This is a genomic window from Roseivirga seohaensis subsp. aquiponti (assembly GCF_001267955.1).
In the GTDB taxonomy this organism is placed as follows: Bacteria; Bacteroidota; Bacteroidia; order Cytophagales; family Cyclobacteriaceae; genus Roseivirga; species Roseivirga seohaensis.
This window is the reverse complement of the sequence record NZ_JSVA01000004.1, coordinates 115344-173014: the sequence shown is the minus strand read 5'-3', so window position 1 is coordinate 173014 and position 57671 is coordinate 115344. Positions and strand designations below refer to the sequence as shown.

The following is a 57671-nucleotide window of genomic DNA, read 5'->3' as shown; positions in this document are numbered from 1 at the left end:
AAAAATTCTAATTACAGGAACAGCAGGTTTCATTGGCTTTCATTTAGCAAAAAAGCTTCTCGAAAGAGGAGATGAAGTTGTAGGCCTAGATTCAATTAACGACTATTACGACATTCGAGTTAAGCATGGTCGACTGCTAGAAACCGGTATTGACCCCGAAGAAATTGAGTATAATAAACTAATCCAAAGTTCTACATACAAATCGTATCGTTTTATTCAGTGTCAATTAGAAGACGCTGAAAGCCTAAATCAATTGTTTGAGGCAGAGAAGTTTGATAAAGTGATCAATCTCGCTGCTCAAGCCGGAGTGAGGTATAGTCTTGAAAACCCTAAGGCCTACATTGATAGTAATATTGTTGGCTTTGTTAACATTCTGGAAGCCTGTAGGCACAACAAAGTAAAGCACTTATCTTACGCAAGTAGTTCATCTGTTTATGGTTTGAACGAGACTCGCCCTTTTTCTACGAGCCATAATGTTGATCACCCTATTAGTCTGTATGCCGCTAGCAAAAAGAGTAATGAGTTAATGGCTCATACATACAGTCATTTGTTTGGCTTGCCAACAACTGGCTTAAGGTTCTTTACAGTCTACGGCCCTTGGGGAAGACCAGATATGGCCTTATTTTTATTCACCAAAGCAATCCTAGATGGAAAACCGATTCAGGTTTTCAATAATGGGGAAATGTCAAGAGACTTTACCTACGTTGATGATATTGTTGAAGGCGTAACCAGGGTCAATGATAACCCTCCCAAAGGCAATGAAAGCTGGTCTGGCTCTCAGCCTGACCCTGGGTCTTCTAGAGCGCCTTATAAGATTTACAATATAGGTAACAATTCACCAGTAAAACTGATGGATTTTGTGACTACAATTGAGAAAGTTTTGGGCAAGGAGGCAGAAAAGCAGTTTATGCCAATGCAACCAGGTGATGTTTCTGCGACTTATGCGGATGTTCAAGATTTGATTGATGATTTAGATTACAAGCCAGCTACATCGCTAGAGTTTGGTGTAGGGAAGTTTATTGAGTGGTACAGGAAATTTTATAATAAGTGATGGATCCGATAAGAATGGTTGACCTTGTAGGTCAGTATGCTAAAATAAAGGAAGAAGTAAAGGATGAAATCAATAAGGTTTTAGATAGTGCTACTTTTATTAATGGCCCTGCGGTCTCTGATTTTCAGTCGGATTTAGAAAAGTACCTTTCTGTTAAACATGTAATCCCATGTGCGAATGGTACAGACGCCCTTCAGGTAATTATGATGGCATATGATTTTCCGAAAGGTGCCGAAGTAATAGTTCCTTCATTCACTTATGTAGCAACAGTAGAAGTTATAGCGCTACTGGGGTTAAAGCCAGTATTTGTAGAGGTTTATCCCGATACCTTCAATATTGATATAGAAGATTTAGAATCAAAAATCACGGATCGGACAGTGGCAATCGTGCCTGTACATTTGTATGGACAATGTGCAGATATGGAACGTCTAATGACTGTTGCTAAAAAGCATAATTTAAAGGTGTTTGAAGATACAGCTCAAGCCATTGGAGCTGATTATAAATACAGTGATGGAAATACTGTAAAAGCTGGAACGATTGGAGATGCCGGAGCTACGTCATTTTTTCCTTCCAAAAACTTAGGGGCTTATGGTGATGGCGGTGCGATAATGACCAATGACGATGAGCTTGCAGCAAAACTCAGAATGATTGTCAATCATGGCCAAAGTGAAAGATACTATCATGATTCTATTGGAGTGAATTCGCGACTAGATAGTATTCAAGCAGCAATTTTGAAGGTGAAGCTGAAATACTTGGATGATTACAATCAAGCTCGTCAACAGGTTGCAGAAAGATATAATGAGGCCTTTGCAGCAACAGACGAGATTGTTACACCAGCTACTGCTGGCTTCACTAACCATGTTTATCATCAGTATACAGTTAAGTTAAAAGATGCTTCAAGGCGTAATGAGTTGAATAAGTACCTCGCAGCTCAAGGAATTCCTTCTATGATTTACTATCCAGTTCCAAATCATCTTCAAAAGGCTTATAGTTATTATGGGTATAAGGAAGGGGACTTCAAAATCACGGAAGATCTTTGTTCTAGAGTGATTTCTTTTCCTATTCATACTGAGATGGAGAAGGAACAACAAGATTATATCATTGAAAATGTATTAAAGTTTTTCTCTTTATAGAGATGCTTTATCATTGGCTTGTCATTGTGTTTTTGACAGGTTAAAAAATTAACATACAAATATTAAGAGGTTTATTGCTATTTGAAAATATTGAGTAAATTTGTTACTCAATATTGAGTTCTGGCTTGGGACTTACGAGGCGAAGCTGTATCATTTGATCAATTAAATTGGCAAATAGCGAACCCTTAAAAGCTTTTGATAATGCTTGAAGCACTTATTTCTTCAAAAACACGAATAAAATTACTTTTAAGACTTTTCTTGAACCCAGACTCAAGCGCTTACCTGAGGGGTTTGGCAGAAGAATTTAATGAAAGCACAAATTCAATTCGCGTTGAGTTGAATAGGTTTGAAGAAGCAGGAATGCTTGATTCTGATTTGGTCGGAAATAAAAAAGTTTTTAAAGCCAATAAAAAATACCCTCTTTTTCAGGAAGTTCGGAGTATCCTTTTGAAGTATACAGGCCTTCAAGACGTAATTGACGAAGTAGTTGAAAAATTAGGGGATTTAAGCAAGGTGTACCTTTCAGGAGATTTGGCACTCGGTAAAGATTCAGATGTTGTGAGTTTGATCTTTGTTGGAAATCCAGACCTTCATTATCTTGTTCAATTAATTCAAAAAGCAGAATCATTAGTGCCTAAGAAAATTCAATACTTAGTATACTCTAATGAAGAGGCCGCCATAATGACTTTCGACCCAAATCAAAACCTTTTAATTTGGAATGAATAATCCGCAAAGAACATATTGGACAGCTTTTTATACCAAACCTCGCAATGAGAAAAAGGCGGCTGATAGATTGGTATCTAAGGGGTTTGATGTGTATTGTCCGACAAGGACGGTTCTTAAACAATGGTCCGATAGAAAGAAGAAAGTGATAGAACCAGTATTTACCTCCTACATATTTGCAAAGGTTGATGAGACTTGTCGCTTAGAAATTTTGAAGGACTCTTCAATTGTTTCAAATGTGAGATGGTTAGGTAAGCCTGCAATTATTCAAGAAAGAGAAATATCAGAAATTAAGTCCTTTTTAGAAGAGTTTCCTTTGTCTCAATTGTCAAATGAAAATTTCCAAACTGGAAGTAGAGTCAGTATCAATTCTGGCGCGCTATCAGGTCAATCAGGTGTGATTAGAAAGACGCAAGGTAATAGAGCGTTTTTACTGATTTCGAGTTTAGGAGTAGAACTTCAAGCAGAAATAAGTATGAACCATTTACGAAAAGTCAGCTGATTTTTAGCCTAAATAAAATAGTATATATTTGAAGACTTTATACGAGTCTTGTTATTGTAATATGATGAATAGGGGTTACCAAAACTTTCAAAAGGCACTCAAAAAGAATTTAGGTAAAAGCTTGTTTAGCTTTGTTCGAATATTGGGCTTAATAATTTTTATTGCTTGCTCAAGTAATGCCTTAGAGGCTCAATCATTAGGAGGCTTGGATTTGAAATCTGTGAAAGTGGATGAGCTTTCAGATGAACAAATACTAAGTTACATGAAACAGGCTGAAGAGAGAGGTTTGACTCAATCTGAATTAGAGCTGCTGGCTAGACAAAGGGGTGTTTCGGAAAGTGAAATCTCAAAGTTGCGTAGAAGGGTTGAAGCCCTAAGAAGTGGTGTTAACACTACGAATAATACTTCAAATGATAAAAGGAGTGCTCGAACTCAGTCTGAGGTTTTGTCTGATGGTGATGTCTTTGGTGTGCTGTCTGGTCAAGAGGCTCCTGAATTAACAGAAGAGCAAAAGAAAATATTTGGCTTTGACCTTTTCCAAAAGCGTAGTCTAACTTTTGCCCCAAATCTGAATTTACCCACGCCAATGGACTATCGCTTGGGTCCTCAAGATGTAATTGTAGTTGATTTATGGGGCGCAACTCAAGGGTATTTTCAATTTGAAGTTTCACCGGAAGGTACAATAAGACCAGAGAATTTGTCTCCTGTGTATGTAAATGGGTTGACAATAGAAGACGCTTCAGTAAAGATTATTGATAGGTTGAGTCAAATTTATAGTGGCCTGAAGCCCCAAGGGAATAATTCCCCTACTATTTTTCATCAAATTAGTCTTGGTAATATTCGAACGATTAATATGGAAGTGGTCGGGGATGTTGCTCAACCAGGGATGTACTCGCTCCCTTCTTTGTCAACGGTATATACCTCATTACATGCTGCAGGAGGACCAACCGAGAATGGTACTTTTCGAAACATCCGATTAATTCGAGATAATAAACTAATTGCTACAGTTGATATTTATCCTTTTTTGACGAATGGAATTCGGTCTGGTGATCTCCGTTTGAAAAATGGCGATGTGATCATTGTCGGCCCCTTAGAGAATAGAGTTGAGCTAGATGGTGAAGTGAAGCGCAAAGGACTTTTCGAACTAAAGGATAATGAGAGTTTTACAGACTTACTTCTGTATGCTGGTGGTTTTACGAGTAAGGCTTTTAAGAATACAGTAACTGTCAAAAGAAACGGAGAGAAAGAGCGAGAAATCGTTGACCTTGAAAAAGAAAGTTTCTCTTCATTTAGACCTACGGATGGTGACCTAATAGAGGTAAGTGCTATTTTGGATCGTTTCTCGAACCGGGTAATGATTAATGGAGCTATATATAGAGAAGGTGAATATCAACTTACACCTGGACTTACATTGAAGCAACTCATCGAGAAGGCGGGTGGAGTAAGAGGGGATGCTAATATGTCACGCATTTCAATTTATAGAACTAGTGATGACTTCTCTCAGACGGTGATCCCCGTGAACTTAGGAGGTTTGATGAATGGAACTGTGCAAGATGTAACTCTGGTTAAAGAAGACGTGGTTCAAATCACCTCCATTTATGATATTAAAGAGGAGTATTCGGTTCAAATTACTGGAGAGGTGTTGGAAGGTGGAGTGTATCCTTATTTTAAGCAAATGACTGTTCAGGACTTAATTATCCTTGCTGGTGGTTTGAAAGAATCGGCTTCTGGTGCTTTAATTGAAATTTCTAGAAGAAACATGAATGGGGGGGTTAACTCAGCCGCAGAAATTATTAGTCTTTCCATCGATCAAACATTATCGCTTGATTCAGAAGACAGAAAACAAACATTAAAGCCTTTTGACCAAGTCTATATTCGAAAATCTCCAGGTTACACCGTTCAACAACAAGTGACAGTTGAGGGAGAAGCTTTAGCAACAGGTGTTTATACAATTAGTAGAAAAGATGAGCGCATTTCTGATGTAATTAAAAGAGCAGGAGGGTTAACTCCCTACGCGGATGCATCAGGGGCTATATTAGTTCGAAAAACTGAATTCTCTAATTCAAAGTCTAATGACCAGATCAGTCAGGAAGCTTTGCAGCAATTAAGACAAAAGGTATTAAATGATGAGTCAGAACTTAAAAATATAAGCCAAACTCAACTAATTGAACGCCTCAAAAAATTAGAAGATAAGGTTGAAACGGATACGCAGAATGATTTGGTTGGAAGTAAACTAAAAAAAGAACTCATTCAAGATATTTCGGAGCAAGACTCACTAGTAAGAAATATCGAAATTAAAGAAGAAGAACCAGTTGCAATTAACTTACAGAGAATACTTAATGACCCAGGCTCCAAATATGACCTCATTGTTAAAGAAGGAGATGTAATATCCATACCGGGTAAACTGGAAACAGTTAGAGTGGCAGGTGAAGTTATTTCTCCTTTGAATGTTAGGTTTGATGAGGAATTTAGCTTTAAGGATTATATTGACCGTTCTGGTGGTTTTTTGCAAACGGCTAAAAAAGACAGAAGCTATATTCAGTATCCTAATGGAGAAAAAAAACAAGTCAAGCGATTTCTTTTTTTTAAAAAATACCCAAAAGTAGAGGCTGGATCTACTATTTTCGTAAGTAGAAAACCAGAAAGGCAACCACTGAATTTTCAGGCAATTATTGCTGCTATTGGTTCTGTGGCCACTTTGGCTTTGGTTGTTGATAGATTGGCTAATTGATATATCAAAAAACTAAGAAGTGATAAAGGCTAAAATCGATAAATCTTATGTTCAATATCTGAATGGCAAAAGAAAAGGTGTAGAGCGATTTCTGTTCTTTAAATTTTATCCAATGATTGAACCTAGAACAACCATATTTGTTGCAAGAAAGCCTGAAAGAGAGGGCCTAAATACACCCGAATGGTTAGCTGTTGCAAGCAGTTTAGCGACTATTGGCTTAACAGTTACTCTTTAGCAAACTAATAGAAAGTGATCAAGAATAATACAGACCAGAATAATCAGTATGTTGATTTTCTCTTTTTTAGAGAAGTAATAATTAAGAACAAAAGGTGGTTAATTTATTCCGTCCTTTTGGGTGTTTTTTTAGGGGTGTTTTATTCTTTGATTCTGCCGAATGAATATACCGTAAGTGTTAAAGTATTGCCTCAAGTTTCTAATTCATCTGGGTCTTCGAGTAGCCTTAATAGCCTTGCCTCTATCGCAGGAGTGGATTTAGGACAGATGAATGTCTCAAATCAAGGAATTCCGCCAAATCTTTATCCCCTTGTCAAAGAATCTTACAACTTTAAATTTAATCTAGCAAACGCAAGGCTCAATATACCAGGTCTGTCAGATAGTTTGTTCGTAAGGGACTACTTTGATACATATGTTAAACCCAATCCAGTTTTGAAGTTTGGGAAACAGGTTAAGGCAATACCAACAGCTATTATTAATGCTATTTCTAGCAACCAAGAAATGGAAAATTCTAGAACAGACCTTGATTTAATTCAATTATCAAATAAGGACCAAAGAATTTTTGAGCTGATAAGTCAAAGAGTGATGGTTGACTATGATAAGTCAAATGGCGTGGTAAGTTTAGCTGCGGAAACTCAAAATGCTATAGTATCAACTCAAGTGGTGGTTATTGCTCTCGAGACTCTACAAACTCTAATAACAGATTATAAAGTAAAAAAGACAAAAGATGAATTAAAGTTTCTTGAGGTTGCTTATTTAGCAAGGAAAGCAGAATATGAGGAGGTCAAATCAAGACTTAATAACTTTAAAGATACCAACCTAATTATATCAACAGCTTCGGCACAAGCAAAATTAGAACAATTAGAACAGGAGTCTGATTTATCATATTCTATATACAGTGAAATTGCTAGACAGCGAGAATCATTAAAAGTGCAGCTGATAAGAGAAACACCTTCTTTTAGTATTATCCAACCTGCAGTAACTCCAATAGATAAAACTTCTCCGCGTAGAAGTCTAATTGTTGTTATTTTCACCCTTTTTTCTCTAATTCTAACTTTTTCAATTTTATTAATAAAGAGTTTTATCAAAACGTATGTCTGAATACTTAACAAATAAAACAATCCTCATAACCGGAGGTACTGGTTCACTAGGAAAAGCCCTTACAAAGCATATCTTGTCGGTACATTCAGAAGTTAAAAAGCTCATCATATTTAGTCGAGATGAGCAAAAGCAGTTTCAAATGGCGCAGGAGTTTCCTGAGTCAGAGTATCCTCAAATTCGTTATTTTATTGGTGATGTTAGGGATTTTGAACGTCTGAAACGCGCATTTCAACAGGTCGATTTTGTGATCCATGCAGCGGCCATGAAACATGTGCATATTGCCGAATATAACCCTGAAGAATGTATCAAAACTAATGTGGATGGTGCACAAAATGTGATTAATGCATGTTTGGCCACTAATGTTCAAAGAGTGGTAGCGCTTTCCACAGATAAAGCCTGTGCCCCAATTAACCTCTATGGTGCAACAAAGCTGACCTCAGATAAGCTTTTTATTGCAGCTAATAATATTAAGGGATCGAATCCGATTAGGTTTTCAGTAGTACGTTACGGAAATGTAATGGGATCAAATGGCTCGGTAATTCCATTTTTTATAAAGAAAAAGCCATCGGGAGTCCTTCCTATTACCGATTCAAACATGACTCGTTTTAATATCAGTTTACAAGGTGGCGTAGATATGGTGATGCATGCTTTGGAACATGCTTTGGGAGGGGAATTATTTGTGCCTAAAATACCATCATACCGAATTACGGATGTTGCTGAAGCTATAGGCCCAGAATGTGAAAAACCGATAATTGGTATTCGTCCAGGTGAAAAGGTGCATGAAGAAATGATTACTTCATCTGATTCATATAATACCTATGACTTGGGTAAATATTACGTCATTGTTCCGACACAGCCAGCGCGTCCACTAAGAGAATTCTTAGATCAAAACAATTATAAGAAAGTCGAGGAAGGCTTTAGCTATACTTCTGGAGAGAATACTGAATGGGAAACTGTAGACAGTTTACGCACACTAATTCATGAACATGTAGATCCTGACTTTAAAGTATAATGAACACAAGCATTCCTTACGGTCGTCAAAACATCACCGATGAAGATATTCAGGCGGTAGTTGAGGTATTAAAGTCTGATTACCTTACTCAAGGCCCCCAGATTGCAGCTTTTGAGTCGGAATTTGCTAGCTATGTGGGGAGTAAATATGCGGTTGCTGTAGCCAATGGTACCGCAGCGTTGCATCTTTGTACTTTAGCATTAGGCGTAAAGGACGGAGATAAGGTCATTACGACTCCCATTACTTTCGCTGCTTCTGCCAACTGTGTTCGTTACTGTGGAGGTGAAGTTGTATTCTCTGATATTAATCCAGAGACCTATCTTTTAGATATCGAAAAGGTAAGAGCGTTATTGAAAACTTCTCCGAAAGGTACCTATCAAGGAATTATTCCAGTTGACTTTGCAGGAAGGGCGAATGACTTAGAAGCATTTCGTGAATTAGCGGATGAATATGGGCTTTGGATTATTGAAGATGCCTGTCATGCCCCTGGTGGATACTTTGTTGACTCAATGGGCAATCAGCAGAACTGTGGAAATGGAGAATATGCCGATTTGGCCATTTTCTCTTTTCACCCTGTAAAACACATTGCTGCTGGAGAAGGTGGAATGATTACCACCAATGACAAGACGCTTTATGAAAAACTTTTGATGTTGCGTACACATGGTATTACCAAAGATAATTTCCAGTTTCAAAACAGCCTTGAACTTGCAGTAGGTGCTACCCAATACCCAATACCAGATACCCAATACCCACTTTGGTATATGGAAATGCAAGTTTTAGGCTATAATTATCGGCTAACAGATTTTCAAGCAGCTTTGGGCTTGAGTCAATTGAAAAGGGCTGAAAGTGGATTGGAGAGAAGAAAGGAAATAGCAAGAATATACTTTGAAGCATTTAAAGGTCATACTTTTGTTAAAGGACAGTCAGGGGTAGTAGAAGGGCATGCTTATCATCTCTATGTTATTGAAGTAGAAGATCGCTTGGGGCTTTATAATCACTTTCGAGCGAAAAACATATTCGCTCAGATTCACTATATTCCATGTCATTTAATGCCTTATTATAAAGAATATGGATGGAAGGAGGGCGATATGCCATCTTCGGAAGCTTATTATTCTAAATGTATCAGTTTGCCTATGTATCCAACTCTGTCGAATATTGAACAAGAGTTTGTTATCAATAATATATTGGAATTTTTTGAGACATAATTAAGTTTGAGAGATTCCTTTTTAAATTCATAGTGTTTTGAAGATATCATGTAAACTTATTTTAGGGACAGTTCAATTTGGACTGAACTATGGAGTGAACAATAAATTGGGGCAAATGAGTATCCTTGAAGCTCATGAAATTCTTGATTTGGCATTAAAATCTGGCGTAAAAACTTTGGATACTGCGGCTGCATACGGCTCATCTGAACGAGTAATAGGAGACTTTATTAAATCAAAAGGTCATAACCCATTCAATATCATCACCAAGCTTGCCTTAAAGGAAGGGAGAACTTGGGGGAATTCACTTCAAAGTAGTTACACTGACCTAGGCGTAGAGAAGATTGATGCTTTGATGTTCCACTCTTATAAAGACTATGTAAATACGAAAGGCCAACTTCAAGAACTTTTAGATTCACAGAAAGGAAAAGGTTTTAATAAGCTGGGGGTTTCCGTTTATACCAATGAGGAGTTAGCAGCAGTTGCTACTGATGAACATATTGATTTAGTACAAGCCCCTTTCAACTTATTAGATAATGACTCACTGAGGAGCGAAGCACTTAGGAAGTGTAAAGAACATAACAAAGAAGTTCATACAAGGTCTGCTTATTTACAAGGGCTATTTTTTATGGATGTTAAAGATCTTCCAGAAAGATTAAAACCACTCAGAAAGGAGTTAGGAGTCATTCATGATATTTCAAAAGCTGCGGACATCAGTATCGGAGCTTTGGCGCTTAGTTATGCACTCTCAAAACCATATATCGATGGTGTATTGATTGGTGTGGACAGCTTAAATCAGTTAGAGCAAAATCTGCAGTGGGCTCACACTGAAAACCTAGAGTCATATTTTGAAATGATGGACAATCTAAAGGTTAAAGAAGTCTCTTTACTTAACCCTGTAAACTGGAACTGATGGAAGTGATTATTATTACACAGGCAAGGGTTGGTAGCACTAGACTGCCCGGTAAAGTCTTGAAAAAGATTAATAACCAAAGTTTACTTCAGATTCATCTTTCACGTCTTAAAAAATCGAAATTGGCCTCAAAAATTATTGTGGCCACCACTTTCGAAGAAGGAGTAGAACAGATTGTAGAAATAGGAAAGGTTATGTCTGTAGATGTATTTCAGGGTTCTACAGATGATGTCTTAGATCGATTTTTTCAAAGTGTAAAGGAATATGCGCCAGATTATGTAGTGAGAGTAACGTCTGATTGCCCATTGATTGATGCTAACTTGATTGATCAAGTGATTGATCTGACTATAAATAATGAGTTGGATTATGCGGCTAATATTCTTAAAGAATTATATCCTGATGGGCAAGATGTCGAGGTGGTTTCTTTTAACACGTTAAAAAGGGCTTGGGAAGAAGCCAAACTTCAATCTGATCGAGAGCATGTTACTCCCTTTATTAGGAGAAATACTGATTTTATGGGAGGTGATCTTTTTAAGGCTCAGAATTTAGACTGTATTAAGAATTACAACCAAATTCGAATGACTGTAGATGAGCAAGCAGATTTTGATGCTATGGAGACGCTAATTAATGATTTGGGTCTCAATGAAACTTGGGAGACCTACACACAGCATATACTGAAACACCCGGATAGGTTTAAAAACCAATCGATTTTTAGAAATGAAGGGTATTTAAAATCATTGGAAAAAGAAAAATAGAATGGTCATGGGGACAGGTCAAGATTTATATAAAAAAGCAAAAATGTTGATCCCGGGAGGGACAATGTTGTTATCAAAAAGGCCAGAAATGTTTCTGCCAGAAAAGTGGCCTTCTTACTTCAGTAGAGCCAAAGGCTGTCAGGTTTGGGATTTAGACGATAACCAATATTTGGATATGTCCATTATGGGGATTGGCACCAACATTCTGGGTTACGGAAACGAAACTGTTGATGATGAAGTAAGAAGAGTGGTTAGCCAAGGTAATATGTCCACCTTCAATTGTCCTGAGGAAGTTTACTTGGCTGAAAAGTTAGTAGAATTACACCCATGGGGCGATATGGTAAGATTGGCGCGAAGCGGTGGTGAAGCCAATGCCATTGCAATTCGGATCGCTAGGGCAGCATCAGGTAGAGATAAGGTCGCGATCTGTGGCTATCATGGCTGGCATGACTGGTATCTTTCTGCAAATCTAGGCGAGACTGACGGTTTAGACGGACATCTTTTACCAGGACTAAATCCAGGTGGCGTTCCAAGGAATTTAAAGAACACTGTACTTCCATTTAATTATAATGATATTGAAGGTCTAAAAACCTTGGTGCAGAATAATCCTGATTTAGGGGTTATTAAAATGGAGGTTTCTAGAAATATGGGGCCAGAGAATGGTTTTTTAGAAGAGGTGAGGAAACTGGCAACCCAAAATAATATCGTTCTTATTTTCGATGAATGTACTTCAGGCTTTAGACAAACCTATGGCGGTTTACATAAGATGTATGGGGTAGAACCCGATATGTGTATGTTCGGTAAAGCTTTGGGGAATGGATATGGGATAACTGCCGTATTGGGTAAACGTTCCGTAATGGAAGCTGCTCAGAAAACTTTTATCAGTAGTACTTTTTGGACAGAGAGAATTGGACCATCAGCGGCCTTGGCTACATTAGAGGTAATGGAAAAAACGAAGTCTTGGGAAACCATTACCCAAATAGGAACAGACATTACCAAGCGTTGGGCTGATTTAGGTAAAAAATACGACCTTGAAATCAATACCGCTGGCCTGCCCGCGCTTACCTCTTTTTCAATAGTTTCTGACAATTGGTTGAAATATAAAACCTTTATCACTCAAGAAATGCTCAAGAAAGGTATTCTAGCTTCGAATAGTGTATATGTTTGCACAGAACATAAACCTGAGCTTGTAAATCGCTATTTCGATGAGCTGGAACCAATTTTTAATACGCTGTCAGCTTGTGAAAAGGGTGATGCAGATATAAGCTCATTGTTAGAAAGCCCTGTATGTCATGGTGGCTTTAAGAGGTTGAATTAGTCAATGCCGAGAGAATATACAGTTTTAAACAATCAGGTTTTTTCAGATGGAGTATATTCGCTTGTTCCGATAAGGGAAGAAGACCGCTACGATATTATGAAATGGCGGAACGAGCAGATTTATCACCTCCGTCAATCTAAACCCCTTTCAGAAGAAGATCAGGATCATTATTTTTCTACTGTAGTTTCCAAATTATTTGATCAAGAACAACCTAATCAAATTTTATTCTCTTATCTAAAAGGTGACGAATGCATTGGATATGGCGGCCTTGTTCATATCAATTGGACAGATAAGAATGCTGAGCTCTCGTTCATTATGGAGACTGCTTTAGAAAAAGAGCATTTCAATACGATTTGGTCAACTTATCTAACATTAATAGAAAGAGTAGCTTTTAAAGATCTCGAACTACATAAACTTTATGTATACGCCTTCGATTTAAGACCTCATCTCTATGTAGCGCTTGAGAAAAACAATTACTTCCAAGATGCTCGGTTGAGGGATCATTGCTTTTTCGAAGGTAAAGCCAAAGATGTTGTGATACAATCAAAAATCAACCCATTAAGATGAGATTGGCTCTAATGGTCAGTGGTAAACTTGGATTTCAGACCTTAAAATCCCTGAAAGATGGGCATGAGATCATTGGGATTTTTACAGATAAAGGTTCACAAGCTATTATAGATTATGCAGAGCTAAATCAGCTTGATTCTTTTATCGGAAACCCAAGAAATGGGAAGGCTTCAGGTTTTATTGCAAATAAAGAAATCGATGTTTTACTCTCAGTCAACTATTTGTTCTTGATTGAAGAAGATTTAATTCATTGGCCTAAAACTGCCGCCATTAATCTACATGGGTCTCTCTTGCCCAAGTATAGAGGTAGAACCCCCCACGTGTGGGCAATTATAAATAATGACAGGAATACAGGAGTAACAGCACATCTCATAACAAAAGGTTGTGATGAAGGGGCTATCATTTTACAAAGAGAAATAATGATTGACCCAGAGGATACAGGTGCCAGTGTTTTAGCCAAGTACGAAGAAGTTTATCCTGAATTAGTAATTGAGGTGCTTAATCGGATAGCCAAGGGAGAGATGGAGACCATAGAACAGGATGAGAGTTTAGCGACATACTTTGGGAAAAGAACGCCAGAAGATGGTGAGATCAATTGGAACTGGCAGAAAGAAAGAATCAAGAATTGGGTCAGAGCTCAATCATATCCTTATCCAGGTGCATTTACTTGGTTAGACGATCAAAAGGTTATTATAGATAGAGTAGAAGAGGATGACTTTGGTTTCCACCAATCCATGCAGAATGGAACGATATTAACAGATAACCCTTTACGATTGAAAACACCCAATGGAGCATTAAGAATCGTCAAATTACGAGAGGAAATACAACCTAGTTTGGAAGGAAGGAAATTTAGATCAAATGAAAATAGCTAATTATTCAATAGGTGAGCATAGTGGCGTTTTTATTATTGCAGAGCTATCGGCTAATCATAATGGAAGCTTAGAAACAGCACTAGAGACCATAAGGGCTGCGAAAAGAGCAGGTGCTGATGCCATCAAACTGCAGACTTATACAGCAGATACCCTAACAATAGACTGCGATAAAGATGATTTTATAATTAAGTCGGGATCCATCTGGGATGGTAAAACCTTTTATGAACTTTATCAAAGCGCCTATACACCTTGGGAATGGCACAAAATACTTTTTGAAGTAGCGTGGGAGGAAGGGTTGATTTGTTTTTCATCTCCATTTGATAAAACAGCGGTCGATTTCCTAGAGGAGTTAGAAGTCCCCGCCTATAAAATTGCTTCTTTTGAAATAACAGATATTCCATTAATAGAGTATGTAGCGTCCAAAGGAAAGCCTGTAATTCTATCAACAGGAATTGCGGAACAAGCTGATATTGAATTGGCATTGGATGCCTGTCATCGAATGGGGAATCATGATATAGCACTGTTAAAGTGCACTTCTAGTTATCCAGCCCCCATTAATGAGGCCAATATGATAATGGTGAAAGATTTTACCGAGCGTTATGGCGTTATTTCTGGATTGTCTGACCATACAATGGGTGCTACCGTACCTATTGTAGCCACTTGCTTTGGAGCGAAAATCATTGAAAAGCATTTTATCCTAGATCGTTCCATAGGTGGGCCTGATGCTTCTTTCTCCATGAATGAAGAGGAATTTACTGCCATGGTAAAAGCTGTTAGAGAAGCTGAGTCGGCAATTGGTAAAGTGGATTATACCTTAACAGAAAAACAGAAAAAAGGTAAGGATTTTAGTCGCTCACTCTATGTGGTCAAAGACATTGAGACAGGAGAAGTAATTTCAGAAGAGAATGTAAGAAGCATTCGGCCAGGCTTTGGGCTGCACCCGGAATATCTGAAAGGTTTAATAGGTAGACGTTTTGCTTATGATGTTAAAAAAGGATCAAGGATGAGCTTTGACTTTATCTCTAAAGACATTAGAAATTGAAAGTATTATTTTTTGATAGCTGGAAGGGAGGTAGAAAAAAGTACATAAGACTTCTTTCAGAGCTTGAGAGATTGGGTATTGATTCTTTGCTGGTTCACTTAGGAAGCTGGGGAAATGAGACAGAATTTGAAAAGGAAGAATTTGATCAACGACTAATGATGCGCGATATTTCTTACTATGGAACGCTTGATTTTGAAAAAGTACTCACAGCAGAAAAGCCAGATCTAGTTTTCTTTCTGTCTACTCATACTTTTGCTCACCGAGCTATGATCAGGTATTGTAGGAAATTAAACATTCCTACAATCAATCAATACCATGGCTTCGTTACAGTTCAAGACACTAAGAGTAATGATGGCCCCTACAAAGTTAGCTACTCAGCCTATTTCAAATTTGCCTTTGGTCGATTGCCCAAGTTTGTGACAAAAACTATCCCATGCTACTTAAAGTCACTCAGGAAAACTAATGCAAGTCTATATGATTACGGCACATTTATAAAGCACCTTGTGCAGATGTTTACAAGGCCTTCTGCCATGAAGATTGCAGATGATGCTAAAACCAGTCGTTTTTTAGTCTATGCAGATGCAGATAAAGCACATGCTGTCGAAACATACGCGGTAGAGAAGCAGAATGTATATAGTGTAGGTAATCCAGACATTAATGATTTTGGACTGAATAGTGAGTTGATAGGCAGCCAATCCAAAATCGATACGGAATATAGAGATAACGTTATATATATCGATACAGCGCTAACCGCAACAGGACTAATTTTTAAATCTCAGTCCCAATACTTGTCATTCCTCAAGACGATCAAAAGTCATTTAGAGTCTATGGGTAAGGCATTCTATATAAAGCCACACCCGGAGACCTTGCGCCTTTATGGCAAAGAAGAATTGCAAAGACACGGTTTGAAAGTCATTCCAAATGAGGAGTTCATGACTCGACTGCAAGAGACTTCTTTGGTTATGACAGAGCCCTCTACCTTGTCAATAATTCCCGCCTTGGTTGGTTTGCCATTGGCCTTAGTTGCATTTGGGGATGCCGAAGAATTGAAATATGGAGATGTTTTGAAATCATATCCTAGAGGATTTATCCTTCATAGATTAGTTCAATTACAAAGCAATTTATCTCATGTCGGTCAAGTCGATTCAGAGGCCATAAGTGAATGGATTGAATTCAATGGCGGGCCGCAGCCGGCTGAGCAAATGCCTCGAAGAGTTGTATCCCATATTTTAGAATTGATAAAGCAGAACAACTAATATGTGTGGAATAACAGGCTTCGTTCAACTAGAAAATTTTGAATTGGGGCGGAGTAAGGAAATTCTGAGAAAAATGACCGATAGTATCGTTCATCGCGGTCCAGATAGTGATGGGTTTTGGTTGGACGAACAATCTGGAGTTGCTCTTGGTCATAGGCGGCTTTCTATTCTGGATTTAAGTGAAGCCGGTAGCCAACCAATGATTTCTGCAAATGGACAGTACGTTATTGTGCTAAATGGTGAAATCTATAATCACTTATCTATTAGAAAGGAAATATCTTTTACGGAATGGAGAGGTCACTCAGATACGGAGACCATTTTAGAGGCTATTGTTGAATGGGGATTCAAAAAAACGCTTGAAAAAATCGAGGGGATGTTTGCCTTTGCACTTTGGGATTGCAAAAAGCAACAATTAATTCTAGCTAGAGATAGGATGGGAGAAAAGCCCCTCTTTTATGGGAAAGTTAACGGGACATTCTTTTTCACTTCAGAACTTAAAGCGCTTTATCAGCACCCAAATTTCGAAAAGAATATTTCGCGCGATGCAATAGCTAAATATGTTAGAAAGGGTTATACCGTTGGAGAAGATTCCATATTTGACAATGTTAAGAAGATTATTCCTAGTTCTTTTCTGGTTTTTGATCCTGCAGAAATTAATACATCAGAATTAAAACCAGAAAGGTATTGGAGCCTTGAAAGTTATATTAAAGGATTAGGAGGTCATAGGTTTTCTGGAGATTTAGAGGAAGCAGTAGGTGCTTTTGAGACACTACTTTTGGATGTTGTCAAATCCCAGATGCTTTCTGATGTGCCATTAGGGGCATTCTTATCTGGAGGTATTGATAGTTCCCTAGTTGTATCGATGATGCAGCAGGTGGCTGATAAACCAATAAAGACTTTTACCATCGGTTTTCATGATGAAAAATTCAATGAGGCCGTTCATGCTAAAAATGTATCTGATGCTCTTGGTACGGAGCATACAGAACTTATAGTTACGGAAGAAGATTATCTAGATGTTGTCGATCAGCTTCCAGAAATCTATGATGAACCCTTTGCTGATTCATCACAAATTCCTACAATCTTAGTCAGTAGGTTAGCCAAGCAGAACGTTACTGTGGCTTTGAGTGGAGATGGAGGAGATGAATTGTTCTCTGGATATGATCGCTACAAAAGGTCAGCTGAATACTATGCTAAACTGAATCTTATTCCTCTGCAATTGAGAAAGTTAGGAAGGCTGTTTGTACCTGCGGGAATTGCAGAAGGATTGGCTTCACCAAATATTGAGTCATTCTATTCCTATTTGAACAGAATGTGGAAAGGTTACCCTACTCTTGTAAAAGGAGTAAATAATCTCGATTTTCCATTCACTGCCTCTTCATTTCTCGAAAATGATATAGAAAGGCTAATGTTCCAAGATACCTTAGATTACCTACCAGATGATATTTTGCAAAAAGTGGATAGAGCTGCGATGTCCTCAAGTCTTGAAACTCGAGTTCCACTTTTAAATCACAGAATCGTAGAATTTGCTTGGTCACTACCCATTGATTTTAAGAGTCATAATGGCATAAATAAATGGCCAATGAAAAATTTGTTGCATAAGTACGTTCCGAGAGACATCGTTGAAAGACCGAAAAAAGGATTCAGCGTTCCGGTAGCTGCATGGCTAAGAGGGCACTTAAAATCATTCGCTTTGGATTTACTAAGTGAAGAGAGTCTTAGAAAAACAGATGTGTTCGATAAGAAGATTGTCTCCCAACAATTGAAGGAACATATGTCTGGGAAAAAAGATAGGCATGCCACTTTGTGGACAATTCTTATGTATCAGGCATGGTACTATAAGCATATGCAGTAAGGATGTAGATGGATGAAAACGGGCTATAAAGTTTATTTCGATGCTACGAAGACGACTTCAGGTCAGCGCTTTTTCAGAATGCTTTCAGAATTGTTAGCAGAGCAAGAAGGGTATAATCCTCAAAACCCAAAAGTTGTCTTATTCAATATTTCAGCTTCATTTGGTCAAATATTAAAAGAGAAGATCAAAGGAAGAAGAGTTGTGTTGAGAGTAGACGGGCTTTATTTTGATGATTTTTCTAACGGCTTTTTAAACTCATTTCCATTACCGTTAAGGGTACTTTTCCGCTTTGCAGCTCGCTATACTTTTATGAGAGATAAAGCACTTTTTTGCGCAAATCTTTTAAACCAAAACTACACTTCTTTCCTACGCATATTATTGGCCAATCATCTCATTTATCAATCGAATTATTCACGAGAGATTCATGAAAGATTCTTTAATAAGAATGCTTCAGTTGTCATTAATGGAGCCACAACCAAAGAAAATGTAGTAAGGAAAGTAGAACAGGGTGATACCATAAAGCTTATCACTATTAATGATCCTTGGAGACCTTCTAAGAGGATTGTTGATATGGTTAGGTTCGTTGAAGAGTTCAACCAGAAAGAGTCTCGAAGATTAGAATTGACTTTACTTGGTTTTGAAGGAGAGATAGCCGACTGCAATAAAGAAGAAGTTTTAGGATTAATTGATTCTTCATCATTTATCAAAACGCTACCTCGGTTCAAATCTTTTGAGGGTCCCTTCTTAGAAGCCATTCAAGAGGCTCATATAGCTATTTTCTTGGGCTACAGAGATTCTTGTCCTAATGTTGTTTCCGAATTAATGTCTTTTGGATTGCCTGTTCTTTACTTCAATAGTGGAGGTGTTCCTGAGATTGTGAAAGATGCCGGAATCGGAATTGGTTCGGACGACCATTTACAGAATTATTACACTAATCACAGATTTGGATGTGATTTTCCTGAAATTGAATATGCAGATTTCAAAAAAGGAGTTGAAGTACTATACAAAAAGGAAAATCATTTTCGAGATCTTGTAAGAGAAAGATTTGAGAGAGAGCTTGATATACAGGTTGTTGTAGATAAGTATCGAAAAATTCTAATGAAAGAAGAGTTTAGATAAAATTGGGACAGAAGAATTTTTTACTCAAGGTTTTAGGGCTAAGTGCTGGCCCTAGAGTTATCACATCTGTCCTTAGTCTTGTGACGTTTCCAATAATGGTTAAAACGTTGGGTGCAAAGGAGTATGGTCTATTTGTCTTTGCAGGCTCCTTTATAAACATTTTGGATTCTGTATTTGATTTTGGGGTAGCATCTGCTGCTGGTAAATCAATAGCTGCATATAGGGATAAAGCTTCTGGTGAAATGTCACTTTTAATAAGAAAGTGGCTTCCTCTACAATTCAAAGTCTCCTTACTCGGAATGATCCCTGCGCTGGTTTTGGTCTGGCTTATATCAACTTTTGCTGAATTTGATAATAGAGAATCATTACCAATTTTTCTAGTTTGTTCTTCATGGTTTTCAGTATTCCTCACATTTTCACGGATGAGTTTAACCTCTTTGTTGAAATTTAAAAGTTTGGCACTACTCGATACAACAGAATCTGTTTTAAGAAATGGAGGCTTTATCTTAGTGTCTATACTTTTTCCTTATGCGGAGGGTTTAGCAATTGCTCAAATAGGAACCGCGATTCTATCAAGTATTTTTGGTTTCGGTCTTTTGCTGCCCTACATAAGAGTTAAACATTTCGATAGGAATTTAAATAACCATTTTGACCATTTAAAGACTAAGCAAATGTTACTAGAAAGCTTATCCTTTTTATGGTTGAGGGTAATAACTAAAGGTTATAGATCACTTCCCTTAATAATTTTTGGAAAAATTGTGAGCGTTGAGCTTCTAGGTTTAATAGGAGCTTTTGATAAAATAGTCACAATGTTGACACTACCTTTTAATATTATTGGAAATGCGTTGTCAGTTAAGTCTAAATCTATTCTAGATAAAGGAAAAATGAACGCAGAAAAAATGTGGCATGTTGCTACAAAAGTAAGCTCAGTGTCATTGTTGCTGTTTTTCTATGTTTTTCTAGGCTCAGAATCTTTTATCTTATTTTTTCTTCCAGAGGGAGAAGGTTTTAGTGAAGTGGTTAGAATATTGTCTTTTCTGTTCATTTTCTTGTCACTCTCAAATGTAATTACACCCATGTCTGATTTTATTGGTGGATTGAAGCAACGAAACATTTTCATGACTTTTATGGTGTGTATTCAATGTCTTCTTATCTATATAGGCAAGATAATCTTTGGGGACATTGGTGCAGTCACTTTATATGTCTCTGCAATAGGTATTATGTCTATTGGCTATCTTTTTATTGCAAGGCGTAGTTTTTTTAATGAGACTAAAAACATACTTTCGAATGATATACTTTTGTTTACTTCATTTCTCGCAATAAGCGCCTTTTGTTCCTGGCTCATTTCCAATTATCTACTTTCAAATTTAGACGTGTTTAGGGGAATAACTAAAGAGGCTGTGACTCTATTAGTTTTTAGTATTTTGTCTGGTTTGCTTATTGTAAGAAATCAAAAAGTCAATAAAAGCTACTTGAATAGGTCTTTCTTGGAATTCGATTAAATGCAAAACTCATCATTGATTAATCGATTTAATGATTCTAGAGTAGGTTGGATACAACCTAAAGAAAAGGTTTATGGAATAATGGTAAGCCTAATTGTTATTTTTAAATTGATTGGTGATGTTACTCCATACCCCAATCAAATTTTTGTGGGCTATATAGGACTAACACTGTTTGTGGGGCTCTATTTTTTTCCATTTAGAAAATCAGAATTTCGTCAAGTTTCAAGATCAATTTTTATATCACTTTTATATGTATTTACATTCATTTTGGTTTCATATTATGGGGTTAGTTGGGAATATTCTGTTAGTCACAATGCTCTTTTACTCCCCTTGTATCTTATCCATTTCCTGATATTTTACATTTTTGCATTAAGGGTTACGCCTTCCACAGGCCTATTTTATGTGTATAGAGCTATGCTTGTATATGGTTTATTAGCGGTGTTGTTCTCACAAATAGGCTTGATTGATGCTGAAAAAACGAGAGTAATTTCTGGAGTAGATATTCCTTTAGGAGTTTGCTTAGCTTTCCTTTTTGGTGACCTATTTTCTCTCTTTTTGTTTTTGGTGATTGCTTTAATGTCAATAAAGAAGACAGTGATTCTAGCGTCATTCTTAGCACTATTTTTAACTTTTACTTTCTCTAGGTTTTTTAAGGCAGGGAATTTGGATTTGCCCATCCAAAAGATTAGAAAAATTCAGTTTTCTAAGAGTGTTATTGCAGTCTTAGGCCTTTTCTGTGCTATTTTTCTCGTAGGATTGTTTTTCCCTTTTTTCTCAGCTTCAATTGCAAGACTTGGTGAAACTGGAATTGACTATTATAGAGTATTGGCTGCTCTTGAATTTGCTCGATTATTGGCGGAGTACTTTCCACAAGGTACAGGGTTTTATACTTTTGGATTTTTGACCATTGAAACGATAGAATATACTTCTAGTACTGCCTCTGGTGAGGTTCTACCTGATGGAATGTCACTACATAACACACCTTTCCATATACTTTTAGAGGGAGGGCTAATTGTATCATTATGCTGGATAACGAATATAATAAGATTGGTTTATGGTTCAAGATTAATGTTAAAAACTAAATTATTTAAGCCAATAGGAGTTTTACTACTCGTTTGGTTTATAATCACTAATATCTATGGGTTAACCCAACAACTTCATTCTAGTCATTACTTCTTTGGTTTATTTGGCTTGTTTTATGGCTACTTTGATAAATACAAAGCTTTAATGCAACCTCAATAAATGAATCCAAGTTTGTAACATGATAGTCGGTATTGACGCCTCAAGAAATAGATCTGGCGGTGCAAGAGCACATTTAATAGGCATACTAAATGAATCCAATCCAACAGAAAATGGCATTGATCATGTTCATCTTTGGTCATATAAAAAACTATTAGATGAACTACCCGACTTCCCTTGGCTTACAAAACATAGTCCTAAAGTATTAGAAGCGTCTCTTCCAAAGCAAGTCTATTGGCAATATTTTAAGTTAAAAAAAGAAGCTCAAAATGCAGGCTGTACAATTCTTCTTAGTACAGATGCAGGGGGAATTAGCAATTTTAAACCAAGCATTGTTATGAGTCGTGATATGCTCTCCTATGAGAAGGGAGAGATGAAAAGGTTTGGTTGGTCTAAAGCAAGAATTCGGTTAATCATTTTGAAGTATGTACAAGCTTTGGCTTTGAAAAGAGCTGAAGGTACGCTCTTTCTCACCAAGTATGCCTCAGAGATTATTCAAAATTTTACAGGGAGACTCAATAATGTACGCGTTATCCCGCATGGAGTAGGTAAGAATTTTAAAGTTTACAGTAAGAAGAATGATTGGAAAGCTGAAGAAAAAAGGGGCATTAGGTGTATTTATGTTTCCAACGCTTCAATGTATAAGCATCAATGGCATGTTATAAAAGCAGTGGCTAGTTTAAAGAAAAAGGGCTATCCTCTTGAACTACTTCTTGTTGGTGGTGGAAAAGGGAAGGCTCAAGAGCTACTGGATCAATGTAAGAAACGGTATGATCCCACGGCAAGTTTTATTAAACAATTCGATTTTGTTAAGCATGATGAGGTCCCCGACTTGGTTGCAGAATCTGACATATTTATTTTCGCCTCAAGTTGTGAGAATATGCCTAACACTCTGATTGAAGGAATGTCAATCGGAATGCCAATTGTCTGTTCTGATCGTGGGCCAATGCCTGAAGTTCTAGAAGATGGAGGCCTTTATTTTGACCCTGAAAATCCAGATACAATTCAAAAAGCTTTAGAAGAGATCATCAATAATGTAGAACTTAGATCGAAGCTAGCAAGTCGGGCTAAGCAACTATCTGACAATTATTCTTGGTCCAAAACAGGAATAAAAACCTGGGGATTTTTAAGAGATGTTCACACGGCAAAAATAAGTGAATAAAAGTAGGTAAGACTTTATGAAAGAAAGAGAATATCAAGTTTGTACTAGATGTGTAATGGATACTACAGATTCTCAAATTCAATTTGATGAAAATGGGGTTTGCGATCACTGTAACACATTCTATAGGGATATAAAACCCAATTGGCATACCGATCAAAGGGGGTTGGATGATTTACAGAAAACGGTAGATGCCATAAAAAAGGACGGCAAAGGCAAAGATTTTGATTGTATCATAGGAATGAGTGGGGGTATTGATAGCTCTTACCTTCTTTATTTGGCAGTAGAAAAGTTGGGTTTACGTCCTTTGGTGTTTCATGTAGATGCCGGCTGGAACTCTCAACAAGCAGTAAATAATATCGAGGTAATGGTTGACAAGCTAGGCTTGGATCTCTTCACTGAAGTGATTGACTGGGAGGAAATGAAGGATTTGCAACGTGCCTTCTTTAGATCTGGAGTACCGCATATTGATACACCTCAAGATCATTCTTTTTTTGCAACGATGTATAAGTTTGCAAATAAGTATAAAATCAAGCATATTTTGACTGGCGCTAACTATTCAACTGAATGTATTCGAAACCCTAAAGAGTGGATGTACTTTCAATCAGACTCCAGACAGATTCGGGATATACATGATCAGTTTGGAGAAAAACCTTTGCGAAACTTCCAGTTGACAAGTATTCTATGGCATAAAGTTTATTTACCATATTTCAAGAATATAAAAGTGGTAACGCCTTTAAATTATATGCCATATATTAAATCAGAGGCTGTAGAGTTATTAAAATCCAAGTTTGGATGGCAAGAATATCCACAAAAGCACTTTGAGTCACGCTTTACTCGCTTCTATGAAAGTTACTGGCTTCCTGAGAAGTTCGGCTTCGATGTAAGGAAGGTTCAGTACTCAAGTTTAATTTTGACAGGCCAAATGACAAGAGAAGAGGCTATAGAGAATCTTAAGAAAAAGGCTTACGATGAAGAGAATATTCATCATGATTTTGAATATGTAGCGAATAAACTCGATATGACAGTTGAAGAGTTGAAAGCCTGCTTTAATTCTGAGAATAGGACGTATAAAGACTATAAAAACCAAGAATCAATTTATGATGTTGGGGCCAAGTTTATGAGAGGTTTAGGTCTTGCAAAGGGTGGAAAAAGATGATCGGTATTATTGATTATGGTTCGGGTAATGTTAAGGCCATAGCAAATATCTATAAAAGGCTAAATACGGATTACTTTATTACCAGCGACCCTATTGAGCTTGAAAAAGCTACTCATTTGGTACTACCAGGAGTAGGAGCATTTGATCAAACAATGAATTTGCTTAATAGTTCTGGCTTGAGGGTTAAGTTAGATTCGCTCGTATTGAATGAAAAAATCCCAATTGTTGGTATTTGTGTTGGAATGCAGATTATGGCTGAATCTAGTGAAGAAGGAAAAGAAAGCGGTCTTGGCTGGATAAAAGGAACTGTCAAGCGAATAGATGAATCTACACTGATTCGTAAGCCAAAATTACCTCATATGGGGTGGAATAGTATTGTAGTGAATACTCAGACGAATCTATTGCAAAATGTTGACTTGAATAAAGGGTTCTATTTTTTACACTCATATTATGTGGATGCCTATGATACTGAAGACGTTATAGCAAAAGTTGATTATGGGAGCAATATAAATTGTATTGTCAAAAGAGAGAATATAATTGGTATTCAATTTCACCCTGAAAAGAGCCATCAAAATGGGATTGAAGTATTTAAGAATTTTTCGACTATCGCATGCTAAGATCTAGAATTACCCCTGTTTTACTGATACGAAACAACGGCCTCGTAAAGACAGTGAAATTCAAAACACCTAAATATGTAGGAGACCCTTTAAATGCAGTAAGGATTTTTAACGAAAAAGAAGTTGACGAATTAATTGTAATAGACATAGATAAATCATCTAAAAATCAAGAACCTGACTTTGGGCTAATAGAACGTTTGGCAATCGAGTCACGGATGCCTTTATGCTATGGTGGTGGGATTAAAACACCTGAACAAGCCCAAAAATTAGTTAATCTTGGAGTAGAAAAGGTAGCCGTTAGTAGCGCAATAATCAATGAGTCCAACCTCGTAAGAGAGATGTCTGAAGCTGTGGGTCAGCAGAGTATTGTAGCTGTTCTTGATATTAAAAAATCAGGCTTGTTAAAAAAATACCGACTTTTTACACTGAACGGAACGAAAGAGGAAAAAAGGGATCCATTTGATTTTGCTTTAGAGCTACAATCAATAGGGATTGGTGAGTTATTGGTGAATTCTATAGACCAAGAAGGTACTATGGAAGGGTATGATAACAAACTCAATAGTAAAATGAGAGACATGTTAGATGTTCCTATTACTTTCTTAGGTGGGGCGGGTAGCTTAAGTGACATCAAGGATTTAATTGAACGCTTTGGGCCAGTAGGGGCAGCTGCAGGCAGCCTTTTTGTCTTTAAGGGGAAGTATCGTGCAGTTTTGATTAATTATCCTAATCAAGCTGATAAATATTTACTTTACAATCATTAAGACTAATGAAGCAAATTATACAAGATTTAAAAACAGGTAATACAATTCTTGAAGAGGTTCCTGCCCCATTGGTCAAGTCGGGTGCAGTTCTTATTAAGACACAACGCAGTTTAGTTTCGCTGGGTACGGAAAGAATGCTGGTTGAGTTTGGAAAGTCTAACTTAATCTCAAAGGCTCGCCAACAACCAGACAAGGTTAAAATGGTGCTCGATAAAATCAAGACTGATGGCTTAATGCCCACCTTGGAGGCGGTATTTAGTAAACTTAACCAACCCTTACCTATGGGTTATTGCAATGTTGGTGAGGTTGTAGCTGTAGGTAAAGGGGTTAAAGAATTTAAGGTTGGCGACAGGGTAGCTTCAAATGGTAATCATGCTGAATTTGTTTGTGTTCCTGAAAACCTTGTTGCTAGAATTCCTGATAATGTATCTTATAGTGAGGCTTCATTTACGATCATAGGCGCTATTGGACTTCAAGGTATTCGTCTCTTGAACCCTACAATGGGAGAAACAGTTGTGGTCATAGGTTTAGGACTTATTGGTTTAATTACAGCTGAATTATTGATCGCTAATGGCTGCGATGTTATAGGTTTTGACTACGATCAGAGTAAAGTTGATATAGCTACTGCTAAGGGTATAAAAGCCATTAACCTCAGCACTGGAGCTGATCAAGTGAAAATAGTTGAAGAGCATACTAACGGAGTAGGTGCCGATGGAGTAATTATTACCGCCTCAAATAAATCGAACGATATTATTTCTAATTCGGCAAAAATGAGCCGAAAGCGCGGCCGTATCGTACTCGTTGGTGTAATTGGCTTGGATATTTCAAGAGCCGATTTTTACGAAAAGGAGCTTACGTTTCAAGTGTCTTGCTCATATGGACCGGGGCGTTATGATGACGACTATGAACAAAAAGGACAAGATTATCCACTCCCATTTGTTCGCTGGACGGAAAAGAGAAATTTTCAAACGGTTTTGGGCGCAATTGCTAATGGAAAGCTGGACGTTAAGCCTTTGATTACAGAAGAAATACCGCTTGCTGACTTTGATAAAATTTACGGAAATATAGGCGCGTCTAAATCGGTGGCCTCAATTCTCGTTTATAGTAATGAAGAAGAGACCCCCACAAGGAAAGTAGAAGTAGGGGCTGGAAAAGGAAAAGGCGGTGCGTTAGGAATCGTTGGGGCAGGTAATTTCACAAATGCAATGATTTTGCCAGCCTTAAAGAAAAATGATACCCCTGTTAAATACATAGCTAGTTCAGGTGGCTTAAGTGCCAAGACATTAGCGAACAAGTTTGGGGTTAATTTTGCCACTAGTGATTATAAAGAAATATTAGCGGACGATGAGGTTAAGTTAGTTTTGATTACAACACGACATAACCTTCATGCTTCAATGGCATTAGCTTGTTTAGAGGCTGGAAAGCATGTCTTCGTTGAAAAGCCATTGGCTTTAAAGCTTACTGAAGTCGATGATATTATTGCTCAGGCCGAAAAGTCAGAGAAGTCAGTAGTGGTAGGATTTAATAGAAGATTTTCTCCCCATATGGAGAAAATAAAGAAAGCACTAGGAGAAGCCAGTGGCCCTATTAACATATGCGCTACCATGAATGCTGGTTTTATTCCTAAAGATGTTTGGATCCACGACATGGAAGTTGGTGGGGGTAGAATCATTGGTGAAGCATGTCACTACATTGACCTTTTGGTGTATTTAACTGGAAGCCCTGTTACCTCTGTTTGTATGAATGCCATGGGTAAGAATCCAGAGGAAAATACTGATAATGCTTCTATTCTTTTAAGGTTTGAAAACGGCTCAAATGGAATCATTAATTATTTTGCGAATGGTTCTAAATCTTACTCAAAGGAGCGCATAGAGGTTTACTCTCAAGAAAGAACGTTTGTTTGCGACAACTTTAGGATAACTCAAGGTTTTGGAGCTAAAGGCTTTGGTAAATTAAAAACCAAACAAGATAAAGGTCACGTAGAACAATTTAGACGTTTAAGCGAATTTGCAAAAATCGGAGGTAATCCTATTATCCCAATTAATGAAGTTATTAATGTAAGCAAGGCCAGTATTTTGGCAGTAGAAAGTTTAAAAATGGGCGCTTGGGTAGATGTGGACTAGACTGAAATTGATGTTTAATACTGTTGTCCACTTAAAATGGATACAGGTTTTTTATCAAATATATTATAAAGTTAGAAATAGGGTCTTTGACCCTATTTCTTTTGGTAACCTTCGGGGTTATAAACCAATTCAGGATCGGATTGTGCTTGCAGCCTTTCCATTTAGCCCTGAGGCGACCAGCATTGAATGGTTGACGGAGAAAGATTTGAGATTTTATTTCCTAAACCTACCTCACGAATTCATCAGAAAGGTGGACTGGAATTATGAAGGGAAAGGTAAACTGTGGAACTACAATTTAAACTATTTCGATTTTCTTTTCGATTCGAAAATTGATCCTGATTCTGGCAAAAAACTCATAAAAGATTACTGTGAAAGCTATAACAGCTTAAAAGGCGGGTTAGAGCCTTATCCTATCTCTTTAAGGGGAATTAGCTGGGTAAAGTTTCTATCAATGAATAGCATTAAAGAGGATGTGATAGATCAATGTCTCTATAAGCAATTCAAAATTCTTGAGTCAAATTTGGAATACCATATTTTGGCAAATCATTTGCTGGAAAATGCATTTTCATTGTTTTTTGGAGCCTATTATTTTGAAAACGATAGCTTTTATAGGAAAGCCAAAAAGCTTTTAATGGCACAACTGAGTGAGCAAATACTTTCGGATGGGGCGCACTATGAGAGGTCCCCAATGTATCACCAGATTCTGCTTTTTAGATTACTCGACACTATCAATCTGGTTCAAAACAATACTTGGCAATCTAAAGAACTGATAGAAGAGCTCAAGGGTATTGCTCAATCTATGCTGTCATGGTTGGAGATGATGACTTTTAGAAATGGAGAAATTCCATACTTAAAAGACGCCACAAAGGGAATTGCTCCTACAACCCAAGAGTTGTCCGATTATGCAAAACTATTGAGCGTTGACTGGGAAAAAGAGATATCTCTTTCAGAGTCTGGGTATAGGAAATTTTCTAATGAGAGAATGGAACTCGTTGTAGATATAGGAGGGATTACCCCCTCTTATCAGCCAGGTCATGCGCATTCGGATGAGTTAAACTTCGTTCTAAATCTTAATGGGAAACCATTTATTGTTGATGTTGGTATTTCTACTTATGAAAAGAACCATAGAAGACAATTAGAAAGGTCAACTATTTCTCATAATTGTATTTCTTTAGATAATACTAATTCCTCTGAAGTATGGGGAGGGTTTAGAGTTGCAAAACGTGCTAAGGTTCGTTTACTGAATGATTCGATCTCTGAAATTATGGCGGAGCATAATGGATTTGTGCACAAAGGGCTAAGCGTTAAACGAAAATTCAGCGTTAGTCAAACCTCCATTTACATTGAAGATATCTTAAAGGGAAGCAGTTCATTGATCGAGGGTACAGTCTCTTCTCTTCATTTCCACCCGGATGTTGAGTTGAAAATTTCAGGAAATGATATTTTTGTAGATAAAATAAGGATTAAGTTAGAGGGCTTTCGTTCCTTTGCGCTTGAGAGTTACGAATATGCTGATGGTTTCAACCGTTTAATCGGAGCAAAAAAAATAGTACTGAAACCAAGTGAAACAAACCAAATAGAAATTCAATATGCTGATTGATATTATTGCTGGGGCTCGCCCTAATTTCATGAAGATTGCACCAATAATTCACGCTATTCAAAAAGCTGAAGATAATGGTTCAAAGCTGAAATATAGACTGGTCCACACCGGACAGCATTATGATAAGAAGATGTCAGGTGATTTTTTTGAGCAACTCAATATTCCTCATCCAGATGTGAATTTAGAGTCAGGTTCTGGAACCCAAGCAGAGCAAACCGCTAAGATAATGGTCAGGTATGAGGCTCTTCTATTAGAAAAGCCTTGTGATTTAACCTTGGTAGTTGGCGATGTAACCTCTACAATGGCCTGTTCGATTGCAGCAAAAAAATTAAACATTAAGGTAGCTCACGTGGAAGCCGGTATTCGCTCGTTTGATCTTTCGATGCCCGAAGAGATCAATAGAATGGTTACCGATAGTATAACAGACTACTTTTTTACTACCTCTGAACGCGCGAACATTAATTTAAAAAGGGCTAGCGTAGAAGATGAGAGAATCTTTTTCGTGGGTAATACAATGATCGATACTTTGCTTAAGAATCGGTCGCGTTTTATGAAACCTGAGGTTTGGGATGAGTTAAAACTTAATGAGTCCGGCTACATTGTTATGACGTTGCATAGACCAGCAAATGTAGACGAGGAACATAAATTAAAAGGTCTAATACAAGAGATTGTAGATCATTCTCAGGGAATGCCTTTGCTTTTTCCAATTCATCCAAGAACCGCTAAAGTATTCGAAAACCTAGGGATCACACATGATAATTTACACTTGATCGAGCCACTTCCTTATTTGGAGTTCAACTTTTTAGTTGAAAGATCAAGGGCAGTAATTACAGATTCAGGAGGAATAACAGAAGAAACTACGGTGATGGGAATTCCATGTATGACGCTGAGAGATAATACAGAAAGGCCAGAGACTTGCGAACTCGGAACTAATGAGTTGTTAGGAACAGACCCTAAAGCTATTGGTCCAGCTATGGCTAAATTGTTCTCCGGACAATGGAAAAAAGGAGGAATTCCACAATTATGGGATGGGAAAACTGCAGAGCGGATAATAGAGTGTTTAAATGAGTTATGAAGATACTTTATTTGACTTTTTATTTTGAACCAGATCTTTGTGCTGGTTCATTTAGAAATACACCCTTAGCTTACGAGTTAAATAGAAAACTTAAGGAAGGTGATGAGGTCCATGTGATAACCACCATGCCGAATCGTTACAAGTCTTTCAAAGAAGACGCCCATGAGGTTGAGCGAATTGACAAGCTATTTATTCAGAGAATCCCTATTCCTGATCATCAAAGTGGGTTTTTGGATCAAATTAATTCGTTCAAAACATTTTTCTTTAATGCACTGAAGTTGACAAAGAGGAATCACTATGATTTGGTTTTTGCTTCTTCTTCTCGTCTTTTCACCGCTTTTTTAGGGAGATATCTAGCGAATAAATACAAAGTCAACCTTTATCTTGATATAAGAGATATCTTTACCGATACAATGAATGAGGTGCTCGAGAGTAAAGTATTGAAAGCGCTCAGTTTACCCGTTCTAAGAAAAATTGAAAAATATACCTTTAGAAACGCCAACCACATTAACCTCGTATCAGGTGGTTTTGAAGAGTATTTTAAGAAATTCAAAAAACCATCGTACTCATTCTTTACGAACGGAATAGACGATGAATTCTTAAATCTCCCCGAATCTAAAGAGAGAGTTAGGGATCAATATATCATAACTTATGCTGGTAATATTGGTGAAGGGCAGGGCTTACATAAAATTATACCCCAAGCGGCTAAGGTGCTAGGGGATGATTATAAATTTGTGATTATTGGTGATGGAGGTGCTAAGGGCAAGTTAATAGATCAGATTAAAAAAACAGGAGGCGCTAATATTGAACTGATTGAACCTGTAAATAGGGCTGCCTTGAAGGATTATTATCTGAAGTCGGATTTTCTTTTTCTACATTTAAATGATTTTAGAGCTTTTGAAAAAGTACTTCCATCAAAGATATTTGAATACGGGGCTTATGATAAGCCTATAATTGCAGGAGTTGCTGGTTTTGCAAGTCGTTTTATTCAGGAGAATCTACAAAATTATATACTATTCGCTCCTGGAGATGTGGATTCATTTGTTTCAAGCTTTAAATCCTTTGAGTTTAGAAATCAAAGAAGGTCTGAGTTCATTTCCACATTCAGCCGAAAAAATATAACGGAAAGGATGGCTGATGATATAATTAGTAATGTCAATAAAGGTAATCAGTAACAAATGAAGGAGGTTCTTGTTACGGGTGCATCTGGTTTTGTGGGACAACTTTTTTGTGTCAAGAATAAAGATAGATATATCATAAAAACCGTTTCACTCCAAAACATTAAGGTTAAAGACTTGGACTTGTCGAGCGTAGATGTAATCCTTCATTTAGCTGGAATTGCTCATCGAATGGAGAAGACAGATGACTCCCTCTATTATGATGTGAACTATGAGTTAACTAAGGAATTGGCAACTGCTGCTAAAGCGGCAAATGTGGGCCATTTTCTTTTTGTAAGTACAATTAAAGTATATGGAGACGAGTATGAATTACTCACTCCAGATACTGAGTGTAGACCAAATGATGCTTACGGCAAAAGTAAGCTTCTTGCTGAAGAGGCCCTTAAGGGGTTAGAATCTGAGGACTTTAAAGTTTCTATTGTTCGTCCACCATTAATTTATGGTCAGGGTGTGAAAGGCAACATGAAGAAGCTTATAGCATTGGTTGAGAGGAGAAAGTACATCCCCTTTGGTAATATAAATAATTTAAGGAGTATGGTTGGGGTTGACAATTTTGTTGCGCTCTTGGATAGGGTAATTGAAACCCGTAAATCAGGTACTTTTTTAATCCAAGATACTGAGCCAGTGTCTACTTCAAGATTGATATCAGAAATCTCAAAAGCAAAAAATATTAACGTCAAGTTGATTTCAATACCAAGGGTGATGAGGTTTACGATTAAAAAAATTGCACCTGAAATATATAAGAGGCTGTTTGGCTCTCTCATAGTCGATGATAGTGCCACTAGAAATATATTAAACTTTGAACCTCCTTATTCATTTGAGGAAGGGGTACGATTAATGGTTAAAAATAATTAACATGAATAAACTGTTTAAGCTCGATAGATTTATATCCGAACATGTGACGGAGAGAGAGAATAGTCTTTTTTTAAACGACTTGGTTACTTTTCATCAGGATTTAAAAAGTAAAACAGAAGGAAAAACTGCATTAGTAATTGGCGGTGCTGGAACTATAGGTTCATCATTTATTAAGGCTCTCTTGCATTTCAATATTAGCAAGCTGTATGTTATAGATATAAATGAGAATGGATTAACAGAACTCGTTAGAGATATTAGAAGCTCGGTTGGTTTAAATGTTCCAGATGATCTCAAAACTTATCCTATAAGTTTTTCAGACCCTGTTTTTAAAAAAATGTTTCTTGCTTCAGGGCCTTTTGATATTGTTGCCAATTTTGCAGCCCATAAACATGTGAGAAGCGAAAAGGATCATTACTCAATTGAGGCAATGGTCCAAAACAATGTTTTAAAAGCAAAAGCTCTATTAGACATTTTGGTAGAAAACCCTCCAGCACATTTTTTCTGCGTTTCTACGGACAAAGCAGCGAACCCAGTGAATGTTATGGGAGCAAGTAAAAAGCTTATGGAGGACTTAATTATTGCCTATTCAGACAGGTTGCAAATAACTACAGCAAGGTTTGCTAATGTGGCATTTTCCAACGGAAGCCTACCTTTTGGCTTTATGGAAAGATTAGCAAAGCAGCAGCCCTTCTCAAGCCCATTAAATATTAAAAGATATTTTGTTTCGCCTGAAGAATCTGGTCAAATATGTCTCTTAGCTTGTCTTTTGGGTCAATCAGGAGAAATATTTTTTCCAAAGTTAGATTACAATAAGAATATGAAAACCTTTTCTGATATAGCTGTAAGTTTATTGAAAGAAATGGGTTTTGAACCTGATGTGTGTAAAACGGAGACTGAAGCAAGAGAAAAAGCAGAGCAGTTAAAGAGTGATTCAAGTTCATATCCAGTGTATTTTTTTGAATCAAACACTTCTGGTGAGAAATCTTTTGAGGAGTTTTATACAGAAGATGAAGAATTGGACATGCAAAGTTTTTCTGGCCTTGGCGTGATTAAGAATACTGAAAGAAAGTCTACTCAAGAACTAATGAACATATTCTCTGAACTGGAAACAACATTTAGTTCAAGCGCAATAACTAAAGCAGATGTAGTGAAAATTCTAAAGAACTACCTTCCGAATTTTGATCATATTGAGAAAGGTAAAAACTTAGATCAAAGCATGTGATATGTATAAAGTATTAAAAAGACTATTAGACATCGTAGTGTCGTTTATAGCAATTGTGATTTTGCTTCCCCTATTAATTCCTGTTATGATAGGCCTAAAGTTTACAGGGGAAGGGTATATATTCTATAAGCAGAAGAGAATAGGTTTGAATAATAAGTATTTCTATATACTTAAATTTGCCACCATGCTTAAGGATAGTCCCAATTTGGGCTCGGGTTCTATTACACTTAGAAATGACCCTAGAGTTACTCCTATGGGTGGTTTTCTTCGAAAAACTAAGATTAACGAACTGCCTCAAATATTTAACATTTTGTTAGGAGATATCAGCTTGGTTGGGCCTAGACCCTTAGTAGATAAAACTTTTAACGCCTATTCTGAAGAAGTCAGAAAAGTCATTTATAAAGTCAAGCCGGGTTTAACTGGTATTGGCTCTATAGTTTTTAGAGATGAAGAATCCCTTATTTCAAACAGTGATTTAGAACCTCATGCTTATTATGAAAAAGTAATAGCACCTTATAAAGGAGAGTTAGAGATGTGGTATCAAAAGAACGCGTCTATGTGGACAGATATTAAAATTATATTTCTTACGGCTTGGGTTGTGATGTTTTCTAAATCTGAACTACCTTATAAAATGTTTGATTCACTTCCCGATAAGCCAAATTTTTGATTGTTAATTGCACTTAACAAATAATTAATGTTCTCACTTTTTAATGCTGTGTTTACTTTCTACCTTTGATATTCTCAATTGAGTAGTATGGAACAATTTTTTTTACTTGGTGGTACTGCATTTTTAATTACTTTTTTGATCTTCCCCGTGTTCATCAAGGTATTTAAAAAGCGTAATTTCTTGGATACTCCAGGAGGTAGGAAGATTCATACTGTTCAAACCCCGTCAATGGGAGGACTTCCGATTTTTATTGGGTTTGCCATTTCGTTGTTGATATGGATGCCCTTCGAACAATTGCGTGAAATAAAGTATGTGATTAGTGCGCTTACGATAATGTTCATTATCGGTTTCAGGGATGATTTGATAAATCTAAGGGCATTTCAGAAACTCTTTGGCCAAATTGCGGCAATGTTGATCATTGTGGCTGTTTGCGATATTAGACTAATGTCGCTTTATGGCCTTTTTGGTGTCTATGAAATCCCGTTGGTTGTAAGTTATGCGCTTTCGGCTTTTACAATTATTGTGATTACGAATGCCTATAATCTTATAGATGGAATTGATGGTTTAGCGGGCTCAGTTGGTATAATTTGTAGTCTTTTCTTTGGGGTTTGGTTTTACCTTGTTGGCGCTAGCGCTTATGCTTTTATATCATTTGCTATATTAGGTGGTTTACTGGCTTTTCTTCAATTCAACTGGGCACCTTCTAAAGTTTTTATGGGAGATACGGGGTCTTTAATGATTGGATTTTTCCTGTCCATCGTTACCATAAAGTTTATTGACTTAAATTATAATCTTCAAGCGGCTCATCCGTTTCGCTTTGATGCCTTTATTGGTCCTGCCATTGCCGTACTTATAGTTCCTCTATATGATACACTAAGAGTGTTTATTAAACGAATGCTAAGAGGTAAGTCTCCAATGCATCCAGATCGAACCCATTTGCACCATATACTTCTACGCTTGGGATGTAATCATGCTCAGGCAACGGGTATTTTGGCAACAGTGAATGTGATTTTTGTTCTCTTAGCATTAGTACTAAAGAGCTTTCCAGATATGGTAGTGCTACCAGCATTGATAATTACAGCCCTAACCCTAGGTACAATTACTGAGCTTATTTTTAAGTCAATGATTGAAAAACGAAAAGAAGAACTTAAGGAAAGAAACCGAACTTATAGAAAAGAGGCAAAAGTGATTTCTATTTCGAAGTCAGCGGGCTAGTATTTTACCACTGAAAACAATCTTGTGAAAGCTAAACATTTCTATGTTTAGCTTTTCTTTTATCTTGCAATTGATTTAGACAGAATAACCAAAGAATGGTGCAAAAAATTAGATCGTACTTTTACATAATTGGCTTACTATCCTTGCTCGTTAGTCAGCCTGCTCTTTCACAAACTATACCGGATTTTAGTACCATTAAGGTGGATGAACTCTCTGATGATCAGATTCAGAGCTTAATGCAAAGAGCGTCTTCAATGGGCTATTCACAGCAGGATATATTTAGTTTAGCGCAACAACAAGGTCTATCATTGACTGAGATTTCCAAACTAGGTCAAAGGGTCAGTAAAATAGAAAGCTCTCGAGCCTCTATTGCTCAGTCAACTCCAATTAAGCGACCCGTTAGAAATTATGCGGATACAGTTTTTATGAACAACCAAACTTCATCTTCTACTGTAATTTTTGGACTATCCATTTTTCAAAATGGTTCTGCAAAAAGGGGCTTCGAGCCTAGTTTAAATATACCCACCCCTCAAAGTTATATCCTGGGTGCAGGAGATGAACTGTTCATTGATATATATGGAACTTCTGAACAGTATTATCAGGCAGAAATTAATGCTGATGGAAATATTCTTCTAGAGAATTTTGGCCCAATTTTCTTGTCTGGACTCGATATTAATGCTGCTCAGAATAAGATAAAAAACAAGCTTTCAAAAGTATATACTGAAATGGGAGGCGACTCCCCGTCTACTTTTGTTTCGGTTAATTTGGGAAAAATCCGATCAATCAATATTACGGTGGTGGGTGAAGTCGCTATTCCTGGCACATATACTTTAAGCGCATTTAGTACCGTGTTTAATGCTTTGTATACAGTAGGGGGAGTAACGGAGAATGGAACGTTAAGAAATATAAAAGTGATTAGATCAGGTAAACTGATTACTCAGCTTGATGTCTATGATTTTTTGATGTCAGGGGATAATAAGCGTAACGTAAGGCTTCAGAATGATGATGTTATTATGGTGGAACCTTATACCAACAGAGTTGAGATCAACGGGGCGGTAAAAAGACCAGCCATTTTCGAACTGAAAGAAAACGAATCTCTTTCTGACTTAATTAGGTATGCAGGTGGCTTTACAGAGAATGCTTTTTCTGACCAAATAAATGTGGTTAGAAATGTTGGTAAAGAGAAAGTGGTGGCCGATGTCTTCAAAAATCAATTTGACATTTTCACGCCAAAACCAGGAGATGTTTATCAGGTAAAACGAGTATTGGATCGTTTTACTAACCGAGTTCAAATAAAAGGAGCAGTTTTTCGTCCTGGGCAATATTCTATTTCTGAAGAATTGACTGTGAAGCAGCTTATTGAGAAGGCTGATGGATTGAAAGGTGACGCTAACTTGAGCAGAGCCTTAATCATCAGAACAAATCCAGATTTATCAACCGAGAATATTTCTATCAATTTGAAGGATTTGATGGAGGGTGTTTCTTCCGATATTCAATTACAACGTGAAGATGTGGTTCAAATATTCTCAATTTATGATTTGAAGGAAGAGAGCTATGTAGAAGTCTCTGGTGAGGTGAATTCTGGTGGTATATTCAGATTTTCTGACCGTATGACGATAGAGGATGTTTTAGTAATGGCCGGAGGCTTTAAGTCTTCAGCATCGGCATCGAAAATTGAAATTACTCGAAGGTTTGGTGATGCTAAGGCAGGTAACGTTTCGGAGGTGTTTGTGGTAGATGTTGATAGAGATCTGTCTCTTAATGCAGAAGACAATACTTTTGAACTTCAGCCATTTGACCATGTTATTGTCAGAAAAAACCCTGATTTCTTTGTTCAAAAATTTGTAGCTATTGAGGGCGAAGTTGCCTACCCAGGTAATTATGCCATAAAGAATCAAACTGAGCGAATTTCAAGCTTGCTTGAGCGTGCTGGTGGTGTTAACCAGTATGCTTATATAGAAGGGGCTACATTACTCAGAAAGACTGAATTTCATTCAGAGATCAGTAACATTGAACAAAAGGTTCAAGCTTTAGAAGCATTACTTAATCGATATGCCGAAGCAGATCCTTCGTTATCCGAATCTGAGTTGGCACAGGTCGCTAGACTCAATCAACAATTAAATGAGCTTGATAAACAGAGTTTGGATATTGAAGGAGACCCTTTCTATGCTAAAAAGGAAAGGCTCCGAGAAATCGTACAGCGAAATGCGCTTTTTGGCGATGTGCAGCTTGGTAACTCTGATGCAATTGGTATCAACCTAAAGAAGATTTTGGAGGAGCCTAACTCTAAATATGATCTTATTCTTGAAGAAGGTGATGTGTTAGTTCTGCCTAAGCAACAAGAAACTGTGAGATTAAGAGGGCGGGTACTTTACCCAACCACGGTCGTTTATGAACCTAATAGAAGCCTTAAACACTTTATCAATATGGCTGGCGGTTTTGGTAATAGAGCGCAGCGTAAAAACACTTATGTTATTTATGCCAACGGAAGTGTGGCCAAAACCAAAAAATTCTTGTTTTTCAAAACCTATCCTCAAGTATCTCCTGGGGCTGAGATTATTGTACCTACCAAACCGCCTAAACTTCCCGTTGCAATTTCAGAAGTAGTAGGAATAACTAGCGGATTGGCCACTTTAGCACTTCTTATTAGTCAGATTAATTTTTAGATATGATGGATAAGGCTAATAACTCCTCCGAAGAGAATATCACTTTAGCTGTTTTAGTTCAGCGTATAAAAAACTGGATAGCTTTTATGTTATCGGCTTGGAAGAAAATTCTCCTCGGTACTCTTTTTATTGGTGCGGTATTTTTCCTTTATCAGTTTGCAAAAAGGAACAGTTACAGGGCAGAGACAACATTTGTACTAGAGTCTGAAGGAGGTGGTATAGGAGGGCAGCTATCCTCTTTGGCTAACCTAACAGGAATTAACCTTGGTTCTATGTCTGAAGGGAGTAGTCTATTCCAAATTGACAATATCATTGAACTGTATAGGTCGTATAGAATGATGAGAAAGACTTTGCTTACTGAAGTTGAAGTTTCATCAAAAAAGCAACGACTAATAACTCATTATATTGAAGATGCTAAGTTGTCCAAAAAAATGAGTAAGGCTGGAATTAATTTTGAAGTTCCGGATAATCAGATAGAGATCAGGCATGACAGTGTTCTCAAAGAGGTAGTGGAAGATATTCTGAAGTATAATCTTTCCGTTACTAAGCCGAGTAGAAAACTTACTATCCTTAGTGTGGTGTATTCATCCAAAAGTCAGGAATTTAGCAAGGCTTTTAATGAAACTCTTGTTAAGCATGTCAATGAGTTTTATTTGGATACAAAAACCAAAAAGAGCGGAGATAATCTAGGAATACTTGCTTATCAAACCGATAGTGTGAAAAGGGTATTGGATAAAACACTAGCCGATTTGGCCGAATTTGAAGAGAGACATCCAAACCTGAATCCGTTGAGAGCGAAAGAGCTCTTGCCATATCAAAAACTTCAAATTGATGTTAGGGCGTCTGGGGCCGTATATGAAGAACTGGTTAAGAATCTGGAGCTTGCAAAAATTAGCTATCGTAATAATCAACCATTGATTCAAGTGATTGATGAACCTGTTTTGCCGTTGAAAAACCAAAAAATGAAGTGGTATAAGGCTTTAGTTATTGGGCTGGTAATTGGGGGTGTTTTTATGGTCTTTTGGGTAACCATGAGCTACTTTTACAGATTAGCTTTGAGAGATGATAAAGAGTCAATCGAATAACCTTTTATCCATTTCTATTTCTTCTATCTTTGAACTCCCATATTTAAAACTGTTTTGAAGCAAAAAATGCGAAATATTGTTATTACTGGCGTAGCTGGGCTAATTGGAAGTAGAATGGCAGACTGGATAGCGGTCAACCATTCAGAATACAATATCATTGGAATAGATGATTTGAGTGGCGGATATATTGAAAACGTTAATCCTAATGTCGAATTTCATCAGGTTGACTGTAAATCGGCAGAGTTAAAAGAGATTTTTGCTAAATATAAGCCTGAAATTGTTTACCACTTTGCGGCATATGCAGCCGAAGGACTTTCTCCTTTTATAAGAAATTTCAATTATCAGAATAATCTTTTATCAACCTCTAATATTATCAATGAGTGTATTAGACATGGAGTTCGAAGGTTAGTTTTTACCAGTTCAATGGCTGTTTACGGTAACGGAACCCCCCCTTTTGATGAACAAGACATTCCAGCACCAATTGATCCTTATGGAATTGCAAAATATGCCTGCGAAATGGACATTCAGGTAGCTGGAGAACAACACGGTTTGGATTGGTGTATCATTCGTCCGCATAATGTTTATGGAATTAAACAAAATATTTGGGACACCTATAGAAATGTGCTTGGTATTTGGATGACGCAATATCTCAATGATGAGCCAATGAGTATTTTTGGTGATGGGGAACAAAAAAGAGCCTTTAGTTTTGTAGACGATTGTCTCGAGCCTTTGTGGAAAGCAGCTACTGATGAGCGTGCTTCCAAGAAAATAATTAATCTTGGTAGCTCTGTTTACCATAGTATCAATGAGGCCAATGAAATACTAAAGCGTGTGATAGGTAAGGGTGAAACCATTTACAAAGAGGCACGCCATGAAGTTAAAAATGCACATCCAACCTGGCAAAGATCAGTGGAATTACTTGATTATAAGGATAACACTTCACTGGAAGAGGGTCTAACCATAATGTGGGATTGGGCTAAAAATCAACCTTTAAGAGAAAGGTTTAGATGGTCCGAATATGAACTTGAGAATGGCATTTATGATTTTTGGAAAAAGCCTGAAATAGTAGCAAACACCTAAATATTTCATATGCTACCCTCGTTATCCATAGTTATTGTAAACTGGAATAGCTTTGATGTAACACACAACTGCCTTGCTTCTTTGAGGGCTATCGACTATCCTGATTACCGTGTGATAGTGGTTGACAATGGGTCGAATGATGGCTCTGGCGATAAACTCAAATCGCAATTTCCTGAAATCGTTCTTTTAAAGAATGAGAAGAATCTTGGTTTTACTGGGGGGAATAATACAGGTATTGAATTCGCACTGAATGAGGGTTTCGAATTGGTAATGCTGCTGAACAACGACACGATTGTTACGCCTGATTTTGCTAGCAGCCTAGTTGCAGTTTTACAACAAGATTTAAACATAGGAGCAATTCAGCCAAAGATAATGTTCAACCAAGAGCGAGAAGTCATTTGGAATGCAGGGAGCTCATTCTCAAAGATTTGGCATTTGACCAGAACAATAGGCATGGGAGAAACCGACAAGGGCGCTTATGATGAACGGAAGGAAATTCCTTGGGTGACAGGTTGCTGTTTCTTGACAAAATCTTCAATAATACGCCAAGTAGGAAAGCTAGATGATCGCTTCTTCATTTATTATGAAGATACTGATTGGTCATTTAGAATTAAGAAGGCAGGGTATAAATTAGTTTATGAGCCTTCCTCTAAGATATATCATGAAGTAGGTAAGTCGAATGATAATCGGGAAACTTTTGGGGAGGGTAATTTGTCACCATTTTCTCACTATGTAAATATTAGAAATCATATTTTTATAGTAAGGCGATATGCCAAAGGATTTTTTTTTATTACCTCAATGCTTTATCAGCTTTACAAGCTTACTGGGTATTCACTATATTTTTTAATCCGAGGCAGGTTTAAAAAGCTTAGGGCGTCATTTCGAGGTTTTTATCATGGCCTAACATTTCAAGTTTGAATTATTCCGTATGATTCCTAATTGTGAGAATTCCTGTAACTTGAAACTAGCTTTAATATACTTATGGATATCTTGAATGATATGTCTTGCTAGTTCTATTCTTAATATTGAGCCTATTTTTAGTATGGGGTGTGATCTATTGCGCTCAACAAATTCTCTTTAAAGGGAACCTACATTTCCTCATTTATTTTCTTTGCGTATTTCTCCCTTTTTATGTCACCCTTCAGGCATTAACCTACCAACAAACAGGGTCTCCTTTGTTGGTGAGTTTAATCACTTATTTAAAAGAGATAATGGTGTTTATAACATTGATGTCTTGGTTGCTATATAGAAAGAATGTCTTCACCACCCCCATTCGATTACAAGCCACTGACTACTTATTTATAGTACTACTTGCGTATGCCTTGTTATATGTCTTCCTACCTATTGGAGGCGTCTCATTCCTGAATAAACTGCTGTATTATAAGAATATTCTAATGCTTGGCTTAATGTATTTTTTAGGAAGGCTAATGGTGTTGGAGTCCTATCAGGTCATGAGTATTCTAAAAATAATTATGACGGTTACTGTTCTGGCTTTCATATTAAACTTGTTCGAAAAGTCTATTGATACTCATTTCCAATCATTTATTGGTTATGCAAACCTATATCAGGACATCAATGGCATTGAGCCAGTAGGGATTCATGGTCTGACTTATACCTTTGGGGCGGAGAGTGGAGCCAAACGTTTCGCAGCGTTTTTTGCTAGCCCTTTGGCTTTGGCTGCTGCTATGCTCATTAGCTTTTCAACAGCATTTTTCCTTTTTCTAAATAGTAAAACTGAAATGGGTCGCTATAAGTATGGCATTTTAATCCTCATTTCAATAGCATGCCTTCTTTTTGCCTATTCCAGATCCTCACTCGTAGGGCTGTTTTTAATTATATTTTTTACCGCCATTATTTTGGGGTATTACAAACTCATACTCTATGGAGTTTTAGCAGTTGGGCTGTTTTTTGGGTCAATATTTATTTTTGCGGGAGATGGCCTTCGCTATTTTGTAATTGATACTCTTAGTTTAGCAGATGCGTCTAGCTTAGGCCATGTTGTAGAGTGGTTGGAAGGAATAAATAGCATGATTTCGAACCCTTTGGGTATTGGTTTGGGCACCAGCGGGAACGCAGGAGGAGTAAATGAAGAGTTGAAAATTGGCGGAGAAAATCAATTCATCATTTTTGGTGTACAACTGGGAGTTCCTTTTCTTATACTCTATATAGCACTCATTTATTCCTCAATTCGGTCATCAGTGAAGTCTTATAAGTTAAATACAAGTGTATACGATAAGGCAATACCCTTTATAGCCGCCACCTTTAAGTTTGCCTTTATCTTATCCTTAATGACCTCTAATGCTGAAACTTATCTATCTGTAGCTTATATATCATGGTGGATGGTTGGTTATAGTGTTCAGAAAAATGCTAAATCTTCACAAACCTCGTTGGAATGAAGAACAGACTAGAAGAATTAGATGGGTTACGGGGTATTTTTGCAATACTTGTAATTTGCTACCATTTTTCACAGGGTCCCCAATTCGACCCTTTAAGCTATACTGGCAATTTTGTGTTTCGATATTCCTATATTTTTGTTGATTTCTTTTTTGTGCTAAGTGGTTTTGTAATAGCCTATAGTTATTCAAATCGTTTAAGTAACACTGCTTCTTTTATCGTCTTTATAAAGAAGAGATTTATTCGTTTGTATCCTTTGCTTTTCTATTCAGTTATAGTCTACGTTCCGTTAAAAGTCTATGGAATGTTCACAAGTTTTGATTTCAATGATGGCGTATACACTGTATATAATCTGATATTTGAATCGCTGGACTCTCTAACGTTCATGAACTCTACACCAATCCTCGGTAGCAATGAGGGAATGAACCCCGTAAGCTGGTCTATTTCTGCTGAAATGATAGCTTATATATATTTTGGATCGATTGTTCTTTGGCTATCAAAGCGGTATTTATTATTAATTATAGGAGTAGTTACCACCATTTTCTTCTTTTTTCTGGTTTACGGCCACCTTCAAGTATCAGGTTCATTAGGCTTTTTGCGAGGCATATTAGGCTTTTCTATAGGAGTACTAGTTTATGAGGTTTATAAGAAAACTGCTACCAAACCAGATCTATTGGAAATACCGTACTTGATAATACTCGTAATGCTTTTCTACTTAATTGATTTAAACATCACTTCTGAATTAATTCTTATATTTCCTATTTGGTTTGGCTTTGGTGTGTTTATTTTTTCTAAATCAAATGGTTATGTGTCGCTATTGTTACGCAGCAGAGCAGTTCAGTTTTTAGGAAAAATATCTTATTCCATCTACTTGAACCACTTCTTAGTACTTTGGGTAACCTATTTTCTTTTTTGGAAAGTTTTAAACCTTGAAGTAAGTGGGCCAACAGTGGTAATTAGTTTTATATTAACCATCGTTATCACTATCGTGTATTCATTCTTCACTCACAAATTCATTGAAGTTAAATTCGCAGAATGGTTGAAAGGAAAGCTTTTAAAGGAGAGAAAGAAACCATGAAGATAAATCAAGATGATGATATATTTCCAAGGGTCATTATTATTCTCGAACAAGTATTCTAATACCTTTATGTTCTTATTTCTTAATGAGTGATTACATTGATTTTTCCGTTTTAAATTCACTGTGATGAGGGAGTTTTTTAGACAAAAAGAAAGAGTAAATCTGAAAAATGTATAAAATGAAGCAACTGACCATATTGGTAGATTTGCATCATTTGTATGTTGCTGATACTGGTATTCGAAAATATTTAGAGGACTTCATAGATCTTATTAAAGAGTCGCCTAGCAAAAGACATCATTATGTTTTTGTACCAAAGATTGAAAAAGTAGCAAGGAGGTCTAATTACAGGAAGAAAAAGGGCAAGTTATATAGGCTTATCTCCCAATTGGAAACGTTCCTATGGAAGCAAATATATTTTCCCATAAAAGCATATAAAGTCAAGGCAGATGTAAGTTTTTTTCCGGATTATTATGCGCCTATATTTTCGTTAAGAGGAAAAAAATTGGTTATGTTTCATGACACATTTTTTTGGGACACTCCTGAGCATTACGGTCGAATATGGTTAAAATATTTTAGGTGGATTACTCTTCAAGGAATTAAAACGAATGCACAAATCGTAACAATTACCAATTTCGCAAAAAGGAATCTTTTGAAGGTTGTGCCTAACAATGTAGAAATAGAAGTAATTTATCAGCCTCAACGATTAACTGGGAGTTTGGAGGTTGGTGGTGTTGAAAACACTTTGTCAGAACTAGGGCTCAAAAATCAGCGATACTTCTTACATGTTGGAGTATTCGAAAAAAGAAAAAACCTTCTCGTTTTATTAAAGGCTTTTCAGAAATTTGTGTCCATACCGGGTTATAGCGAATATAAACTCGTTTTAGTAGGGAAGCCAGCTCCGAATAAGAGATTTGATGATTTTTTAAATGCTAAAGAATTTGTGGCTGCACATCAATTAAACGACAGAGTAATGTTTCCAGGATATTTATCTGATTCTGCTGTTGCTCATCTATTTTCCGGAGCGATGTCTTATGTTTTTCCGTCCAGTAATGAAGGCTTTGGACTGCCTATTCTAGAAGCTTTTGCTCTAAAATGCCCAATAATAATATCTAACCAAGGGGCACTTTTAGAAGTAACGAATGGAGCTGCTATGGTATTTGAGATGAGTAATTATGATGATTTGTGTGAATGCATGACCCAAATGTGTAAAAGCCCCGAGGAAAGGGAAAGATTTATTCAACAAGGCCAGATAAGATTAAATGCCTTTAATAGGAATGATTACTTGGTTCAAATGGAAGCTCTTTTTGACCATATAGCAAATCGATGATATAATGATTAAGGATCAAAAAAGATTTCAGAAACCTTGGGAGAATCGCGCCACAATTCAAACACTGTTTATTTTGTGTTGTTGGGGAATTCGCGGGTTTATTCGTGGTGTTTTTTTTAAATCTACTGGAGGCTTGGTTCTTATTGGAAAGAATGTGAAAATCAGGAATTCTTATAAATTAAAAGTGGGTAAGAATTTTGTAATTGAAAACAATAGTGAGCTTAATTGTAATAGTCTAAGAGGTTTGTGTTTTGGCGATAATGTCACTATTGGAGCAAATGCCCTTATTCGACCTTCAAATATATATGGAGGGGAAGTAGGTGAGGGTATGATAGTCGGAAATAATTCAAATATTGGCCCATTCGCTTACATTGGCTGTTCGGGCCTTATTGTAATTGGGGATAATGTTATGATGTCTCCAAGAGTTAGTATTTATGCAGAGAATCATAATTTTGAGAAACGAAATTTGCCTATGAAGGCTCAAGGTGTTACACGACAAACAACCAAGGTTGAAGATGATTGTTGGATTGCATCTAATAGTGTGATTTTAGCAGGCGTAACCATAGGTAAAGGAAGTGTAATAAGTGCTGGCGCGGTAGTAACTAAAGATGTACCACCTTATTCAATAGTGGGTGGTGTACCTGCTAAAGTGATAAAATCAAGAAACTAAGTGTTAAGATGACTGAGGTTAAATCCAAAAGGATTTTAATGCTCCATAGCTCTTCCGATTTATACGGAGCAAGTAAAGTGGGGCTTGAAACAATAAAAATTTTAAAAGAGAACGGTTGTTATGTGGTGGTAGCTTTATCAAGTAACGGGCCATTATGTAAAGAAATTATCAGTCTTGATTGTCCTGTGGAAATAATTCCGCTTGCTACAGTAAGAAGAAAGTACTTTAATCTTAAAGGGCTTTTTAATCGAGCCAGAGCTTTTCGTACTTCTATAAGGGAGCTAGATCGGATTGCGAAATTACATGATATTGACACAATTTATTCAAATACTACAGGAGTCGTTACTGGAGCTTTTTATAGTAAGCGTAAAAAGCTCAAACATGTATGGCATGTGCTTGAGATAATACCAGGGCCTAAATGGCTATTAAAAGCTTATGCATATTTAATGCTACATTATTCTGATTGTGTTATAGTGGTTTCTGAAGCGGTTAAGTCCCATTGGCTTAAGGTCAACAGAAACCTGAATATTCACAGGCTTTACAATGGTTTTAGTATTGAGCCATATTCAGGAAATGATAGCCTTAGAGATGAGCTAGGACTTCCTAATGATCAGTTGCTTATAGGTATGATAGCAAGAGTTCATTTTTGGAAAGGTCAATCGTATTTTTTAGAAATAGCGAGCCTACTAAAACAGAAATATCACAATATTAAGTTTGTAATGGTAGGAGACGCCTTTCCTGGTTACGAATACTTATATGATGAGCTAAAACAAATCATAAAAGAAAATAACCTTGAGGATGCAGTTATAGATTTAGGCTACAGAACTGATATCAATAGAATTCTTCAGTCACTAGATATTTTCGTTCTACCCTCTATTTTGCCAGACCCCTTACCCACTACTGTTCTAGAAGCGATGGCTTGTGGTAAGCCAGTGGTAGCTACAAATCATGGGGGAGCGCCCGAAATGGTCAAGTTAAATGAAACAGGATTTTTAATACCTTGGGACAATGCACATATAGCCGCAAAGACTATATTTCCATTAATTGAGCATGAAGAATTAAGAAAGGAGATGGGGAGGAAGGGACAAGTTCGCGTAAATGAGGTGTTTTCTTACAAACAACATCAAGAAAATTTAGTCGCTATAATGAATAGTATTTAATAATGCGAGTATCAATTATAGGAACAAGAGGTTATCCATATGTTTACAGTGGGTACGAAACATTTATTAAAGAGCTTGTTGAAAGGCTTGTAAAAAAGAATGTGGAAGTAACTGTTTATTGTCATCGTAACCTTTTTAAAGATAGGCCTAAGGAAGTGAACGGAGTAAAGTTGGTTTATGTACCAACAATAGAAACTAAGTCGCTGAGCCAGTTAATTCATTCTTTTTTCTCTATGACCCACGCCTGTTTGAGTAAAACTGATGTGGTTTTTGTTGTGAACTCTGCCAATGGCCCATTTGGCTTAATCACCCGTCTGTTTAGAAAGCCCACTGCTATAAATGTGGATGGTTTGGAATGGTTGAGACCAAAGTGGAAGGGTTTGGGTGCAAGCTATTTTAAATGGGCTTCGAGGCAAGCAACAAAGTGGTATGATGTGATCATTAACGATGCCGATGAAATGCGTAGGATATACCTTGAGTTGTTTAACCGTGATTCTGAAGTAATAGCCTACGGAGGAAATATAAAATATTCTAAATCGCCAGAATTAATTGAAGAGTGGGGACTCGAACCTGGTGGTTATTATTTAATTGTTGGGAGGTTTATTCCAGATAATAACTGGGGAGTAATGATTGAGGGATTTCGAAAGAGTAATTCAAAAAGAAAGCTTGTTATAGTAGGAGACGTGCCCTATCAAGATGAATACTCATCAAAGTTGAAAGCCCTTAGTCAAATTGACGACCGACTTATTTTTACTGGTTTGGTTAGGAATCGTGATGCCGTTGCTGAGCTTTTTCATAATGCCTATGTTTACATGCATGGTCATGAGTTTGGTGGAACAAATCCAACAATGCTAGAGGCCCTAAGCTTTGGTTCAGCCATAATAGCATTAAATACCCCTTTCAATAGAGAAGTACTTCAGAATGAAAAGTATGGTCAGTACTTTGAAAAGAATGAGACTAGTGTTCAACAATTGGTTGATAAAATAGATGCTGAATTTGAACGGGTTCAAAAAATGAAGTCTACTTCTAGAGAAGGGATAACAGAAAAGTATAACTGGGATTCAATCACGGATCATTACATAAGAGTATTTGAAGATTTAACTAAGAAGGCTGGCTAAATTCTACTTTTCGAAATCAAAGTATTTGTCCGCCTTGTGCCTCATTTTCAATTGTTTGTAAATGCGTTTTTTAATAGGCGATAAAAATCTAAGCTTATCTTTTATGATGTGAATAGAATGTAGTTGTGCCACTTTAAAAGAATTACGTGCTGATTCAGTTACTTCAGCTGGGGTATTCTGATTTCCACCTACTTTTATTAAAGCTAACCCACCCCACATTTCTCTATTATTCCCATTGTGCCAAAATGAGCCTGTGATATAATCTAATTCTACATATTCAATGTTGTCATAACTAGAATAGTCAATGTCCTTCATTCCCTTACGGCACTGTGGGTTATAACTGTCATGCATAAGTATGACTAAGTCATTCTTATGAGGGTAATCGAGAATCATCTTTAAATCATCGTGCACTCCTTTTCTTGAGTGATCTCCATCCACCAAAACGAAGTTTAGTTTTTCACCCGCTTCCTCAATCTTTTTAAATAGATCATGAAGTACATTTACAGACTGATCAACAATGAATTCTACATTATCAAACAAAGGCTGAAGCGTTCTCTTGGGTTCTGGACTAATGTCTATAGAGTAAACTTTCTCAGAGAATTCACTAATTACTTGTAAACTACCACCTTGAAAAGTACCTATTTCTACAGAACAATTGGGTTTTAAGTGTTCAAGTAATCCAATTAACGCATACTTCTCCGATCGAGACATCTGCCAAACCAAATCGGGATTAACTTGAAATGAAGAAATAAAGGGTAGACCATTGTCTTTATTAATTTCAGTCATGATTTATTTAATTGATATTTCAAATATCAGGCTTCCCATTCAATATCTGAAGCTATTTCCTTTGCTGGATTACCTCCAATTATACTACTAGAGACCTTAAACTTTTTGTTAGTTAATGAATTGGTTGCGATTACGCAGCCTTCAGGGATTTCGCTTCCTTTGAGTATCGTGCAGCGTGAACCTATCCATACCCTATCTCCAATTTTTATTTCTTTGTCGGGGTTGGTGATACGTCCTGCTTTATCTTTTATTTTATGGAAGTCTGTATCCATAATTTGTACTTCCCAAGAGATTAAACAGTCGTGGCCAATGGTTATTTTTTTATGACATGCTATGGAAGACTCTGCAGTTACTAGAAGGTTGTCGCCAATAGTTAGTGTGGCCCTTTCACCCACACTAATTTTACATGCCTGACCGAATTTAGCCCTATTTTCAAAAACTAGTTTACCCCTTAGTTCTAATATACTTCTTGAATTTTTTCTGTCAAATATACCGATCTCACCATAACCAATTCTTATCATGCCAGACGCGATTTCACCCTTAATCGTAATAGATCCTTTTAAATCCATTAAATAAACTTTACGGCTAATAAATATGGGTAATTTGATTGCATCTGTGAATGGAAGATACTTGAAATTTACTAGTAACGTTTTATAGTTGATTTTCGAAAGAGCAGAGATTAGACTAGCCATATATTTCTTACTTAATACGGAGTTCTTCAAACAGCCGTCTTCTATATAGCTTTTGCTTGAAGTAATTTAAGCTTCGACTCCTTAAAAATTGATCAAAGATATCTTTTTTGTCTGACTCCATTAAGTCCTTATGAATATCATAAAAGGCCTCCGCAATTTCAAATTGATTTTTCATATGAAGCTCAGGATTAAAAATGTCTTTAACGTTTTGTAACCGTCTGTCGATGAGGCTACGTTTCCTTGTCGAATAGAATGCCTGATTGTTTCCGTGAATCCTGTAATCGTTGTAGGATTTGTCTATTCTCTTTGTTTTACCAAAAGTAAAGGCTGCTATGGCTAACCAGTGGTCATGGTAACTTTTGATATTTGGAGGCATGCTCGCTAAGTATTTAGCTAGAGCAGGATTAAACGCTGAAGCGGCACCTGTCACGAAATTACCAAAAAGCAAAGAATGAAGCGTGTGTTCAAACTTTTCATATCCGAATTGTGACCAGAAAGAAGGGTTAATAACATTGTTTTCTTTATCAATAACCCTCATGTCGCTGTAAACTAAAATAGGGATTTCAGCGGAACTAGTTAAAGAAATCAATTCTGATTTAAAGCTTTGAATTTTTTCTGGGTGCCAAATATCATCCTGATCACTAAGGGCAATTAAGTCCGCATCTAAGTTTTCACTCAACGCGTTTTTTACATTAGAAACAACTCCAATGTTTTTTTCATTAAAGTGTAGATTGATTGGTGCATGAACACTTTCAGATAGAATTTTCAACTCTTGTTGAAAGTGTTGTTCTGAACAATCATCATAAATTTCAATTGACTCAATATTTTTTTGATTAGCAATACTATTGAGCTGGTTCTGAATAAATTCTGAACCGTTATAGGTAATCATGATTACGCGTATATCACTATTTCTTTTTTCCATTTCTTAAGAAGGTGAGTGAGTCAATGATAAGCTTCTCCTTAAATATGTAATATTGTATTAACACATATACCAGAGAGCACATTGAAATTGCCAAAATAATAATTGTCAAGCTGTGCTTTAACTGACTCTGTAAAAAAAGAACAATGGGAACGAACGGTAGTACCGCCAAGCCTGCGGTTATCAATTTTTTCCAAGGTAGGCTAAGTAAAATATACTTTGGAAAGAACATGAAGTAACAAACTGTAACGATTAGTTCTGTTACTGTATTGGAAATTGCCGCACCAGTACTACCGCTCTTAGGTACTAGAAGGAAACAGAGACCAAAGAAAAGACACATGCCCACAACAGTAGAGATAAAGAGGCTTTTGTTTTGGTTAAGCGGGAGTAGAACCTGAAATGCCGCAAAATGGCCGAAACCAATAAACAACGGAAGAAACGCTAACGCTGCTACATCTTGTGCTGCCGGCATGAATTCTTCACCAGAAAAAAGAAGAATTGTTTCTGTCCTCAATAGGTAAATACCAAGACACATTGGAATGGCTAAAAAACTGATAAAGGAAAAAGATTTTTCGTATAAGGACTGTTGTGCCAACTGATTGTTAGATTGAATCATGCCCGTAATCTTTGGTAGGGCAACTATGCCAAGGCTGGTTAAAATAGGAATAGAGACTTTAGATAACTTTACTGCTGCAGTATAATATCCAACTTCTGTTGTGTTGCTCAAGAACCCAAGTAAAACACTATCTAATGTAGTGTAAATAGTTGTTGCTATGGTCATGCTGAGAATTAATACAAGGGGGCGAAGGTGTTTTTTAGGTATTATTTCTCTAAAATCCAGTTTGACATTACGAAATAAGAAAAAGAAGTTCAGCGCGTAGTTTCCAATGTATAAGAATACTAAGAAAAAGAGGTATGCAGTTATATCATCAGAATTTCTAACTGTTATGAATAAGAGTATAAATGCAACTGTTTTAATTAACCCAGACCGAATTGCTATTATTTTAAATTGCTCTTTTCCACTAAAGAACCAATCCACATTAAAGACACTCAAAACAATGAGTAAACTCGCAAGCAAATAATCAGCTTGATTTTCTCTAAACTGACCAATTATCATTATAGAAGAGATATAAATGACAAGAACAATTATCATATTCACGGTAGAAATCAGTAATAACTCCGTAGTAGCCTTATTCAGTTTGGCTTGATTATCCCTAGCTTCACTTATTACTTTAACTCCATAAATGGGTATGCCAAAAGCTGCCAAAAGGGCAAAATATTGAGCGTAAGAAAATATAAATTGAGTTTGGCCTATGCCGTCAGGGGATAATATTCTTGCAGCGTATGGGAATGTGAATATGGGGAATGCAATGTTCAAAAATGAATTGAACAGATTATAACCGTAATTCCTTTTGATTGACATTAGAATATGTAGATCAAATCCAAACCAGCAGAAACGTTAATCACATCTTTTCCTGGAATGAAAAATTGAGGTGTCCTCAGTTGATCCAGTATTTGATATTGATAGTTCAATGATTTTATAACTCCTAGTTTTCCATCGATAATAAGATCGTCAAACTGCCAAGTTGCTTTAGCAAAAGCACTGATGTCGATCCAGTGTCGCCTTGGGTCTTGAGTTATTGTAAATAAATCAATATACAAGTCGTTGTTATGAACATATCGTTCTAATTGTAGACCTATTTTATTGATTCCCTGTACCCAATTCACATTAAATGTTTGAGAATTTCCACTTGGGCCTATTCCAGCTCCCATTACTTCACCGTAATTGGTGTAGCCCTGCCTTACCCTGCTATGGATATAAAAAGTACTTGCATTACGTATAATTCGATTTGCACTTTGTTGAAGAATTGTCCATTCGAGGTTTGCTTCGATAAATTCATCGGATTTTCTCTTATATGGGAATAACTTATTAAAGCCGAACATAAATCCAGCAGCATGGCCAGGTTCTAAAAAAAAGTCTCTAAAATTCCATGAAGCATCGTTTCGTGCAAATTCAAAATAAAACTCACTTTTAGTTGAGGTCCAAAAATATCTCAAAAATATTGAGGCAAGCTGATCTCTAACAATATCATCAATCTTATCATTTTTTCTGAACACAGACCCTAATGCAGCTAAATAGTCATTATTTTGTTTAGCTGTTTCACTATACTGCTGAACAACTCTAGTGAGCCCCAGTGATAAACCTGGAATCCACTTTGGCTGATAACCAAGCATTAGACCTGACATATACCTCCAATCAGGATTTTTAGGGTTTCTGACGAATCTACCATTATATGTAAAAAAAGGTCTTGGAGGAGTGTATCCAGAATTTTCAAGTTTTGCGCCTATCAGTTGCCACTCAAATGATCCGATTGGAGTTTTAACTGGCCTGCTTGAATTAAATGTGAGGTGTTTGAACCCGCGGGCATTGTTAGACATCACCAATGAATTTCTTTTACCAGGCCCCCACTGAATGTTTTCATTAGATAAGCCAAAAGCAACAGGTCCAAATTCTAATTTTATAGAGCTTTGCCCCCACAAAACCTCGTTGATGCTTTTTTCACCAAACCTCTCTGGAGTGTCAATATAATTAAGTTGACTTCTGTAATAATTATACCAAATAAGGTCGTAGGCTTCTAATGGAAAACCATCGTACTCCTTATTCTGAGCATATAGATATTCAGGATAAAGTTGAATTTTTAATGGGCCTACTTTGGCCGAAAAACCAGCACTAATCATTTGCTGATAGCCACTTGCTGGAAGGATACTTCCATTATTCCATCCATAGGGTTGTTTCCGGTTATAGACAGATTTAGATAAAACAGGAAGTAATTTTACATTCATCCACTTGTTTTTTTGAAAGCCAGTAGGGCTCGTTTCTTCATTTAAGCCGAACAAGGGTTTTGAAAAACTTTCAGAGTATAATGGCAGTTTTAAAAATGATACGGTACTATCAAACTGACCAAGTAGCTGATTTCTTCTGTGATATTCATTGATTGCATCAAAACTTAATGGCAAAGATGACTGGGCCTTGAGTTGAGTACAAAAAGCAAGAAATAATATTGGAACAATAATATAAGTTTTCAATTGCAAGAATGGGTTATAGTTACAAGTCAATGACTCTCACAGTAGTTACTTTTATGTTATCCACTGACCAACTTTTAAAACAAAGATCTGAACCTGCATCTTTTATATCTGCTCCAATCGTAATGTTAGATGAGACACTAGAATGAGGTATTAATTCTTTAATATGAAATTTTTTACTTCCTCCTATTTCACCTTTCCAATAACACACACCAGGTAAGTTTGGGTTGGTGACATTGGCATTTTCAGGGTTGGTTCTAGATTTGATTACATCTGGAAAACTCTGAACTGTATCACAGTTCTGATCAATACATTTAGAATTTATAATGGAAGAAAAATAGATTGATGTGTTGTCTACGTTGAAAATTAAAACATCCTCTCCGTTTCCTCTTAGGCCATTTCCCTCCCAGTTGTCATGGACATAGAAATCATACTCGACAATAAAATAATCGTGAGTGGGTAAATCCTTTAACTCAATGATTATACCGCCAAGGCCAAAGCGACCTAGAACTGTATTACCATCGAATTTAAACCATTTTTCGGAGGTATTATATGCATAGTTGATAGAACCAAATTCTTTTTGCACTAAACTACTACCTTCGAAATCATTTGAATAAACTAGAGTTTCTTCTGGTTGGCCATTGGTACAACTAGTTAGTGCAATAATATTGAGAATAAAAAGTAGACTAAATGTGTTTTTCATGCACCTTCGTATTCGTGGATAATTTTTCAAAACTAAGCAAATAGAGATACAATTGAATCATAAATTGGTTATTTGGATGTGTCTAGTTTCAAATAGAACAGACTTATTAATTAATTTGTCCATTAATTTAAAGCTAGGGCTACTAAACTGATACTTACTAATGATGAATAGATTGTTTTTGTTATGCATTTTTATAGTTCTATTTAATCAGAACTTAGTTTCTCAATCTGATTCAGTGAGTGTCTCATTTCAATTGGGCACCCTTCTTTCTTCTAAGAGCTTTGCACCATTTTACCTTGTCAATAATCAATATGGAGAAGTTGATGGTGATGCACCAGTTTTTCTAAAAGGGGATGTTAAGTATGAAAAATCTTTGAACAGAAACTGGAGGTTCTTGTCTGGTTTGGGATTTCGTAACGATAGGTTCTTTGAATTTTATGTTGGGGCTAAATTCAAGGATTGGGAATTTACTGCAGGAAGAGCCAAGAGAATTTATGGTGGGTTGGACTCTGGGCTTTCTTCTGGCTCTTTAGCCATGAGCGAGAATGCATTACCACTTCCAATGATTGAGCTTAGTTTGAACGAATATAAGTCTGTTCCTTTTACCCATGGTTACTTGAAGTTTAGAGGCTCTTTGAGGCAGAGTTGGATGGAAGAAGATCGATACATTTCAAAGGCATTGCTTCATGGAAAAACCTTTTATGGGATGGCGGATTTAGACGATTTGATTGGTCTACAAATTTCATCGGGTATTGTTCATTTTGCTCAATATGGTGGCATTTCACCTCAAGGAGATAAGCAGCCTAGTAGTTTGAATGACTATTTTCGGGTGTTTATGGGTAGAGGGATTCATAACCCCGATGGCAGTAGTGCCGGTGAGGGAAATGCAATCGGTAATCACCTTGGTTTAACAGAATTCACCTTTAGAAAACGGCTAGGCGATCATGTCTTAACCTTGAATTATCAAAAACCCTTCGAAGACGCTGGCAGCATTCAGTTTATAAGTTTAAAAGATTTTTTAATTGGGTTGGAGTGGGATTTGCCGAATGATGAATACTTGGTGAATAAATTTTATGTGGAGGTTGTAAGAACAAAATGGCAAAGCGGACGTGGCTTGCCAGATCCTACGGATGATATTCAGACAGAAGAAGACAATAGGGGCAATGAGTTTGGCGAAAGAGATGATATCTATAATAACTATCTCTATCGTTCGGGTTGGACTTACCATGATCAGGTGATCGGAAACCCATTGATTTTGACTTATCAGCATACACTTAATTTTCTGGCTCCTTACCCTGATTATGGGGTAGCCATCGCGAATAATAGATTAACGGCATTTCACCTTGGGTTAGAGGGTAATTTTAACTCCAAAATTACCTATAAAGGGTTATTTACATACTCAAAAAACTTTGGTACTTATGCCGGTCTATATGAGGGTAGGTTTAACTGGGGGGGGATTGATCGAGACCCTAATTTTGAGTACGTTTTTCGACCAGCAAGAAAACAATGGTATACTTCAGTTGAAGTTAATTATAACAAAGCGTTTAATGTAGAGCCTTTATCATTAAATATTAGGCTTGCGAGCGATTTTGGCCAGTTGTATAATGCCTCTGGTTTTGAACTGTCATTGTCATATAGATTGTCAAATTATTAATTCGAGAAAGTTCTGGCAAAAGATTTGACTTGTTTTAATATCTTTGTCTCGGCATAGTTTTTATGGTTTAATTAAAATTTTCAAGATTCAGGAGGTGGGAAAAAGGTTTAATAAATACTTTCCTTATTTATTCGTTATAGGAGAGATGATTGTTCTGACAGTCATCTTCTTTATTTCCATTTACATTGCCGAAGGTAAAATGGTTTTAGAGAAGTCCTATTTATTGCTTCTTTCTATCTATTTAGCTGTTTGGCCTCTTATTTCTTACCTGAATAAAGATTATAAAATTGGTAGAGCCGTTAGCTACTATAATACTTTTAAGAAAGCCTTCTTTAGTGTTTTTATTTTTATATCGGTAATTTCTATAGTTTGGGTATTCTCAGAAGCCCAATCACTGGAGCGACATTTTTTAACTGCTTTGGTTCTGCTTCTATTTCTTTGGTTAACCATATATAGGGTTTCGGTACACCTTGTATTAGATAAGTATAGAGAGTTTGGCGGTAATATTAGGTATGCAATAATACTCGGTAATGACGATTTGGGATCTAAATTATTTGACACCCTAAAAAAGAAAAGTCACTATGGGATTAGATGTCTTGGTTTTTATGGTGATCAAGGTAATAATAGTGGAACTCATCCTTATTTAGGTAGTTTCAGCGATTTTATAAAAGCCGATTTAGATAAGGTCGATCACATATATGTTAGCGAGAGAGCTCCAAAGTATGTGCTTGAAAGAGCCATTGAAATTGGGGAAAATAGCTTAAAGCGGGTAAAGCTTTTACCAGAGTTTAAGACCGAGGCAATTAAGAATTTTGTGTTACGTAGGTATGACGTAATCCCTGTAATTGATGTAAACAATTTACCGCTAGACGCGAAGGTGAATACTTTTGTGAAGAGAGCCTTCGATTTGGTTTTTGCCGCTATCGTGGTTGTATTTTTACTTAGCTGGATGTACCCTCTATTTGGCTTGATAATAAAACTAGAGTCAAAAGGACCAATATTGTTTAAGCAGCTAAGGCATGGGAAAGGGAATGCCCCTTTTTATTGTTACAAGTTTAGAACAATGATTGAAAATAGCGAGGCCGATTTTACTTGGGCCAGTAAGAATGACCCAAGAGTGACTAAGTTTGGTGCATTTCTTAGAAAAACGAGTTTGGACGAATTTCCTCAGTTTTTCAATGTTCTAATTGGTAATATGTCTATTGTAGGTCCACGTCCTCATCCGTTGTCATTAAATAAAACATACGAATCTAAAGTAGAGAAGTATGCGAAACGGCATGCTTATAAGCCAGGGGTAACTGGGCTTGCTCAGGCGATGGGTTATAGAGGTGAAATCACAGACTATTATCAAATGAGTTCGCGTGTCCGATTAGATCGTTTTTACCTGCAGAACTGGTCTTTCGTTTTAGATGTTAAGATTATTTTTCTTACCGTATACGCCTTAATGAAAGGTCAAAAGCTAGCTTATTAGGCCGACTTTACTATTCTACTCAGGTTACC

The 57671-nt window shown here is 36.8% G+C and carries 50 protein-coding genes (2 of these 50 cut by a window edge); 43 read left to right on the top strand and 7 right to left on the bottom strand.

Features of this window, described 5'->3' with window-relative positions:
* From OB69_RS03175 to OB69_RS02975, 41 genes are all read left to right on the top strand, one after another.
* A protein-coding gene (locus tag OB69_RS03175) for an NAD-dependent epimerase (protein ID WP_053222245.1) crosses the window boundary here: on the top strand, positions 1 to 1051 show its 3' portion. Its footprint begins 5 nt before the window's first position; only the last 1051 of its 1056 coding nucleotides appear in the window; its start codon lies beyond the left edge, outside the window; it ends in the stop codon at positions 1049 to 1051.
* Positions 1051 to 2184: a DegT/DnrJ/EryC1/StrS family aminotransferase gene (locus tag OB69_RS03170; RefSeq protein WP_053222244.1), complete on the top strand. Its 1134-nt coding sequence runs from the start codon at positions 1051 to 1053 to the stop codon at positions 2182 to 2184. The genes OB69_RS03175 and OB69_RS03170 overlap by 1 nt, the downstream gene beginning before the upstream one ends.
* A 201-nt stretch (positions 2185 to 2385) precedes the next feature.
* Positions 2386 to 2910: a winged helix-turn-helix domain-containing protein gene (locus OB69_RS03165; RefSeq protein WP_053222243.1), complete on the top strand. Its 525-nt coding sequence runs from the start codon at positions 2386 to 2388 to the stop codon at positions 2908 to 2910.
* Complete coding sequence (locus OB69_RS03160) at positions 2903 to 3409, top strand: UpxY family transcription antiterminator (RefSeq protein ID WP_053222242.1); 507 nt, start codon at positions 2903 to 2905, stop codon at positions 3407 to 3409. The genes OB69_RS03165 and OB69_RS03160 overlap by 8 nt, the downstream gene beginning before the upstream one ends.
* Before the next feature lie 28 nt (positions 3410 to 3437).
* On the top strand, positions 3438 to 6140 hold the full coding sequence (locus OB69_RS03155) for an SLBB domain-containing protein (protein WP_157608476.1): 2703 nt from the start codon (positions 3438 to 3440) through the stop codon (positions 6138 to 6140).
* A gap of 249 nt (positions 6141 to 6389) precedes the next feature.
* On the top strand, positions 6390 to 7475 hold the full coding sequence (locus tag OB69_RS03145) for a GNVR domain-containing protein (RefSeq protein ID WP_053222239.1): 1086 nt from the start codon (positions 6390 to 6392) through the stop codon (positions 7473 to 7475).
* Entirely contained in the window at positions 7468 to 8487 is a 1020-nt protein-coding gene (gene pseB / locus OB69_RS03140; RefSeq protein ID WP_053222238.1) for a UDP-N-acetylglucosamine 4,6-dehydratase (inverting), read from the top strand. The genes OB69_RS03145 and pseB overlap by 8 nt, the downstream gene beginning before the upstream one ends.
* Positions 8487 to 9692, top strand: coding sequence for a UDP-4-amino-4,6-dideoxy-N-acetyl-beta-L-altrosamine transaminase (pseC, locus tag OB69_RS03135; RefSeq protein ID WP_185096853.1), 1206 nt, complete (start codon positions 8487 to 8489; stop codon positions 9690 to 9692). The genes pseB and pseC overlap by 1 nt, the downstream gene beginning before the upstream one ends.
* Before the next feature lie 37 nt (positions 9693 to 9729).
* Positions 9730 to 10602 carry an aldo/keto reductase gene (locus tag OB69_RS03130; protein WP_185096852.1) on the top strand — a complete coding sequence of 291 codons (873 nt, stop codon included), beginning with the start codon at positions 9730 to 9732 and terminating at the stop codon, positions 10600 to 10602.
* The gene (locus tag OB69_RS18785) at positions 10602 to 11357 is read left to right on the top strand and encodes a cytidylyltransferase domain-containing protein (RefSeq protein WP_071426690.1); all 756 of its coding nucleotides are present in this window, start codon (positions 10602 to 10604) and stop codon (positions 11355 to 11357) included. Before OB69_RS03130 ends, OB69_RS18785 begins: the two co-directional genes overlap by 1 nt.
* A 7-nt stretch (positions 11358 to 11364) precedes the next feature.
* Positions 11365 to 12675 (top strand): aminotransferase class III-fold pyridoxal phosphate-dependent enzyme, encoded by a 1311-nt coding sequence (locus OB69_RS18780; protein WP_071426702.1) that lies wholly within the window; start codon positions 11365 to 11367, stop codon positions 12673 to 12675.
* Between the two features lie 3 nt (positions 12676 to 12678).
* Positions 12679 to 13242, top strand: coding sequence for a GNAT family N-acetyltransferase (locus OB69_RS03120; protein ID WP_053222235.1), 564 nt, complete (start codon positions 12679 to 12681; stop codon positions 13240 to 13242).
* Between the two features lie 11 nt (positions 13243 to 13253).
* A complete protein-coding gene (locus OB69_RS03115) occupies positions 13254 to 14114 on the top strand; it encodes a methionyl-tRNA formyltransferase (RefSeq protein WP_185096851.1) in 861 nt (286 codons plus the stop codon).
* Positions 14101 to 15156, top strand: coding sequence for a pseudaminic acid synthase (gene pseI / locus OB69_RS03110; RefSeq protein WP_053222233.1), 1056 nt, complete (start codon positions 14101 to 14103; stop codon positions 15154 to 15156). The genes OB69_RS03115 and pseI overlap by 14 nt, the downstream gene beginning before the upstream one ends.
* Positions 15153 to 16412, top strand: a complete 1260-nt coding sequence (locus OB69_RS03105) for a hypothetical protein (RefSeq protein ID WP_053222232.1) — start codon at positions 15153 to 15155, stop codon at positions 16410 to 16412. The genes pseI and OB69_RS03105 overlap by 4 nt, the downstream gene beginning before the upstream one ends.
* A 1-nt stretch (position 16413) precedes the next feature.
* Positions 16414 to 18264 carry an asparagine synthase (glutamine-hydrolyzing) gene (asnB, locus tag OB69_RS03100; RefSeq protein WP_053222231.1) on the top strand — a complete coding sequence of 617 codons (1851 nt, stop codon included), beginning with the start codon at positions 16414 to 16416 and terminating at the stop codon, positions 18262 to 18264.
* A 12-nt stretch (positions 18265 to 18276) separates the two neighbouring features.
* Positions 18277 to 19383 carry a glycosyltransferase gene (locus tag OB69_RS03095; protein ID WP_157608475.1) on the top strand — a complete coding sequence of 369 codons (1107 nt, stop codon included), beginning with the start codon at positions 18277 to 18279 and terminating at the stop codon, positions 19381 to 19383.
* 2 nt (positions 19384 to 19385) lie between these two features.
* On the top strand, positions 19386 to 20885 hold the full coding sequence (locus OB69_RS03090; protein ID WP_053222229.1) for an oligosaccharide flippase family protein: 1500 nt from the start codon (positions 19386 to 19388) through the stop codon (positions 20883 to 20885).
* Entirely contained in the window at positions 20886 to 22127 is a 1242-nt protein-coding gene (locus OB69_RS03085) for a hypothetical protein (RefSeq protein ID WP_053222228.1), read from the top strand.
* 19 nt (positions 22128 to 22146) lie between these two features.
* The gene (locus OB69_RS03080) at positions 22147 to 23286 is read left to right on the top strand and encodes a glycosyltransferase family 4 protein (protein WP_053222227.1); all 1140 of its coding nucleotides are present in this window, start codon (positions 22147 to 22149) and stop codon (positions 23284 to 23286) included.
* A gap of 16 nt (positions 23287 to 23302) precedes the next feature.
* Positions 23303 to 24442: an N-acetyl sugar amidotransferase gene (locus OB69_RS03075; RefSeq protein WP_082338052.1), complete on the top strand. Its 1140-nt coding sequence runs from the start codon at positions 23303 to 23305 to the stop codon at positions 24440 to 24442.
* Positions 24439 to 25059, top strand: a complete 621-nt coding sequence (gene hisH / locus OB69_RS03070; protein WP_053222225.1) for an imidazole glycerol phosphate synthase subunit HisH — start codon at positions 24439 to 24441, stop codon at positions 25057 to 25059. The genes OB69_RS03075 and hisH overlap by 4 nt, the downstream gene beginning before the upstream one ends.
* Entirely contained in the window at positions 25053 to 25820 is a 768-nt protein-coding gene (locus tag OB69_RS03065; protein WP_053222224.1) for an AglZ/HisF2 family acetamidino modification protein, read from the top strand. Before hisH ends, OB69_RS03065 begins: the two co-directional genes overlap by 7 nt.
* A 5-nt stretch (positions 25821 to 25825) precedes the next feature.
* Positions 25826 to 27943: a bi-domain-containing oxidoreductase gene (locus tag OB69_RS03060; RefSeq protein ID WP_053222223.1), complete on the top strand. Its 2118-nt coding sequence runs from the start codon at positions 25826 to 25828 to the stop codon at positions 27941 to 27943.
* Between the two features lie 142 nt (positions 27944 to 28085).
* Positions 28086 to 29543, top strand: a complete 1458-nt coding sequence (locus OB69_RS03055) for an alginate lyase family protein (RefSeq protein WP_185096850.1) — start codon at positions 28086 to 28088, stop codon at positions 29541 to 29543.
* Positions 29533 to 30618: a non-hydrolyzing UDP-N-acetylglucosamine 2-epimerase gene (gene wecB, locus OB69_RS03050; RefSeq protein ID WP_053222221.1), complete on the top strand. Its 1086-nt coding sequence runs from the start codon at positions 29533 to 29535 to the stop codon at positions 30616 to 30618. The genes OB69_RS03055 and wecB overlap by 11 nt, the downstream gene beginning before the upstream one ends.
* Positions 30615 to 31793, top strand: a complete 1179-nt coding sequence (locus tag OB69_RS03045; protein WP_053222220.1) for a glycosyltransferase family 4 protein — start codon at positions 30615 to 30617, stop codon at positions 31791 to 31793. The genes wecB and OB69_RS03045 overlap by 4 nt, the downstream gene beginning before the upstream one ends.
* Before the next feature lie 3 nt (positions 31794 to 31796).
* On the top strand, positions 31797 to 32651 hold the full coding sequence (locus OB69_RS03040) for an NAD-dependent epimerase/dehydratase family protein (protein ID WP_053222219.1): 855 nt from the start codon (positions 31797 to 31799) through the stop codon (positions 32649 to 32651).
* A gap of 1 nt (position 32652) precedes the next feature.
* Positions 32653 to 33873: a polysaccharide biosynthesis protein gene (locus OB69_RS03035; RefSeq protein WP_053222218.1), complete on the top strand. Its 1221-nt coding sequence runs from the start codon at positions 32653 to 32655 to the stop codon at positions 33871 to 33873.
* 1 nt (position 33874) lies between these two features.
* Positions 33875 to 34540: a sugar transferase gene (locus tag OB69_RS03030; protein WP_053222217.1), complete on the top strand. Its 666-nt coding sequence runs from the start codon at positions 33875 to 33877 to the stop codon at positions 34538 to 34540.
* Between the two features lie 87 nt (positions 34541 to 34627).
* Positions 34628 to 35755 carry a glycosyltransferase family 4 protein gene (locus OB69_RS03025; RefSeq protein WP_053222216.1) on the top strand — a complete coding sequence of 376 codons (1128 nt, stop codon included), beginning with the start codon at positions 34628 to 34630 and terminating at the stop codon, positions 35753 to 35755.
* Positions 35756 to 35850: 95 nt separating this feature from the next.
* On the top strand, positions 35851 to 38421 hold the full coding sequence (locus OB69_RS03020; RefSeq protein WP_053222215.1) for an SLBB domain-containing protein: 2571 nt from the start codon (positions 35851 to 35853) through the stop codon (positions 38419 to 38421).
* Between the two features lie 2 nt (positions 38422 to 38423).
* Positions 38424 to 39506: a GumC domain-containing protein gene (locus OB69_RS03015; RefSeq protein ID WP_053222214.1), complete on the top strand. Its 1083-nt coding sequence runs from the start codon at positions 38424 to 38426 to the stop codon at positions 39504 to 39506.
* 66 nt (positions 39507 to 39572) lie between these two features.
* On the top strand, positions 39573 to 40586 hold the full coding sequence (locus OB69_RS03010; RefSeq protein ID WP_053222213.1) for an NAD-dependent epimerase/dehydratase family protein: 1014 nt from the start codon (positions 39573 to 39575) through the stop codon (positions 40584 to 40586).
* A gap of 9 nt (positions 40587 to 40595) precedes the next feature.
* Positions 40596 to 41504 (top strand): glycosyltransferase family 2 protein, encoded by a 909-nt coding sequence (locus OB69_RS03005; protein ID WP_071426689.1) that lies wholly within the window; start codon positions 40596 to 40598, stop codon positions 41502 to 41504.
* A gap of 293 nt (positions 41505 to 41797) precedes the next feature.
* Positions 41798 to 42982 (top strand): O-antigen ligase family protein, encoded by a 1185-nt coding sequence (locus OB69_RS03000; protein WP_221404846.1) that lies wholly within the window; start codon positions 41798 to 41800, stop codon positions 42980 to 42982.
* Positions 42979 to 44058: an acyltransferase family protein gene (locus tag OB69_RS02995; protein ID WP_053222210.1), complete on the top strand. Its 1080-nt coding sequence runs from the start codon at positions 42979 to 42981 to the stop codon at positions 44056 to 44058. Before OB69_RS03000 ends, OB69_RS02995 begins: the two co-directional genes overlap by 4 nt.
* A gap of 178 nt (positions 44059 to 44236) precedes the next feature.
* Positions 44237 to 45385 carry a glycosyltransferase family 4 protein gene (locus OB69_RS02990; protein WP_185096849.1) on the top strand — a complete coding sequence of 383 codons (1149 nt, stop codon included), beginning with the start codon at positions 44237 to 44239 and terminating at the stop codon, positions 45383 to 45385.
* A gap of 4 nt (positions 45386 to 45389) precedes the next feature.
* Positions 45390 to 46055, top strand: a complete 666-nt coding sequence (locus tag OB69_RS18940) for an acyltransferase (protein WP_053222208.1) — start codon at positions 45390 to 45392, stop codon at positions 46053 to 46055.
* Between the two features lie 8 nt (positions 46056 to 46063).
* Positions 46064 to 47215: a glycosyltransferase family 4 protein gene (locus tag OB69_RS02980; RefSeq protein ID WP_053222207.1), complete on the top strand. Its 1152-nt coding sequence runs from the start codon at positions 46064 to 46066 to the stop codon at positions 47213 to 47215.
* 2 nt (positions 47216 to 47217) lie between these two features.
* Positions 47218 to 48333 (top strand): DUF1972 domain-containing protein, encoded by a 1116-nt coding sequence (locus tag OB69_RS02975; RefSeq protein WP_053222206.1) that lies wholly within the window; start codon positions 47218 to 47220, stop codon positions 48331 to 48333.
* A gap of 3 nt (positions 48334 to 48336) precedes the next feature.
* Here OB69_RS02975 and OB69_RS02970 read toward each other — a convergent pair whose 3' ends face one another.
* The 6 genes from OB69_RS02970 to OB69_RS02945 form a co-directional block, all read right to left on the bottom strand.
* Positions 48337 to 49119 carry a class I SAM-dependent methyltransferase gene (locus OB69_RS02970; protein ID WP_053222205.1) on the bottom strand — a complete coding sequence of 261 codons (783 nt, stop codon included), beginning with the start codon at positions 49117 to 49119 and terminating at the stop codon, positions 48337 to 48339.
* A 26-nt stretch (positions 49120 to 49145) separates the two neighbouring features.
* The gene (locus tag OB69_RS02965; RefSeq protein WP_053222204.1) at positions 49146 to 49811 is read right to left on the bottom strand and encodes an acyltransferase; all 666 of its coding nucleotides are present in this window, start codon (positions 49809 to 49811) and stop codon (positions 49146 to 49148) included.
* 7 nt (positions 49812 to 49818) lie between these two features.
* Positions 49819 to 50733 (bottom strand): glycosyltransferase, encoded by a 915-nt coding sequence (locus OB69_RS02960; RefSeq protein WP_053222203.1) that lies wholly within the window; start codon positions 50731 to 50733, stop codon positions 49819 to 49821.
* A complete protein-coding gene (locus OB69_RS02955; RefSeq protein WP_053222202.1) occupies positions 50717 to 52153 on the bottom strand; it encodes a flippase in 1437 nt (478 codons plus the stop codon). The genes OB69_RS02960 and OB69_RS02955 overlap by 17 nt, the downstream gene beginning before the upstream one ends.
* Positions 52153 to 53574, bottom strand: a complete 1422-nt coding sequence (locus OB69_RS02950) for a capsule assembly Wzi family protein (protein WP_157608473.1) — start codon at positions 53572 to 53574, stop codon at positions 52153 to 52155. The genes OB69_RS02955 and OB69_RS02950 overlap by 1 nt, the downstream gene beginning before the upstream one ends.
* A 262-nt stretch (positions 53575 to 53836) precedes the next feature.
* Complete coding sequence (locus OB69_RS02945) at positions 53837 to 54517, bottom strand: hypothetical protein (RefSeq protein ID WP_053222200.1); 681 nt, start codon at positions 54515 to 54517, stop codon at positions 53837 to 53839.
* A gap of 235 nt (positions 54518 to 54752) precedes the next feature.
* Here OB69_RS02945 and OB69_RS02940 point away from each other — a divergent pair, with 235 nt between their 5' ends.
* Positions 54753 to 56171, top strand: coding sequence for a capsule assembly Wzi family protein (locus tag OB69_RS02940; protein WP_185096847.1), 1419 nt, complete (start codon positions 54753 to 54755; stop codon positions 56169 to 56171).
* 94 nt (positions 56172 to 56265) lie between these two features.
* A complete protein-coding gene (locus tag OB69_RS02935; RefSeq protein WP_071426700.1) occupies positions 56266 to 57642 on the top strand; it encodes an exopolysaccharide biosynthesis polyprenyl glycosylphosphotransferase in 1377 nt (458 codons plus the stop codon).
* A gap of 24 nt (positions 57643 to 57666) precedes the next feature.
* Here OB69_RS02935 and OB69_RS02930 read toward each other — a convergent pair whose 3' ends face one another.
* A protein-coding gene (locus tag OB69_RS02930; RefSeq protein ID WP_185096846.1) for a capsule assembly Wzi family protein crosses the window boundary here: on the bottom strand, positions 57667 to 57671 show its final stretch. 1378 nt of this gene lie beyond the right edge of the window; only the last 5 of its 1383 coding nucleotides appear in the window; the start codon falls outside the window, past its right edge — the gene reads right to left on this strand; it ends in the stop codon at positions 57667 to 57669.

Excerpts from the sequence above, each read along its gene's own strand:
- OB69_RS02955 (WP_053222202.1), bottom strand. The coding sequence starts at position 52,153 with ATGTCAATCAAAAGGAATTACGGTTATAATCTGTTCAATTCATTTTTG.
- OB69_RS03060 (WP_053222223.1), top strand. The coding sequence starts at position 25,826 with ATGAAGCAAATTATACAAGATTTAAAAACAGGTAATACAATTCTTGAA.
- OB69_RS02995 (WP_053222210.1), top strand. The coding sequence starts at position 42,979 with ATGAAGAACAGACTAGAAGAATTAGATGGGTTACGGGGTATTTTTGCA.
- OB69_RS02980 (WP_053222207.1), top strand. The coding sequence starts at position 46,064 with ATGACTGAGGTTAAATCCAAAAGGATTTTAATGCTCCATAGCTCTTCC.
- OB69_RS18780 (WP_071426702.1), top strand. The coding sequence starts at position 11,365 with ATGGGGACAGGTCAAGATTTATATAAAAAAGCAAAAATGTTGATCCCG.
- OB69_RS03040 (WP_053222219.1), top strand. The coding sequence starts at position 31,797 with ATGAAGGAGGTTCTTGTTACGGGTGCATCTGGTTTTGTGGGACAACTT.
- OB69_RS18785 (WP_071426690.1), top strand. The coding sequence starts at position 10,602 with ATGGAAGTGATTATTATTACACAGGCAAGGGTTGGTAGCACTAGACTG.
- pseI (WP_053222233.1), top strand. The coding sequence starts at position 14,101 with ATGAAAATAGCTAATTATTCAATAGGTGAGCATAGTGGCGTTTTTATT.
- OB69_RS02945 (WP_053222200.1), bottom strand. The coding sequence starts at position 54,517 with ATGAAAAACACATTTAGTCTACTTTTTATTCTCAATATTATTGCACTA.
- OB69_RS02965 (WP_053222204.1), bottom strand. The coding sequence starts at position 49,811 with ATGGCTAGTCTAATCTCTGCTCTTTCGAAAATCAACTATAAAACGTTA.
- wecB (WP_053222221.1), top strand. The coding sequence starts at position 29,533 with ATGCTGATTGATATTATTGCTGGGGCTCGCCCTAATTTCATGAAGATT.
- OB69_RS03160 (WP_053222242.1), top strand. The coding sequence starts at position 2,903 with ATGAATAATCCGCAAAGAACATATTGGACAGCTTTTTATACCAAACCT.
- OB69_RS03015 (WP_053222214.1), top strand. The coding sequence starts at position 38,424 with ATGATGGATAAGGCTAATAACTCCTCCGAAGAGAATATCACTTTAGCT.
- OB69_RS03005 (WP_071426689.1), top strand. The coding sequence starts at position 40,596 with ATGCTACCCTCGTTATCCATAGTTATTGTAAACTGGAATAGCTTTGAT.
- OB69_RS03030 (WP_053222217.1), top strand. The coding sequence starts at position 33,875 with ATGTATAAAGTATTAAAAAGACTATTAGACATCGTAGTGTCGTTTATA.
- OB69_RS03095 (WP_157608475.1), top strand. The coding sequence starts at position 18,277 with ATGAAAACGGGCTATAAAGTTTATTTCGATGCTACGAAGACGACTTCA.
- OB69_RS02990 (WP_185096849.1), top strand. The coding sequence starts at position 44,237 with ATGAAGCAACTGACCATATTGGTAGATTTGCATCATTTGTATGTTGCT.
- OB69_RS03045 (WP_053222220.1), top strand. The coding sequence starts at position 30,615 with ATGAAGATACTTTATTTGACTTTTTATTTTGAACCAGATCTTTGTGCT.
- asnB (WP_053222231.1), top strand. The coding sequence starts at position 16,414 with ATGTGTGGAATAACAGGCTTCGTTCAACTAGAAAATTTTGAATTGGGG.
- pseB (WP_053222238.1), top strand. The coding sequence starts at position 7,468 with ATGTCTGAATACTTAACAAATAAAACAATCCTCATAACCGGAGGTACT.
- OB69_RS03165 (WP_053222243.1), top strand. The coding sequence starts at position 2,386 with ATGCTTGAAGCACTTATTTCTTCAAAAACACGAATAAAATTACTTTTA.
- OB69_RS03085 (WP_053222228.1), top strand. The coding sequence starts at position 20,886 with ATGCAAAACTCATCATTGATTAATCGATTTAATGATTCTAGAGTAGGT.
- OB69_RS02970 (WP_053222205.1), bottom strand. The coding sequence starts at position 49,119 with ATGACTGAAATTAATAAAGACAATGGTCTACCCTTTATTTCTTCATTT.
- OB69_RS02975 (WP_053222206.1), top strand. The coding sequence starts at position 47,218 with ATGCGAGTATCAATTATAGGAACAAGAGGTTATCCATATGTTTACAGT.
- OB69_RS03035 (WP_053222218.1), top strand. The coding sequence starts at position 32,653 with ATGAATAAACTGTTTAAGCTCGATAGATTTATATCCGAACATGTGACG.
- OB69_RS03020 (WP_053222215.1), top strand. The coding sequence starts at position 35,851 with ATGGTGCAAAAAATTAGATCGTACTTTTACATAATTGGCTTACTATCC.
- OB69_RS03120 (WP_053222235.1), top strand. The coding sequence starts at position 12,679 with ATGCCGAGAGAATATACAGTTTTAAACAATCAGGTTTTTTCAGATGGA.
- OB69_RS03075 (WP_082338052.1), top strand. The coding sequence starts at position 23,303 with ATGAAAGAAAGAGAATATCAAGTTTGTACTAGATGTGTAATGGATACT.
- OB69_RS03000 (WP_221404846.1), top strand. The coding sequence starts at position 41,798 with ATGGTGTTTATAACATTGATGTCTTGGTTGCTATATAGAAAGAATGTC.
- OB69_RS02950 (WP_157608473.1), bottom strand. The coding sequence starts at position 53,574 with ATGAATGTAAAATTACTTCCTGTTTTATCTAAATCTGTCTATAACCGG.
- OB69_RS03010 (WP_053222213.1), top strand. The coding sequence starts at position 39,573 with ATGCGAAATATTGTTATTACTGGCGTAGCTGGGCTAATTGGAAGTAGA.
- OB69_RS03025 (WP_053222216.1), top strand. The coding sequence starts at position 34,628 with ATGGAACAATTTTTTTTACTTGGTGGTACTGCATTTTTAATTACTTTT.
- hisH (WP_053222225.1), top strand. The coding sequence starts at position 24,439 with ATGATCGGTATTATTGATTATGGTTCGGGTAATGTTAAGGCCATAGCA.
- OB69_RS18940 (WP_053222208.1), top strand. The coding sequence starts at position 45,390 with ATGATTAAGGATCAAAAAAGATTTCAGAAACCTTGGGAGAATCGCGCC.
- pseC (WP_185096853.1), top strand. The coding sequence starts at position 8,487 with ATGAACACAAGCATTCCTTACGGTCGTCAAAACATCACCGATGAAGAT.
- OB69_RS03065 (WP_053222224.1), top strand. The coding sequence starts at position 25,053 with ATGCTAAGATCTAGAATTACCCCTGTTTTACTGATACGAAACAACGGC.
- OB69_RS03115 (WP_185096851.1), top strand. The coding sequence starts at position 13,254 with ATGGTCAGTGGTAAACTTGGATTTCAGACCTTAAAATCCCTGAAAGAT.
- OB69_RS03080 (WP_053222227.1), top strand. The coding sequence starts at position 22,147 with ATGATAGTCGGTATTGACGCCTCAAGAAATAGATCTGGCGGTGCAAGA.
- OB69_RS03170 (WP_053222244.1), top strand. The coding sequence starts at position 1,051 with ATGGATCCGATAAGAATGGTTGACCTTGTAGGTCAGTATGCTAAAATA.
- OB69_RS02960 (WP_053222203.1), bottom strand. The coding sequence starts at position 50,733 with ATGGAAAAAAGAAATAGTGATATACGCGTAATCATGATTACCTATAAC.